Source organism: Polaromonas sp., assembly GCF_029945895.1.
Lineage (GTDB): Bacteria > Pseudomonadota > Gammaproteobacteria > Burkholderiales > Burkholderiaceae_C > Polaromonas.
This window is the reverse complement of the sequence record NZ_JAQSDL010000112.1, coordinates 1-56,708: the sequence shown is the minus strand read 5'-3', so window position 1 is coordinate 56,708 and position 56,708 is coordinate 1. Positions and strand designations below refer to the sequence as shown.

52 protein-coding genes and 1 pseudogene (1 of these 53 running past the window's edge) are annotated in these 56,708 nt (G+C 63.2%); 39 read left to right on the top strand and 14 right to left on the bottom strand.

Features of this window, described 5'->3' with window-relative positions; all coding sequences use genetic code 11:
- Positions 1-271, top strand: the final stretch of a protein-coding gene (locus PSV33_RS17900; RefSeq protein WP_300563823.1) for a tripartite tricarboxylate transporter substrate binding protein. Its footprint begins 704 nt before the window's first position; only the last 271 of its 975 coding nucleotides appear in the window; its start codon lies off the left edge, out of view; it ends in the stop codon at positions 269-271.
- A 155-nt stretch (positions 272-426) separates the two neighbouring features.
- On the opposite strand, the gene PSV33_RS17895 is transcribed toward PSV33_RS17900, so the two are convergent.
- Complete coding sequence (locus PSV33_RS17895) at positions 427-1,326, bottom strand: LysR substrate-binding domain-containing protein (RefSeq protein WP_300563821.1); 900 nt, start codon at positions 1,324-1,326, stop codon at positions 427-429.
- Between the two features lie 120 nt (positions 1,327-1,446).
- Here PSV33_RS17895 and PSV33_RS17890 point away from each other — a divergent pair, with 120 nt between their 5' ends.
- From PSV33_RS17890 to PSV33_RS17870, 5 genes are all read left to right on the top strand, one after another.
- A complete protein-coding gene (locus tag PSV33_RS17890; protein ID WP_300563819.1) occupies positions 1,447-2,427 on the top strand; it encodes a hydroxymethylglutaryl-CoA lyase in 981 nt (326 codons plus the stop codon).
- A 63-nt stretch (positions 2,428-2,490) separates the two neighbouring features.
- Positions 2,491-3,696 carry a CaiB/BaiF CoA-transferase family protein gene (locus PSV33_RS17885; RefSeq protein ID WP_300563817.1) on the top strand — a complete coding sequence of 402 codons (1,206 nt, stop codon included), beginning with the start codon at positions 2,491-2,493 and terminating at the stop codon, positions 3,694-3,696.
- 36 nt (positions 3,697-3,732) lie between these two features.
- Positions 3,733-4,749, top strand: a complete 1,017-nt coding sequence (gene dctP / locus PSV33_RS17880; RefSeq protein ID WP_300563815.1) for a TRAP transporter substrate-binding protein DctP — start codon at positions 3,733-3,735, stop codon at positions 4,747-4,749.
- 19 nt (positions 4,750-4,768) lie between these two features.
- A complete protein-coding gene (locus PSV33_RS17875; protein ID WP_300563814.1) occupies positions 4,769-5,332 on the top strand; it encodes a TRAP transporter small permease in 564 nt (187 codons plus the stop codon).
- A complete protein-coding gene (locus PSV33_RS17870; protein ID WP_300563812.1) occupies positions 5,329-6,615 on the top strand; it encodes a TRAP transporter large permease in 1,287 nt (428 codons plus the stop codon). The genes PSV33_RS17875 and PSV33_RS17870 overlap by 4 nt, the downstream gene beginning before the upstream one ends.
- A gap of 195 nt (positions 6,616-6,810) precedes the next feature.
- Here the strand turns inward: PSV33_RS17870 and PSV33_RS17865 are convergent, their stop codons facing one another.
- Positions 6,811-8,355, bottom strand: coding sequence for a glycine betaine ABC transporter substrate-binding protein (locus PSV33_RS17865; protein WP_300563810.1), 1,545 nt, complete (start codon positions 8,353-8,355; stop codon positions 6,811-6,813).
- Between the two features lie 117 nt (positions 8,356-8,472).
- Here PSV33_RS17865 and PSV33_RS17860 point away from each other — a divergent pair, with 117 nt between their 5' ends.
- From PSV33_RS17860 to PSV33_RS17815, 10 genes are all read left to right on the top strand, one after another.
- Positions 8,473-9,102 carry a glutathione binding-like protein gene (locus PSV33_RS17860; RefSeq protein ID WP_300563809.1) on the top strand — a complete coding sequence of 210 codons (630 nt, stop codon included), beginning with the start codon at positions 8,473-8,475 and terminating at the stop codon, positions 9,100-9,102.
- Positions 9,103-9,245: 143 nt separating this feature from the next.
- Positions 9,246-12,065 (top strand): type I restriction-modification enzyme R subunit C-terminal domain-containing protein, encoded by a 2,820-nt coding sequence (locus tag PSV33_RS17855; protein ID WP_300563808.1) that lies wholly within the window; start codon positions 9,246-9,248, stop codon positions 12,063-12,065.
- Positions 12,062-13,417, top strand: coding sequence for a restriction endonuclease subunit S (locus PSV33_RS17850; protein ID WP_300563806.1), 1,356 nt, complete (start codon positions 12,062-12,064; stop codon positions 13,415-13,417). Before PSV33_RS17855 ends, PSV33_RS17850 begins: the two co-directional genes overlap by 4 nt.
- Complete coding sequence (locus PSV33_RS17845) at positions 13,414-14,286, top strand: hypothetical protein (RefSeq protein WP_300563804.1); 873 nt, start codon at positions 13,414-13,416, stop codon at positions 14,284-14,286. The genes PSV33_RS17850 and PSV33_RS17845 overlap by 4 nt, the downstream gene beginning before the upstream one ends.
- 91 nt (positions 14,287-14,377) lie before the next feature.
- Positions 14,378-15,211, top strand: a complete 834-nt coding sequence (locus PSV33_RS17840; protein WP_300563802.1) for an HNH endonuclease — start codon at positions 14,378-14,380, stop codon at positions 15,209-15,211.
- A gap of 122 nt (positions 15,212-15,333) precedes the next feature.
- Positions 15,334-16,401: a type IV toxin-antitoxin system AbiEi family antitoxin gene (locus tag PSV33_RS17835; protein WP_300563800.1), complete on the top strand. Its 1,068-nt coding sequence runs from the start codon at positions 15,334-15,336 to the stop codon at positions 16,399-16,401.
- The gene (locus PSV33_RS17830; RefSeq protein WP_300563798.1) at positions 16,364-17,215 is read left to right on the top strand and encodes a nucleotidyl transferase AbiEii/AbiGii toxin family protein; all 852 of its coding nucleotides are present in this window, start codon (positions 16,364-16,366) and stop codon (positions 17,213-17,215) included. Before PSV33_RS17835 ends, PSV33_RS17830 begins: the two co-directional genes overlap by 38 nt.
- 19 nt (positions 17,216-17,234) lie before the next feature.
- Positions 17,235-18,737 carry a class I SAM-dependent DNA methyltransferase gene (locus tag PSV33_RS17825; protein WP_300563796.1) on the top strand — a complete coding sequence of 501 codons (1,503 nt, stop codon included), beginning with the start codon at positions 17,235-17,237 and terminating at the stop codon, positions 18,735-18,737.
- 79 nt (positions 18,738-18,816) lie between these two features.
- A complete protein-coding gene (locus tag PSV33_RS17820) occupies positions 18,817-19,347 on the top strand; it encodes a dihydrofolate reductase family protein (RefSeq protein WP_300563794.1) in 531 nt (176 codons plus the stop codon).
- Positions 19,348-19,389: 42 nt separating this feature from the next.
- Positions 19,390-19,788 carry a DUF1801 domain-containing protein gene (locus PSV33_RS17815; protein WP_300563792.1) on the top strand — a complete coding sequence of 133 codons (399 nt, stop codon included), beginning with the start codon at positions 19,390-19,392 and terminating at the stop codon, positions 19,786-19,788.
- Between the two features lie 42 nt (positions 19,789-19,830).
- On the opposite strand, the gene PSV33_RS17810 is transcribed toward PSV33_RS17815, so the two are convergent.
- Positions 19,831-20,859, bottom strand: coding sequence for an alpha/beta fold hydrolase (locus PSV33_RS17810; protein ID WP_300563790.1), 1,029 nt, complete (start codon positions 20,857-20,859; stop codon positions 19,831-19,833).
- A 411-nt stretch (positions 20,860-21,270) separates the two neighbouring features.
- Here PSV33_RS17810 and PSV33_RS17805 point away from each other — a divergent pair, with 411 nt between their 5' ends.
- Together PSV33_RS17805 and PSV33_RS17800 are read left to right on the top strand one after the other, a co-directional pair.
- The gene (locus PSV33_RS17805) at positions 21,271-21,642 is read left to right on the top strand and encodes a nucleotide pyrophosphohydrolase (RefSeq protein ID WP_300563788.1); all 372 of its coding nucleotides are present in this window, start codon (positions 21,271-21,273) and stop codon (positions 21,640-21,642) included.
- Positions 21,643-21,722: 80 nt separating this feature from the next.
- Positions 21,723-22,181, top strand: a complete 459-nt coding sequence (locus tag PSV33_RS17800; RefSeq protein WP_300563786.1) for a PPC domain-containing DNA-binding protein — start codon at positions 21,723-21,725, stop codon at positions 22,179-22,181.
- On the opposite strand, the gene PSV33_RS17795 is transcribed toward PSV33_RS17800, so the two are convergent.
- Positions 22,168-22,722 carry a redoxin domain-containing protein gene (locus PSV33_RS17795; protein WP_300563784.1) on the bottom strand — a complete coding sequence of 185 codons (555 nt, stop codon included), beginning with the start codon at positions 22,720-22,722 and terminating at the stop codon, positions 22,168-22,170. The genes PSV33_RS17800 and PSV33_RS17795 overlap by 14 nt on opposite strands.
- 324 nt (positions 22,723-23,046) lie before the next feature.
- Between PSV33_RS17795 and PSV33_RS17790 the strand changes: the two genes are divergently transcribed.
- Positions 23,047-23,601, top strand: a complete 555-nt coding sequence (locus PSV33_RS17790) for a hypothetical protein (protein WP_300563782.1) — start codon at positions 23,047-23,049, stop codon at positions 23,599-23,601.
- Positions 23,601-24,323 carry a hypothetical protein gene (locus PSV33_RS17785; protein ID WP_300563780.1) on the top strand — a complete coding sequence of 241 codons (723 nt, stop codon included), beginning with the start codon at positions 23,601-23,603 and terminating at the stop codon, positions 24,321-24,323. Before PSV33_RS17790 ends, PSV33_RS17785 begins: the two co-directional genes overlap by 1 nt.
- 167 nt (positions 24,324-24,490) lie before the next feature.
- Here PSV33_RS17785 and PSV33_RS17780 read toward each other — a convergent pair whose 3' ends face one another.
- From PSV33_RS17780 to PSV33_RS17770, 3 genes are all read right to left on the bottom strand, one after another.
- Positions 24,491-25,603 (bottom strand): 5-methyltetrahydropteroyltriglutamate--homocysteine S-methyltransferase, encoded by a 1,113-nt coding sequence (locus PSV33_RS17780; protein ID WP_300563778.1) that lies wholly within the window; start codon positions 25,601-25,603, stop codon positions 24,491-24,493.
- A gap of 123 nt (positions 25,604-25,726) precedes the next feature.
- The gene (locus PSV33_RS17775) at positions 25,727-26,683 is read right to left on the bottom strand and encodes a PDR/VanB family oxidoreductase (RefSeq protein ID WP_300563776.1); all 957 of its coding nucleotides are present in this window, start codon (positions 26,681-26,683) and stop codon (positions 25,727-25,729) included.
- 2 nt (positions 26,684-26,685) lie between these two features.
- Positions 26,686-27,747, bottom strand: coding sequence for an aromatic ring-hydroxylating dioxygenase subunit alpha (locus PSV33_RS17770; RefSeq protein ID WP_300563774.1), 1,062 nt, complete (start codon positions 27,745-27,747; stop codon positions 26,686-26,688).
- Between the two features lie 204 nt (positions 27,748-27,951).
- Between PSV33_RS17770 and PSV33_RS17765 the strand changes: the two genes are divergently transcribed.
- From PSV33_RS17765 to PSV33_RS17730, 8 genes are all read left to right on the top strand, one after another.
- Positions 27,952-28,722, top strand: a complete 771-nt coding sequence (locus PSV33_RS17765) for a GntR family transcriptional regulator (RefSeq protein ID WP_300563772.1) — start codon at positions 27,952-27,954, stop codon at positions 28,720-28,722.
- 140 nt (positions 28,723-28,862) lie between these two features.
- Positions 28,863-30,035 carry an ABC transporter substrate-binding protein gene (locus tag PSV33_RS17760; RefSeq protein ID WP_300563771.1) on the top strand — a complete coding sequence of 391 codons (1,173 nt, stop codon included), beginning with the start codon at positions 28,863-28,865 and terminating at the stop codon, positions 30,033-30,035.
- A 160-nt stretch (positions 30,036-30,195) separates the two neighbouring features.
- Positions 30,196-31,068: a branched-chain amino acid ABC transporter permease gene (locus tag PSV33_RS17755; protein ID WP_300563770.1), complete on the top strand. Its 873-nt coding sequence runs from the start codon at positions 30,196-30,198 to the stop codon at positions 31,066-31,068.
- A complete protein-coding gene (locus tag PSV33_RS17750; protein WP_300563909.1) occupies positions 31,068-32,039 on the top strand; it encodes a branched-chain amino acid ABC transporter permease in 972 nt (323 codons plus the stop codon). Before PSV33_RS17755 ends, PSV33_RS17750 begins: the two co-directional genes overlap by 1 nt.
- Positions 32,036-32,812 (top strand): ABC transporter ATP-binding protein, encoded by a 777-nt coding sequence (locus PSV33_RS17745; protein WP_300563769.1) that lies wholly within the window; start codon positions 32,036-32,038, stop codon positions 32,810-32,812. Before PSV33_RS17750 ends, PSV33_RS17745 begins: the two co-directional genes overlap by 4 nt.
- Positions 32,805-33,509 carry an ABC transporter ATP-binding protein gene (locus PSV33_RS17740; protein ID WP_300563768.1) on the top strand — a complete coding sequence of 235 codons (705 nt, stop codon included), beginning with the start codon at positions 32,805-32,807 and terminating at the stop codon, positions 33,507-33,509. The genes PSV33_RS17745 and PSV33_RS17740 overlap by 8 nt, the downstream gene beginning before the upstream one ends.
- 209 nt (positions 33,510-33,718) lie before the next feature.
- Entirely contained in the window at positions 33,719-34,642 is a 924-nt protein-coding gene (locus PSV33_RS17735) for a tripartite tricarboxylate transporter substrate binding protein (protein ID WP_300563907.1), read from the top strand.
- A 63-nt stretch (positions 34,643-34,705) separates the two neighbouring features.
- Positions 34,706-35,614 carry an NAD(P)-dependent oxidoreductase gene (locus PSV33_RS17730; RefSeq protein ID WP_300563767.1) on the top strand — a complete coding sequence of 303 codons (909 nt, stop codon included), beginning with the start codon at positions 34,706-34,708 and terminating at the stop codon, positions 35,612-35,614.
- Positions 35,615-35,626: 12 nt separating this feature from the next.
- Here the strand turns inward: PSV33_RS17730 and PSV33_RS17725 are convergent, their stop codons facing one another.
- Complete coding sequence (locus PSV33_RS17725; RefSeq protein WP_300563766.1) at positions 35,627-36,559, bottom strand: LysR substrate-binding domain-containing protein; 933 nt, start codon at positions 36,557-36,559, stop codon at positions 35,627-35,629.
- A 193-nt stretch (positions 36,560-36,752) separates the two neighbouring features.
- On the opposite strand from PSV33_RS17725, the gene PSV33_RS17720 reads away from it, so the two are divergent.
- The 8 genes from PSV33_RS17720 to PSV33_RS17685 all read left to right on the top strand — a co-directional run bounded on the left by PSV33_RS17720 (position 36,753) and on the right by PSV33_RS17685 (position 43,541).
- Positions 36,753-37,445 carry a substrate-binding domain-containing protein gene (locus PSV33_RS17720; RefSeq protein ID WP_300563764.1) on the top strand — a complete coding sequence of 231 codons (693 nt, stop codon included), beginning with the start codon at positions 36,753-36,755 and terminating at the stop codon, positions 37,443-37,445.
- Positions 37,446-37,489: 44 nt separating this feature from the next.
- Positions 37,490-38,518, top strand: coding sequence for an amidohydrolase family protein (locus PSV33_RS17715; RefSeq protein ID WP_300563905.1), 1,029 nt, complete (start codon positions 37,490-37,492; stop codon positions 38,516-38,518).
- A 1-nt stretch (position 38,519) separates the two neighbouring features.
- On the top strand, positions 38,520-39,203 hold the full coding sequence (ligK, locus tag PSV33_RS17710) for a 4-carboxy-4-hydroxy-2-oxoadipate aldolase/oxaloacetate decarboxylase (RefSeq protein ID WP_300563762.1): 684 nt from the start codon (positions 38,520-38,522) through the stop codon (positions 39,201-39,203).
- Positions 39,204-39,212: 9 nt separating this feature from the next.
- On the top strand, positions 39,213-40,136 hold the full coding sequence (locus tag PSV33_RS17705) for an amidohydrolase family protein (protein WP_300563761.1): 924 nt from the start codon (positions 39,213-39,215) through the stop codon (positions 40,134-40,136).
- Positions 40,137-40,176: 40 nt separating this feature from the next.
- Positions 40,177-40,620, top strand: a complete 444-nt coding sequence (ligA, locus tag PSV33_RS17700) for a protocatechuate 4,5-dioxygenase subunit alpha (protein ID WP_300563759.1) — start codon at positions 40,177-40,179, stop codon at positions 40,618-40,620.
- A 2-nt stretch (positions 40,621-40,622) separates the two neighbouring features.
- Positions 40,623-41,477, top strand: coding sequence for a class III extradiol dioxygenase subunit beta (locus PSV33_RS17695; RefSeq protein WP_300563757.1), 855 nt, complete (start codon positions 40,623-40,625; stop codon positions 41,475-41,477).
- 76 nt (positions 41,478-41,553) lie between these two features.
- Entirely contained in the window at positions 41,554-42,510 is a 957-nt protein-coding gene (locus tag PSV33_RS17690) for a Gfo/Idh/MocA family oxidoreductase (RefSeq protein WP_300563755.1), read from the top strand.
- Between the two features lie 20 nt (positions 42,511-42,530).
- Positions 42,531-43,541, top strand: coding sequence for an aldo/keto reductase (locus tag PSV33_RS17685; RefSeq protein ID WP_300563753.1), 1,011 nt, complete (start codon positions 42,531-42,533; stop codon positions 43,539-43,541).
- A gap of 178 nt (positions 43,542-43,719) precedes the next feature.
- On the opposite strand, the gene rpoD is transcribed toward PSV33_RS17685, so the two are convergent.
- A complete protein-coding gene (gene rpoD / locus PSV33_RS17680; RefSeq protein ID WP_300563751.1) occupies positions 43,720-46,119 on the bottom strand; it encodes an RNA polymerase sigma factor RpoD in 2,400 nt (799 codons plus the stop codon).
- Positions 46,120-46,413: 294 nt separating this feature from the next.
- Entirely contained in the window at positions 46,414-48,384 is a 1,971-nt protein-coding gene (dnaG, locus tag PSV33_RS17675; RefSeq protein ID WP_300563749.1) for a DNA primase, read from the bottom strand.
- A 103-nt stretch (positions 48,385-48,487) separates the two neighbouring features.
- Between dnaG and PSV33_RS17670 the strand changes: the two genes are divergently transcribed.
- Together PSV33_RS17670 and PSV33_RS17665 are read left to right on the top strand one after the other, a co-directional pair.
- Entirely contained in the window at positions 48,488-50,134 is a 1,647-nt protein-coding gene (locus tag PSV33_RS17670; protein ID WP_300563747.1) for an acyl-CoA synthetase, read from the top strand.
- Between the two features lie 88 nt (positions 50,135-50,222).
- Positions 50,223-51,134 (top strand): YihY/virulence factor BrkB family protein, encoded by a 912-nt coding sequence (locus tag PSV33_RS17665; protein WP_300563745.1) that lies wholly within the window; start codon positions 50,223-50,225, stop codon positions 51,132-51,134.
- A gap of 43 nt (positions 51,135-51,177) precedes the next feature.
- Here PSV33_RS17665 and PSV33_RS17660 read toward each other — a convergent pair whose 3' ends face one another.
- From PSV33_RS17660 to PSV33_RS17650, 3 genes are all read right to left on the bottom strand, one after another.
- On the bottom strand, positions 51,178-53,058 hold the full coding sequence (locus PSV33_RS17660) for a gamma-glutamyltransferase family protein (protein WP_300563743.1): 1,881 nt from the start codon (positions 53,056-53,058) through the stop codon (positions 51,178-51,180).
- A 195-nt stretch (positions 53,059-53,253) separates the two neighbouring features.
- A complete protein-coding gene (locus PSV33_RS17655) occupies positions 53,254-54,012 on the bottom strand; it encodes a 3-hydroxyacyl-CoA dehydrogenase (RefSeq protein ID WP_300563741.1) in 759 nt (252 codons plus the stop codon).
- A gap of 144 nt (positions 54,013-54,156) precedes the next feature.
- A complete protein-coding gene (locus PSV33_RS17650) occupies positions 54,157-55,212 on the bottom strand; it encodes an extracellular solute-binding protein (protein WP_300563739.1) in 1,056 nt (351 codons plus the stop codon).
- A gap of 73 nt (positions 55,213-55,285) precedes the next feature.
- Here PSV33_RS17650 and PSV33_RS17645 point away from each other — a divergent pair, with 73 nt between their 5' ends.
- On the top strand, positions 55,286-56,230 hold the full coding sequence (locus PSV33_RS17645) for a patatin-like phospholipase family protein (protein WP_300563737.1): 945 nt from the start codon (positions 55,286-55,288) through the stop codon (positions 56,228-56,230).
- Positions 56,231-56,490: 260 nt separating this feature from the next.
- Here PSV33_RS17645 and PSV33_RS17640 read toward each other — a convergent pair.
- Positions 56,491-56,708, bottom strand: a pseudogene (locus PSV33_RS17640) (phasin family protein); the annotation flags it as partial.

Genomic DNA, 56,708 nt, shown 5'->3' with positions numbered 1-56,708 from the left:
CGTGCCCACGCTGCAAGAGCAGGGCATTGCCGGCTTCGAGTCCGGTACCTGGCAGGGTGTGCTGGTCGCTGCCGGCACGCCGCAGCCCATCGTCAACCGCCTGAACACCGAGCTGATCAAAATCATCCGCAGCCCCGAGATCCGCGCCAGGCTGAGCGGGCAGGGCGCCGAGGTGGCCACCATGTCGCCGGCCGAGCAGGACGCCTTCTTCAACCAGGAGCGCAAGCGCTGGGCCGCCGTGGTGGCCGCCGCGAACATCAAGCTGGACTGATTGGCGCTCGCAGAACTATCATTTTGATAGCTGCTTGCGCCTGTAGAACATGGGCTGGAGGCCGATCTGGCTCTATAAATCGGCGGACTCCCCTGTAAAACGCAAAAAGGCCCCACTGGGCTTTTTTATATTTTCAGCCTCTCCTCAGCCTCTCCTCAGGCTTTCCCGGCCTGCGCCGCCAGGTGCTCCACCAGCAGCAACGCGGCCGGCGACACGTTGGCGCGGTGGCAGACGATGAAGCGCCGCCGGGCCCAGGGCTCGTTCAGCGCGAGGATGCGCACGCCGTAGGGCTGCGCGTAAATCTCGGCCACCTCGCGTGGCACCACGCAGATGGCCAGGCGCGCGCGCACCACGCGCAGGGCGGCCTCGAAGTTGGCCACCACCACGCGGTGTATCAGGCTGCGGCCTTGCTCGGCCGCGGCGCGCTGCAGCATCACGTGCACCGCGCTGGCCACGGGCAGGCTCACGTGTTCGTAGTCCAGCGTGTCGGCAAAGCGCACCTGTTTGCGTTTGGCCAGCGGATGGCCCGCAGGCACGACCACGGCCAGGTGGTCGCTTCGGTAGTGGCGCGCTGTCAGCGTGCCCACATCGGCGGCGTCCCAGCAAACGCCGACCGAGGCCGTGCCGTCACTCACGCCGCGCACGATGTCGGGGCTCACGCGTTCTTCCATGTCCACCTGGATGTTGCGGTGGTCGGGGTGCTGCAAAAAGGCCGCCACATCGTCGGCCAGCGATTCGGCCAGTGCCGAAGCCGAAGCCAGGATGCGCACCTGACCGCGCACCCCGGCGGCGTAGGCGGCCATGTCGCGCTCGATGCGCCCGGCGCTGGCGAGCATGGCGCGCGCGTGTTCAAGCAATGTTTCGCCAGCCGGCGTGGGCGTCATGCCGTGGCGCTTGCGCTGCAGCAGCGGGGTGCCCACGGTGTCTTCGAGCTGGGCCAGACGCTTGCTGATGGCCGAGCCCGCAATGTTGGCCCGCTCACCCGCACGCGCAATGTTGCCGGTCTCGCAGACCAGGACGAACAGCCGCAGCGTGGTGAGATCAAGGTCGCGCATGGGATGGCATTGTTGACAAGATGTTCCGGATTGGAATTATATGTATTCCAAATATGAGTTGCCGGCTTGTTCTGGAAAATCTAGACTGGCGGCTGACCCGCACCCTTGAGGAGACATGCATTGACCGAATTCACGCCAGCGCCAGCGGGCCTGCCCCGCCACGCGACCATCCGCGAGGTCGGCCTGCGCGACGGCCTGCAAAGCATCGCCCACGTGATGCCCACCGAACAAAAGCTGCAATGGATACAGGGCGCCTACGACGCCGGCCAGCGCGAGATTGAAGTCGGCTCGTTCGTGCCCGCGCGCTTGCTGCCGCAACTGGCAGACACCGCCGAACTGCTGGCCTTTGCCAAAACGCTGCCGGGTCTGGTGGCCTCGGTGCTCGTGCCCAACCTCAAGGGCGCGCAGCGCGCCATGGAGTGCGAGGCCGAGCTCATGCTGCTGCCACTGTCGGCCAGCCATGCCCACAGCCTGGCCAACCTGCGCAAGACGCCCGACGAAGTGGTGGCCGACATTGCCCGCATCGTGGACGCACGCGAGGCCACGGGCTCGCGCACCGTGATCGAGGTGGGCATCAGCACGGCCTTTGGCTGCACGCTGCAGGGCCGCGTGGAGCCCGCTGAGGTGCTGCGCCTGGTGCGCGCCGTGCTCGACGCCGGTGCAGACCGCGTGGGCCTGGCCGACACCGTGGGGTATGCCGATCCGGCCATGGTGCAGGCGTTGTTTGCACTGATCTTGCCGGTGGCTGGCGACAAACTCAACTGCGGCCACTTTCACGACACACGCGGCCTGGGTCTGGCCAATGTGTATGCCGCGCTGCAGATGGGCGTGACACGTTTTGACGCCTGCCTGGCCGGCATAGGCGGTTGCCCGCACGCGCCCGGCGCCAGCGGCAACGTCAGCACCGAAGACCTGGCCTACATGCTGGCCAGCATGGACATCGCCACCGGGCTGGACTTTGACAAGCTCATTGCCTTGCGCAGCAAGCTCGCCGGCTGGCTCAGCACGGAAACACTGCACGGCACCCTGTGGCGCGCCGGTCTGCCCAAAACCATGAAGCCCGCGAACGCGCCTTCCCCGACCATGACTGCGGTGGCTTGACCTCCAGGACACGGATCCCGGATCACGTCCGGCATGACAGACTCAACCCCAACCGGACTTCTGATGACAAGCCCTGACCCCACCATACCGCAACCTCTCACCGGCCTGCGCGTCATCGAGTTCACCCACATGGTCATGGGCCCGACCTGCGGCATGGTGCTGGCCGACATGGGCGCCGAGGTCATCAAGATCGAGCCTATTGACGGCGACCGCACGCGGCGCCTGCTGGGCGCAGGCTCGGGTTTTTTCCCCATGTTCAACCGCAACAAGAAAAGCATGGGCATTGATTTGCACACCGAGGCCGGCGCCGCGCTAGCGCGCAAGCTGTGCGCCACGGCCGACGTGGTGGCCGAGAACTTCAAGCCCGGCACCATGGCCAAGTACGGGCTGGACTACGCCGCGCTGAGCCAGGTCAATCCGCGCGTGATTTACGTTAGCCACAAGGGTTTTCTGCCCGGGCCCTACGACCACCGCACCGCACTCGACGAGGTGGTGCAGATGATGGGCGGCCTGGCCTACATGACGGGCCGGCCCGGCGACCCGCTGCGCGCCGGCACCAGCGTCAACGACATCATGGGCGGGCTGTTCGGCGCCATCGGTGCGCTGGGCGCATTGATCCAGCGCGGCATCACCGGCAAAGGCATGGAGGTGCAGTCCGCGCTGTATGAAAACAATGTCTTCCTGATGGGCCAGCACATGCTGCAGTTCGCCATGACCGGCAAGCCCGCCGCGCCGCTGCCGGCACGCGACAATCCCTGGGCGGTGTACGACGTGTTCACCGTCAAGGACGGCGAGCAGATCTTCCTGGCCGCGGTCAGCGACGCGCAGTGGGTCAAGTTCTGCGACGTGCTCGGTTTTGCCGACCTGAAGGCCGAGCCCGAGCTGGCCACCAACAACCTGCGCGTGGTGCAGCGGCCCCGGCTGCTGCTGACCCTGCGAGAACGCCTTGCGCAGCGCAGCGCCGCCGAGCTGTCTGCCATCATGGAAAAAGCCGGCCTGCCGTTTGCGCCCATCCGCAAACCCGAAGACCTGCTGGACGACGAGCACCTGCTGGCCACCGGCGGGCTGGCCGATGTGCGCCTGCCCGACGGCCCCAGGGCTGGTGAGACCGTCAAGACCACGTTGTTCCCCATCACAATGGGCGGCGGGCGCCTGGGTGTGCGCCTGCACCCGCCGCGACTGGGCGAACACACCGACGAACTGCTGACTAGCCTGGGCTGCGGCCCAGACGACATCGTGCAATTGCGCAAATCGCAGACCGTGGCCTGACAAGCCAATTTTTTATAACCACCGGAGACAAAAAACATGACCCCTCGCCACACTTCTTCCCTGCGACTGACTCGCCGCACCCTGGTTGCGGCCGTGGCCGCGCTTGGCCTGGCTGGCCCTGCGCTGGCCGCAGACTTCACCATGCGCATCAGCCACCAGTTCCCGCCCACGCACCATACGGCTTTGAACCTGGAGCAATTCGCCAAGGACGTGAAGCAGGCCACCAACGGCCGTGTCGAAGTTCAGATCTTCGGCGCCGCGCAGCTTTTCAAGCCCAACCAGAATCACCCCGCCGTCGCCAGCGGCAAGATTGAGGCGGCGGCCATGCTGAGCTTCCAGTGGGGCGGCACCATCCCCGAGATGAGCGTCACCATCATTCCCTACCTGATGACCTCGGTGGCCAAGCAGAAGGCTTTCATCGGCTCCGAGGCATCCAGGCTGCTCGACGCCAAGATGGAAGCCAAAGGCGTGAAAAACATCGCGTGGATCGTGGACACCAACGACGGCATCTTCACCTCCAACAGCAAGCCGCTGGTTACTCCTGCGGACTTTTCGGGCCTGAAGATTCGCGGGCTGAACAAGCTGTTCGACAGCGGCCTGGCCGCCATGGGCGCCGGACCGTCAGCCATGCCCGGCTCCGAGGTTTACCAGGCATTGCAGACCGGCGTGCTCGATGCGGGGTTCACCGGCGTCAAGGCCGCGCACAGCCGCAAGTTCTACGAAGTGCAGAAATTCGGCGTGGCCTCCAACATCATCCTGGCCTATGACAACCTGGTGGTGAACCCGGCCTGGTGGAACGGCCTGCCGCCCGATGTGCGTGCGGCTGTGCAGAAGTCCGCCGACAAGGCCGTGCAGCGGTCCATCCTCACCACTGACGGCGTGCCTGCGGCAGACGTCAAGGTGCTCAATGACAATGGCATGAAAACCGTGGCCCTGACCAAGGCGCAGGAAAAAGTCATGGCCGATGCCATGCAGCCAGCCGTCAAGAAAGAGTTCCTCGCCGCCACCGCGCCCGACGGCGTCAAGCTGCTGGAACTGATAGACCGGCTTTGAACCGCGGACTGCATACCTGATGCAACGCAATACCTCCGCCGCTCCGCAAGGGGCGGCGCTGCGCGGGCTGAGCCGCGTGGTGTCGGTGCTGTGCGGCGCCGCCATGGCGCTGGCCGCCATCGCGCTGCTGGTGTCGCTTGCCCTGATCGGCTGGGCGGTGATCATGCGCTACGTCTTCAACGCGGCGCCGATCTGGGTTGATGACCTGGTCGGGTTCAATCTCGTGGCCATCGTCATGCTGGCCGCAGCGCAGACCCTGCGCAGCGGCGAGCACATCGGTGTGGACCTGCTGGTCGAACGCCTGTCACCCGCCGCGCGCCTTTGGGCGCAAGGCTGGGCCGGGCTGGCGACCATGGTGATCGCCGGCGTGCTGATCGTCAACGGCGCTGGCACGGCCATGCTGGCGCACAAGCTCGGCCTGCTGACCGAGGGCTCGCTCGAGTGGCCCACCTGGATACTGATGCTGCTGATGCCCGTGGGCGGCGCGCTGCTGGCGCTGGCGGCGCTGGAGGTCTTCTGGCGCGCGCTTGCCGGCGTGCCGGCAGAGTCGGCTGACCACGCCACCGGCGGGGAGGCCCCATGACCATTGCGCTGATCTTCCTTGGCCTGTTGCTGCTGCTGTTCACCGGCCTGCCCATTTTTGCCGGGCTGGCGCTGTTCGGCGGGGGCCTGTTGCTGGCCACCCAGGGCGAGTTGGGTTCGGTCACCGAAGTCATCTTCGGCGAGATCAACCGCTACCTGCTGGTGGCCATTCCGCTGTTTGCCTTCATGGCGCAGATCATGATCCGCGGGCGCATCGTTGACGACCTGTACAACACCGCCTACACGCTGACGCGGCACCTGCCCGGCGGCCTGGGCATCGCGACCATCCTGGCCTGCACGATTTTTGCGGCCATCTCGGGCTCCAGCGTGGCCACGGCGCTGACGATTGGTGCGGTGGCGATTCCGCAGATGATCCGTTACGGCTACGAGCCCAAGGCCGCCTATGGCCTGGTGGCTGCCGGTGGCACGCTGGGCATCCTGATCCCGCCGTCCGGCCCCATGGTGCTTTACGGCGTGACCACCGACACCTCCATCGGCGGGCTGTTCATGGCCGGCATCCTGCCGGGCCTGCTGATGGCCGGCGTGTTTGTGGCCTGGAGCATGGTCAGCACGGCGGTCACGCACCGGCACATCAAACGCGAGAAGCGGGCCACGCTGCCCGAGGCGCTGGTTGCCATCCGCAAGTCACTGTGGGCCTTGTCGCTGCCGGTGTTTGTGCTGGGCGGCATGTACGCGGGCCTGTTCACCGCCACCGAAGCGGCGGCGGCTGGCGCCTGGCTGGCGCTGTTTGTGGCGGTGGTCATCTACCGCACCGTCGGCTGGCGCGGCATCTGGGAGTCTGCACTGGACGCCTGCCGCGTCTCGGCCATGCTGTTCATGATTCTTGCCGGCGCCGCGGTGTTTGGCCATGTGCTGACCAAGCTGCGCATTCCCCAGCAGGTGGTGCAGACCGTCATTGCGGCCGACATCGGCGTGACCGGCTTCCTGATCGTGATGATGGCGCTGATCTTTGTGCTCGGCATGTTCCTTGAGTCGATCTCCATCATCCTGATCACCACGCCGGTCATCATGCCGGTGATGCTGCAACTGCACATCAACCCGATCTGGTACGGCGTGCTGCTGGTCATCAACCTGGAGCTGGCGCAGATCACACCGCCGGTGGGCATGAACCTGTTCACCATCAAGGCCATCACCAAGTCGCCGATGGGGCCCATCGTGCGCGGTGCCGCGCCCTATGTGCTGCTGATGATTCTGGTGATGGCCATGGTGATGATCTGGCCCCAGATTGCACTCTGGCTGCCAAGCACCATGCGCGGCAACTGACACAGCGGCCGAAGGCGAGCCCGAGGCCGCTGGCGAGATGAGCCGCCGCCCGGGCCGCCCAATGCGCGATCACAGCGCGACGGACTTACTACACTTTTGATAGCTGGCAGCGCACAGCCAGCAAGGGCTGGCGGCCAATTTGACTACAAGAATTGCCAGGAACGGGGCGGGCAACTTCTGCGCACACGCCCGTCGTCAGCGCATGCGCCGGTGCCGCAGCAGCCAGTCCACCGCCTCAAACAGCGCTTCACTCAGCAGCGCCAGCAACGTAGCGGGCAGGGCGCCGGCCAGCAGCAACTGGCCGTCGTTCAGCGCCAGCCCCGTGACGATGCGCTCGCCGTACCCGCCCGCACCGATGAAGGCGGCAATCGTCGCCGTGCCAATCGCAATCGAAGTCGCGGTGCGCAGCCCGGCCAGAATCGTCGGCAGCGCCAGCGGCAGCTCGATGTGGCGCATGCGCTGGCCGGCCGTCATGCCCAGCGCCTGCCCGGCCAGCCGCAGGCCGCCCGAGACCTCGCCCAGGCCCGCCACCGTGTTGCGCATGATGGGCAGCAGCGCATAAAGCATCAGCGCAATCAGCGCCGGCACGGTGCCGATCACACCCATCAATGAGATCAGCATGGCCAGCAGCGCCAGCGAAGGCACGGTCTGCATCAGCCCGGTGGCGCCCAGCACCACGGCGCGCAGGCGTGGGTGCGGAAACACCCACACCGCCAGCGGAATGCCGATCAGCGCCGCCAGCCCAACCGAGATGAAGGTCAGCGCCAGGTGCTGGCGTGTCAGCCGCGCCAGATCCGGGCCGAAGAGTTTGGCCCAAAAGCCGCGCTTACTCGGGTCTTGTGTTGCGCTGGTTGCCACGGGTGCGCCACCCTTGGCTGCCAAATGGTCGCGGGCAATCACATCAAAGGCCACGCCCTGCAACTCGGCCCGTGCGTTCATGGCAATCATCGCGTTTTCATCAATGCTGCCGGCCACCTTCTGCAGCGCGGCCCAGGCTTTGGGAAAACGCTGCGGCACATCCAGCCGGTACAGCAGCACCGCGTCATAACGCGGAAAGTAGGCCTTGTCGTCCTTCAGCACGCGCAGGCCCAGGTGGCCGATTTTTGCGTCTGTGGTGTAGATGTCGATCACGTCCACCTGTTTTTGCGTTATCGCGTCATAAGCCAGCCCGTGGTCCAGCGCCACCGGGGCTTGCGGCGCGCCATAACGCTGCGCCAGCCCGCGCCAGCCGTCCGCGCGGCCAATGAACTCGTTCGACAGGCCCAGCTTCAACTCCGGGTGTTGGGCCAGATCACTCAATGACGTGATGCCCAGCCGCTGCGCCGTGTCTTCAAGCATGGCCAGCGCGTAACCGTCGTTAAACCCCAGCGGCACCGCCACCCCCAGGCCCAGCGGCGCCAGCGCGGTGTTCATGGCCTGCGTGCTCATGGACGCATCACCCTTGAGGATCTCCTGGCTGATGGTGCCCACGTACTCCGGGTACAGGTCGATGCTGCCCGAGCGCAGCGCCTCATAAACAATGGCGGTGTTGCCCAGGCCCTGCAGCACCGAAGGCGGCGTGGGCGTGTGCGGCGCAGCCGTCTGCGCCAGCACCTGCGCCAGGATGTAAGACTCGGTGAAACGCTTGGAGCCGATGCGCAGCGTGTCGTTGGAGGAGGGCGCGGTGAAAGCGAGGCCACTGGCAACGGCCAGCAACGCGGCAAGACAGCGGGCGGCAAAGGCGGGGAGGCGGCTTGTCATGGGCCTATTGTGTCTTCCACAGCGCAGGACTGGCAACCTCAATACCGTTCGCCCTGAGCTTGTCGAAGGGCCTGTGGCAGACTGGACCCCACCCGACCCCAACATCAGACAAACCCCATGACCATCCAGCTCTACGCCTTCGACACACCCAACGGCCGCAAGATCAGCGTCGCCCTCGAAGAAATGGGCCTGCCCTACGACGTGCATGTCATCGACATCGGCAAGGGCGAGCAGTTTGACCCGGCGTTTCTAAAGATCAGCCCCAACAACCGCATCCCCGCCATCGTGGACCCTGACGGCCCCGGTGGCCAGCCCATCAGCGTCTTCGAGTCCGGCGCCATCCTGATCTACCTGGCTGAAAAAACCGGCAAGTTTTTACCCAAAGACCCCCGCGGCCGCGTCGCCGTCATGGAGTGGCTGATGTTTCAAATGGGGGGCTTCGGCCCCATGCCGGGTCAGGCGCACCACTTTCTGGGTCTGACCAACGAGGCCGACAAACGCTACGGCGCAGAACGCTACCTGGCCGAGACCCGCCGCCTCTACGGCGTGATGGACCGCCGGCTGGCTGACCACGCCTTCTTTGCGGGGGAAGAAATATCCATAGCCGACTTAGCCATCGTCGGCTGGGCTTGGCGGCATGAGAAACACAAGGTGGATCTGGCGGAGTTTCCGCATGTGTTGCGGTGGTATCGGGCGATGATGGCTCGGCCTGCGGTGGCGCGGGGGTTTAGGGTGGCGTTGAAGTGAGCGTATTGACACCGCGCTCATGCGTGGTTCGCTATCAATAGCGTAGCTGTTCGCGCCCGTCCGGTAGGGGCTAGACGCCAATTTGTCTCATATTTCTAACGCAGAGGGCGCTAGCCCTAGAATCACAGGCAAGGGGAGGGGGCATGACACCAGAAGCGAAAGCCAGAGTCGGAATCGACGCGTTGCTACAGCAAGCGGGCTGGCACGTCTGCAATGTCGCCGATGCCAACATCCATGCTTCTGTCGGCGTAGCCATTCGCGAGTTCCCCCTCAATCCCGGTTTTGGTTTTGCCGACTACCTTCTGTATGTCAATGGCAAGGCCTGTGGCGTCATTGAAGCCAAAAAGGAAGGCGCCACCCTTTCAGGCGTTGAAGTTCAGTCCGGCCGCTACGCGCAAGGCTTGCCCAGCACCTTGCCGGCATGGCAACGACCTTTGCCCTTCCTCTGGGAATCAACGGGCATTGAAACCCACTTCACCAATGGGCTGGACCCGCGCCCGCGTGCCCGTGGCGTATTCGCCTTCTTCCGCCCGGACATGCTGGTGCAGTGGCTGGCCTATGCGCCTGTGCCAGATGCGTCCGGCATACCTGCCGCCGTCAACGAGGAGGCGGGTACCTTTCTGGCTCGCATGGCCCACATGCCGCAACTCATCACCGAATGGGGCGTAGGCGGTGCCAGCTACAACCTGTGGCCCGCGCAGATCACCGCAATCCAGAATCTTGAAAAAAGCCTGGCCGCCAACAAACCCAAGGCCCTGATCCAGATGGCCACGGGCAGCGGCAAAACCTTTACCAGCATCAGCTTTATCTACCGCCTCATCAAGTTTGCTGGTGCGCGGCGCGTGCTGTTTCTGGTGGACCGTGGCAACCTGGCCCGTCAGACGAAAAAGGAGTTTGACGCCTATGCTTCGCCATACAACAGCTACAAGTTTGGTGAGGAATACATCGTTCAGCACCTGCAGAACAACCAGCTCGACAAAAGCGCCCGTGTGGTCATCTGCACCATCCAGCGCATGTTCAGCATGCTCAAGGGCCGTGATCTGCCCGAAGAAGCCGACGAAGAAAGCACCGAGGGCGCAGAAAGCCTGTTCAAGGACCCGACGCCGCTTGGTTACAACCCGGCCATTCCCATCGAGACCTTTGACATCGTCGTCACCGACGAAGCGCACCGCAGCATCTATAACCTGTGGCGCCAGGTGCTGGAGTATTACGACGCTTATTTGATCGGCCTGACGGCCACACCCAACAAGCAAACCTTTGGCTTCTTCAACCAGAATCTGGTCATGGAGTACGGCCACACGCAGGCCGTGGCTGATGGCGTCAACGTCAATTACGACGTGTATCGCATCAAGACCGATGTGACTGAAAAAGGCTCCAGGGTTGAAAAAGGCTACTGGCTCGAAACGCTGGACAAAGCCACTCGCCGCAAAACCGCCTGGCAGCTTGACGAAGATTTTGAATACGACCCCTCAGAGCTTGACCGCGCCGTGCAAACGCCCGACCAGATACGCACTGTGGTGCGCACCCTGCGCGACAACTGGCAGACCGACCTGTTTCCCCAGCGCGAAGAGTTGCCCAAAACCCTGGTCTTCGCCAAAGACGACAACCACGCCGAGAAGATTGTTGAAATCCTGCGCGAAGAGTTTGGCCGGGGCAACGAGTTTGCACAAAAGATCACTTACAAAACCACCGGCACCAGCCCCGAGCAACTGATCAAAGACTTCCGCACGGCCTACTACCCACGCATTGCCGTCACGGTAGACATGATCGCCACCGGCACCGACATCAAGCCGGTGGAAATTGTGGTCTTCATGCGCAGCGTCAAAAGCCGCAGCTTTTTTGAACAGATGAAGGGCCGGGGTGTGCGCATCTGCAACCCGACCGACCTGCAGCAGGTCAACCCCGGCGAGCACGTCATCAAAGACCACTTCGTCATCGTCGATGCTGTGGGTGTGTGCGAACGCGACAAAACCGACAGCCGGCCCATGGACCAGAAAAAGGGCGTGCCGTTTGACAAACTGCTGCAGGCCGTGAGCCTGGGCAATGTCGAAGACGAGGTGCTTTCCAGCGTGGCCGCCAGGCTGGCCCGGCTGGACCGGGACCTGAGCGATGCCGACAAAGGCAAGATTGCCGACGCCAGCGGCGGCAAAAGCCTGCAAGATCTGGCGCGCGGTATTGTGCAGGCACTCAACATAGACGCGACACAAGACATGTCGCCCGCCGAGGCCGAAAGCAGACTGCGCGAAGCAGCAAAACCCTTCAGCAACCCGGACCTGCGCAACCTCATCCTCAAGCTGCGCCAAAAGGCTGACCAGGTCATAGACATTGTCACCAAAGACACCCTGATCTCGGCCACCTTCACCGAAGGGTCGGACCGGGCCAAAGAACTGGTGCAAAGTTTTGAGGCTTTCGTCCAGCAGCACAAAGACGAAATCACCGCTCTACAAATTTTGTACAACCGGCCGACGCGCGCGCCGCTCAAGTTTGATGACGTCAAAGCCCTGGCCGACGCCTTGCACGCTCCGCCGCACCTGATCGACGAAGGTGCGCTATGGCAAGCCTACGCCGCCATCCGCAAAGACAAAGTCAAAGGCGCCAGCCAGCGCCGCCTGCTGACCGACCTGGTCAGCCTGGTGCGTTTTGCCATGCAACAGGACAATGAACTGGTGCCTTACCCCGAGCGCGTGCAGGCCAACTTCAAGGCCTGGCTGGCCCAACACAGCCAAAGCACCCAGACACGTCATTCCGGCGAAGGCCGGAATTCAGGTATTCCCTTCACCCCCGAGCAAATTCACTGGCTAGAAATGATCCGCGACCACATCGCCGCCAACCTTGGCATAGAAATAGACGACTTCGAATACGCCCCCTTCAACACCGAAGGCGGCCTGGGCAAAGTGCACCAGCTTTTTGGCGCGGAACTGCCCAAGGTGATTGAGGAATTGAATCGGGAGTTGGCGGCATGAGTCAGTACTCTTTGGTGCCATTGCGCGACCTAATTCTGGAGTCACAAAACGGACTATCGAAACGCAGTGGCACGGACGGTGTGAACACGCCTGTATTGCGGCTTGCAGACATCACGGCAGGCAAGATCGATCAGTCAGACCCTAGAGAAATTCGCCTCACGGCCAAGGAGCTTGCCAAGTACGCGCTCCAGCATGAGGACCTTGTCTGCATCCGGGTAAACGGGAGCAAGGCTCTCGTCGGCCGCGTTATTCAATTCCGAGCCAATCGCGCTTGGGCGTACTGCGATCACTTCATTCGCTTGCGACCGAACCAAGCCATTGTTGACTATCGCTATCTTGCTCATTACTTCAACTCACAGACGGTAAGACGTCACATTGAATTGAATATGGTGTCCAGCGCAGGTCAGAACACCGTCAGTCAAGGCACGATGTTGGATATTTCCGTGCCCTGTCCAGGGTTAGAGACGCAGCGTGAAGTCGTCGCCGAACTCGAAAAACAGTTCTCCCGCCTCGACGAAGCCGTCGCCAACCTCCAGCGCGTCAAAGCGAACCTCAAACGCTACAAAGCCTCCGTCCTCAAAGCCGCCGTCGAAGGCCGCCTCGTAGAAACCGAAGCCAGCCTAGCCCACCGCGAAGGCCGCACCTTCGAAACCGGCGAACAGCTTTTGGAGCGGACTCTTGCGGAGCGGCGAACGAAGTGGGTGGGTAGGGGAAAATTCAAAGCAGCAACTCAATCAACAGAGGTGCAAGGGTTCGTAGTTCCCGCAGGTTGGGTAATTGCAAGTTCTGAGCAGGTTTGCGCAAGTGTCCGAGATGGCACACATAACACGCCCGACTATGTATCCGATGGCGTACCGCTCGTCACCTCGAAAAATTTAGAAGAGTACGGAATTGATTTTGAGAACGTCAAGTTCATTTCCGAGAGCGATCACGACGAAATATCGAAGCGATCAGGCGTTGGAGTTGGTGATGTGTTGTTCGCGATGATTGGAACCGTTGGCAACCCGTGCGAAGTTCAGACCTCAAAGCGGTTCAGTATCAAGAATGTCGGGCTGTTCAAAGCAAATCAAGAATTTCTAAATTCCACGTACTTTTGCTACTGGCTTCTTTCGTCGCCCTTGAACAAGTGGTTGGATCCACGCCTAAAAGGAACAACCCAAAAATTTGCCCCACTTGGTTTGTTGCGCGAGTTGCCAGTCCTTCTGCCGCCGCTCGCAGAGCAAATCCGCATCGTCGCCGAAGTCGACCGTCACCTGTCCATCGTCCGCGAAGTCGAGGCCGAGGTCGACACCAACCTCAAACGCGCGCAGGCGCTGCGACAGGCTACGCTTTCAAAGGCTTTTTCATCATGATGATTGCCATAGATGGGAGCTCCAAACTCGTCTACGAGGGGCAAGGGCATTATGGGTATGGTTTGTGGCCTTCCCCTGTGCTCTCGCTAGCAACACCGATTCGGGAAGAAGCTGATTTCGACGAACTACCTCCCGATGCAGACCTATATTCAGCGAAATTGCTATTTCGCGAGGATTCGTTTGATCCAGTAACGCGGGTTAGACGAGGTCGTTTCTACGTCAATCCTGGCACCCAACCACAGTCGTGGAAAGTTACACCTCATTCTTTTCTCCCTTCACAAGCCCTCTCGCCAATGAGCCTGCATGGTTTTGATGGGCGGTCGGCGTTAAACATGTTCGGCGAGGGATTTGAGAAGGCGCTGATTGCGCTTGGCAGTAGGCAGGCGTTCACACTTTGGCGTGTGATAAGTGTTGAACGCATCGTTACGGGAGAGGATCTGTTTACGCTTCGCGCCAGATCGGCTCTTGGCGTTTTGCCGGAATTGGACCAATCTGCAATTCCAGAGCATGCGCGTCACAAAGTAAATGAGACTGTGGGGAAGTTGATTGAAGCTGCTTATCGCGCTGGCCCGGAGTCAGTCGTTGATCGTGCGCGGGATGTTGCACAGTGGTGTATTGGGGCTTGGCTGTCCACCAATGAGGGCGACCCAAGCTTGCGGTTGATAGATCTTTGGGAGCTATCTGGAAGGATTCCCGAGAAGGACTTCGCTGTAATCCGCAATACAGGCCGTTCTTTGGCCCGGTTGCACGCACGAAATAAGCCAAATGTTCAAGAAGAAAAAAGCACCCGTCCGGTGACCGAGGATGATGCCGAGTATTCAATTGCTGCGGTAGGGCTGGTGCTGAGGGAGCTCGGTTGGTCTAACTAGTACGAAGAGGCGGAGAAAAATGTCACCTTTGCTAAGCGAAGTCGATCCTAAAGTTCATCGTAGAGTTATGGACCTCGTACGAGAGGCGGGCGTGAACGTTTCAGACTGGACAAATTTTCGGAGTGGCTCGAAGCCTGAACGCGCTGCCAGTAATCCCAAGTATTGTTATGAATGGGCCTTTGTCGAACCCGGAAAAGTCGTCGTGCTGAATCTTTGGTTTGATGCGATGACCGAGCAAAACGGTAACTTGCTTCAGACGATTAATCCTCGGCGTTTTGGCTTGGCTATGGGAAGAGCTGGAAAAAAAACCTGGGAGCGTCGCGCCTCGCGTATGGATCTTTGTATTCAACAGGCCGCTCGAACCAAGATCCCGATTCGCGTAATTGTTTGCCAAGGCGACATGCGGAGTGCGGAAGACCCAGATTCAGAACCATCCCACGTCTATCGAAGGGCGTTGGATCTGGTGCCTTGGGCTATTACTTCGTATGACCAATCGACAGGTGATTGTGTGGTGACGCGGGGTGCTGAGCCCGATCGCTTTACCGATCAGTTCGACGTTCAACCGAATGAGGGCTTTCCCGAGCAACGAGATGCCAGCGGAAAAGTTTATGTGCGTAGCCTGGACGTTCGAAAAGCAGTGTTGCGTCGCGCTAGTGGTAAATGTGAATTTTGTGATGTACCGGGGTTTGTTAAATATGATGGCCGGATATTTTTAGAGACACATCACGTAGTACCGCTTTCTGAAAAAGGTATGGACCTTGTTACCAACGTTATTGCTCTTTGCCCCAATCACCATCGCGAAGCACACTACAGCAACCGCCGTGTGCCACTGCGAGTACAACTCCAGAGTAAGGTGGTTGAAGCCAACCTCCGGGTCATGAGAGACGTAGCAGTTCCTTCCAGCGAGCAGGACTTAATTGAATAGCGGGCTTTACCTGGCCCGATCAAGCAACGGTTCCTAAGCAATCTTGGGCCGAGTTGCGCAAATGAATCACTTCTGTTGTCCATTATTGATGCCCGTCCATTAATCGTGGACAATACGAATAAATGGACAAAGTGCCTACACAACCGGAAACCACTCTGCTGAACGCTGCCCTGGAAGCCGCGCTCGGCTTGGGGCTGGACGCGCAACTGGAACATGCCCAGCTCAAGCGGGGTGCGGCCCACGCAGATGCCGTGGTGCGCATTGGCCGCGGTGGCAAGGGCCAGAAGTACGTAGCAGAAATACGCCGCCTGCTACGGCCTGCAAATCTGGGGGCGACGCTGCACCAGCTGGACCGGCAAGCAGAGGCGCATGCCCTGCCTGGGCTGGTGGTGGCCGACTACATCAACCCGGACATGGCAGAGACTTTGCGCAAGCAGGGGCGTGAGTTTTTGGACACCGCCGGCAATGCTTATATTCAGCAGCCCCATGTGTTGGTGTGGGCAACAGGCCGCAAGCCGGTGCTGAGGGCCGTGACGCCGCAGGTGGGGCGGGCCTTTCAGCCCACGGGCTTGCAGGTGTTGTTTGCGCTGCTGTGCCACCCGGAGTGGGTCAATTTGCCTTACCGCGAGCTGGCCGCCCGGGCCGGCGTGGCCCACGGCACGGTGGGTTGGGTCATGCCCGATCTGCAGCGCCAGGGCTTTGTGGCGGACCTGGATGGCAAGCGCGGCACGCGCCGGCTGTTTGACGGCGAGCGATTGCTGGCGCTGTGGGCTGATGCCTATGCACGCCAGTTGCGGCCACGCACCTTGCTAGGCCGCTACTACGTGCCTGCGCTGGAGGGCTGGCAGGAATGGCCCCTCGACAAGAGCGGTGCCCAGTGGGGCGGCGAGCCCGCTGGCGCGCTGCTGACCAACTACCTGACACCGGGTGAGCTGACGATGTATGCCGACAAGCTGCCAGGCCAACTGGCCGCACGTTACCGCTTTGCCAAAGAGGCGGACGTGGGCCACAAGGCCGTGGTGGAGGTGCGCCACCGGTTTTGGCACTTTCCTGAAGACGCAGTGGCCGGGCCTTGCGTGCCGCCGGTGCTGGTGTATGCCGACCTGCTGGCCACGGGCGATGCACGTTGCATGGAAACGGCCAAACGCTTGTATGAAAGCCATGTTGCACGACTTGTCCGCCAGGTTTGATCTGTTGCCGCTGGCACAGGTGGTGCGCCCGCTGCAGGCAGTGGCGGCGCCGTTGGGGGCCGGGTTTTTTCTGATGGGGGCCGCCGCGCGTGACGTGATGTTGCTGCATGTGTACGGCATAGACACCAGGCGCAAGACCGACGACATTGACTTTGGCGTGATGGTGCGCGACTGGGGCACGTTTGAGGCTTTGCGCCAGGCCCTCATTGACGGCGGCGAGTTTGAGGCCGTTTCGAACGACGCCACACACAAGCTGCGCCACACAACATCAAAGCACCCACTGGACATCGTGCCCTTTGGCGGCGTGGAGCGGCCGGACCGCACCCTGGCCTGGCCGCCTGATGAGCACACCGTGTTTGACTGCTTTGGCATGCGCGAGGCCATGCAAGCCAGCCACCAGGTCCTGTTGCCTGATGAGGCATCGGTCAACGTGGCGAGCATCCCCGCACTGGCATTGCTCAAGATCACGGCCTGGCACGACCGCAAGCAAAAGTTTCCGGGGCGTGACGCACCGGACTTGATGCTGTACCTGCGGCACTACCTGGACTGCGATAAGTATGACCACGCGGCCGCCCAACATGCCGATTTGTTTGAAGCCGAAGATTTTGACCATGAAGAAGTGAGCGCACGACTGCTGGGCCGTGACTTGCTTGAACTGATTGACGCGCCTGCTACCCGGCGCATCGTCGCGATACTGCAGCCTGAAACAGACGAGCAAGGCCCGCTCTTGCTGGCCCATCAGTCAAATATGGCGCTGGAGCGCGCACGCAGAATCATCCATGCGCTGTGTACTGAGCTGTTGCAAAAAACCTGATTTTGAAAACCCCTACCGAATGAACACCACCACCAACGGACTCGTCCAGAAACTCTGGAACTACTGCAATGTGTTGCGCGACGACGGCATGAGTTATGGCGACTATGTAGAGCAGCTCACGTATTTGCTGTTCCTCAAGATGGCCGACGAACGCGCGCAGCCGCCGCACAACCAGGTCAGCATTGTTCCAGGCGCGTATTCGTGGCCGTCGCTGCTGGCCAAGGATGGCGACGAGTTGTTTGACCACTACCGCCACGTGCTGGAGGCGCTGGGTCAGCAAAAGGGCACGCTGGGCCTGATCTTCGGCAAGGCGCAAAACAAGTTTCAGGACCCGGCCAAGCTGCGCCGCGTGATTGTTGATTTGATTGACGCCGAGACATGGACGATTCTGGGCGCCGACGTGAAAGGCGATGCGTATGAAGGCTTGCTTGAGAAGAACGCGCAAGACACCAAGAGCGGCGCCGGCCAGTACTTCACGCCGCGCGCGCTGATTCAGGCCATGGTGGACTGTATGGCCCCGCAGCCCGGTGAATCCATCTGCGACCCGGCTTGTGGCACAGGCGGCTTTCTGTTCACTGCGCACAACTACATCACCCAGCACAACAAGAACCTGACGCGCGACCAGCTCAAGCACCTGAAGGAAAAAGCCTTCACCGGCTATGAACTGGTGCAGGCCACCGCGCGGGTGTGCGCCATGAACATGATGTTGCATGGCATCGGGTCTGAAAAGTCGGTGCCCGTGATCGTCGGTGACGCGCTGGGTTCTGATCCGGGCGAACGATATGAGGTGGTGCTGGCCAACCCGCCGTTCGGCAAAAAGAGCAGCACCGTCATCGTGGGTGAAGATGGCCGCACCAGCACCGAGAAGGACACCATCGAGCGTGACGACTTCTGGGCCACTACCAGCAACAAGCAACTTAATTTTGTGCAGCACATCAAGACGCTGCTTAAAACCAATGGCCGCGCGGCAGTGGTGCTGCCTGACAACGTGCTGTTTGAAGGCGGGGCCGGCGAAACTATCCGCCGCAAGCTGCTGCATGAGTGCGATGTGCATACGCTGCTGCGTTTGCCAACCGGCCTGTTTTACGCGCAAGGCGTCAAGGCCAATGTGCTGTTTCTGGAGAAAAAATCCGCCAACGAAAAACCGTGGACCAAAAAGCTGTGGATATATGACCTGCGCACCAATAAGCATTTCACACTGAAGACCAGCCCGCTCAGGCGGCAAGATCTCGACGAGTTTGTGGACCTGTACAACGTCGCCAACCGCAACAAGCGCAAACCAACGTGGACGGCCGAGAACCCGGACGGTCGCTGGCGCATGTACACCTACGAAGAGCTGACAGCGCGCGACAAGGCCAGCCTTGACATCTTCTGGCTGAAGGATGATTCCCTCGCCGACAGCGACAACCTGCCTGCACCGGCAGTTATTGCCCAAGAGATTGTGGAAGATCTGCAAGCGGCATTGGAGCAATTCAAACTGATTGCCGCTGACCTTGGTGCTGATATCGAGGAGTCGGCTTAAGGTTTGCTCGTCGTGGGTTAAGCGGGCCCGTCGGCTAACGGAACCGCCTAGACGTGCCACGTATTGAAAGGAAGCCGCCATGGCCAAACTCGTCTTCGGAATGAACCAATCGCTCGACGGCTACATTGACCACACGGCGTTTGCGCCGGGCCCTGCGCTGTTTCGGCACTTCATCCAAGAGGTTCAGGGCCAGGCGGGCTGTGTGTACGGCCGCATCATGTATGAGGTCATGCGTTACTGGGACGACGAGCATCCTGAATGGGATGCCGATGAATGCGCCTTTGCGGCGGCGTGGCGCAAGCAGCACAAGTGGGTGGTCTCGCGCACCCTGAAGTCGGTCGGGCCCAACGCCACGCTGGTGGGTGATGATCTTGAGGGCGCGATCCGCCAGATCAAGGCTGAGCGCGAGGGCGAGATCGAAGTGGCCGGCCCTGCGCTGGCGCACAGCCTGACGGAACTGGGCCTGATTGATGAGTACCGCATCTACCTGCACCCGGTGGTGGTGGGCCAGGGCAAGCCGTATTTCGCCGGGCCCCGGCCGCCGCTGCGCCTTGTGGGCAGCGACCGGATGGGCGAGGATGTGATCCGCCTGACCTATGTGCCCGCGTGATTGTGCGGCAGTCGTAGACACCGTGAATAACGGAGCAACACCATGAGCAAAACCCCAGCCAAGCCGAAAGAAGGCGAATCTCCCTCACAGTTGATCGACGCAAAAATCAACAGCCTGGACGACTGGCGCGGCAAGACGCTGGCCCATGTTCGCGCACTCATCCAGCAGGCAGAGCCGGCGGTGGTCGAAGAGTGGAAGTGGAGCCTGCCGGTCTGGTCGCTGGGCGGCATCATTTGCACCGGCGAGACCTACAAGGCCAAGGTGAAGCTGACCTTTCCCAAGGGCGCGTCGCTCAAGGACCCGGCCGGGCTGTTCAATGCCAGCCTGGACGGCAACACCCGCCGCGCCATCGATCTGGGGGAGGGTGATGGCATCGACGAGGCAGCCTTCAAGACGTTGATACGCGCTGCGGTGGCGTTGAACAAGTCGCCCGCCCGGTAGGCGGACGCGGCGCCGCACCAGTGGCGGCCTCCCCACGGGCTGTCAGTTCAGTGCCTTGTCAAAAAACGCAGGAAGCTCACGCTGCAGCTGGCCCAGAAACGCGCCCCGGTCAAAGCCCGGCGGGTTGGCGCCGATGTCGCCGTCTTCAGAGGGAATGGGCATGGTGGGCGTGTCCTGAAACGCAAAGTGCCAGGCATTGGGCACGCGGTGCATGTCCACACCGGGCACGTTCGCGGCCACCCATTCGGCATGAAAGCGCGGCACCAGGAAACGGTCCAGCTGCGCCTCATACACCGCCACCGGGATGCGGATTTGCTTCAGTGAAGCGGCAGTGAACAAGGCCCCCATGGGCGCCAGGGCCACCACGGCGCGCACGCGGGTGTCGGTCAAGGGCGGAATGGCCGGCGCTGCGGCGCCGTTGCTCGTTCCCGGTGCGCGCTCTTTGCCGGTGCTGCAGAAAATCGGGTCCTCGGCGCGCTCGGTGTTGCAATGCGCGTCGAAGCGCGACGGCTCGGCCCGCCCGCCCGCCAGGGCCAGCACGGTGTAGCCGCCGGCCGAATGCCCCACGGCGCCCACGCGCGGCCCCTTGGCGTCGCTGGCGATGCGGTCCTTCCATAACGGGTCATTAAGCAAGGCGTCGATCACGCGCGAAACCTGCCGCGGCCGCTCGGTGGCATAACGCTCCAGGCTGCCCTGGCGCAAGGAGCGGTCCTGCCAGTTGTCGCCGGGGTGGCGCAAGGCGGCCACCAGGTAGCCCTGCTGCGCCAGCGCCTCGGCCAGGCTGCTGTGCGCGAGTTCACTGCCGCCGGTGCCGTGGCTCAGGACGATCAGGCCCTTGACTTTGGCCTCGGGTGCGGCCTGCATGGCCACGTTCACATTAAACGGGCCCATGGCGATGGTGCGGGCGGGCCCCTGCGTGGGGTAATACAGGGCCGCCACGATGGGCGCGGCATCTGCCGTGGTGGCTGGAAAGGTGATCTGGCGCCAGCCGGCTTGCGCCGCCATGGCTTGGGCCGCCGTCAGCAGCAGGCCGCAGAAAACGAGAGAGGGTCGGTGGGGTGAGAGTGGCATGGTGAGCTCCGTGGGTGTTGACTGGGTTGAAACTGGACGCGATGGTAGGAGCGCCCGGGCCGGCGCTGGGGCGGATTGCGACGGAACGGCCGGGCCGCGGCGCGAGATGCTGTTTCAGGCGGATGAAAAGGGGCGCGTCCGGCCCATCCAGAACCAGCAAACCAGCAAAAAAAGCCAACCGGCCGATGGGTTTTGCCGCAGACGTTGCGGCAAAACCTGTGGAACGCTCTTGTTTTGATAGCTGCTGGCGCCCGTGCTGATTGGACTGCAGCCGTTTTTTGCATGGGTGGTTGGCATAGGCACGGCCAATGGAAGGCATGGAACAGGCCTGCAGGGGTTGATGCGCATAACATGCGCTTGAACCTTGCCGAGAAGACTCAGCCCTGCCCATGGGCCCGGAAATACCAAGACATGAACAACGACATTCCCTCCCTGACCCAGTCCCTGCGCGACTTTGCCCAGGCGCGCGACTGGGCGCAGTTTCACTCGCCAAAGAACCTGGCGTCGGCCCTGTCGGTGGAGGCGGCGGAGCTGCTGGAGCACTTCCAGTGGCTGACCGAAGAACAAAGCCGCACCCTGGCCGCACCCAAAAAGGCCGAGGTGGCCGCCGAGGCAGCCGATGTGTTGCTGTACCTGCTGCAGCTTTGCGACAAGCTGCAGATTGACTTGCTGGAAGCGGCGCGGCTGAAGCTGGTCGTCAATGCCGGCAAGTACCCGGTGGACCGGGCGCGCGGCTCCAGCCAAAAACACACGGAGATCACCGACCCGAATCAGGGCGGCTGACGTCAGTAAATAGCTCTTTATTTGATAGTTGCCTGCGCAATACCAGTAAGGGCTGGCGGCCAATTTGATTCAATAAAACCATGCAAACCCTCCCCCTCCGGCTGAACCCCGGCCAGGACTTGCGCACCGCCATCGAAGCGGCGGTGCGCGGCGCCAACTGCCGCGCGGCCTTTGTGCTGTCCGGCATCGGCAGCCTGTCCAGCGCGGGCCTGCGTTTTGCGGGCGCTAAGCAGCCGCAGCGCCTGACGGGCGACATGGAAATCCTGAGCCTGTCGGGCACGGTGGCGTTCAACGGCACGGGGCAGGGCGCACGCAGCAGTTCGCACATACACATGGCGCTGTCCACCGCCACCGGCGACGTGGTGGGCGGCCATGTGGCGCCGGGCTGCACGGTGCGCACCACGGCGGAGGTCTTGCTGGCACTGCTGCCGGAGTGGGAATTTTCACGTGCGCCGGATGCGGCGACGGGCTACGACGAGCTTCAGATCACACCAGCTGGGCGCCAGGCCGGCGACGAGGACGGGCTCAGAACAGCCTGACCCACCACAGGCGCAAACGCATGCCCAGCTCGGTGGTATAGCCGGCGCTGGCGCTGCGCAGCTGGCCTTGCCCGTCGATCACCACAAAAGAGGGCACCGACTGAAAGCCGAAGGCACGCGTCAGTTCGCCCCGCGTATCGACGGCGGTTTGCCAGGGCAACTGGCGCTGTTGCTGCACCTGCATCACCTTGGCGGCCGGGCCGGACTGCATGGCCACCGTGAGCACCGGCCAGTCCTGCGCCAGCCGGGTGACGCTGCTTTCTTCGGCGCGGCAAATGGGGCACCACTCGGCCCAGAAGTGCAGGGCCACCGGCTGGCCGGGGTGGGCCTGGCGCCACTGGGCCAGCGTGGTGCGGGTCGTCGTGCCGTCGGGCTGCAGCATGCTGATGGCCAGATCGGGCGCCGGCCCGGCTGGCACATGCCGCGTTTGCCAGGCCTGCACCGCCACCACGATCGCCACCAGCAGGGTGAGTTGAACCAGGTGGCTTTTCCAGTGCTTGCGCAGGTGCGCGGCGAAGCGGGGGAGCAGGGTGTTGGGCATGAGGCGTGAGTATCGTCCAGGCCCTGCTGGGCCGTGCCGCCGCTGCGGGAAGCCCCGGCCGCGGCAAGGTGGGGCGCTGGCGGGGCCGCGGGCGTGCGCGCGGCACGTGGTTTGCTATTAAATAAATAGCTGTTTGTGCCCGTGGTTATTGGGCTGGAGCCCGATTTCAATCGTTGATTTCGTGTTGCGTGTGGCTTTTCCTGGTTTTCATGCTGTGAGAACGTGTATTTCAATATGCATATTGCAGACAACTATGATTTTGTTGTTGAATTTTAAAATAATTCATGGCATATTCTGTATGCATATTGAATACATGGATTACCAATGAGTTCATCCGGAATCAAATCCCGCCTTGGCCATGCGCAGTGGTCGCTGAAGCCGCAAGACCTGGCCATGGCGTTCAAGCTGGTGTGTCTGGCAGGGCAAAAGCTGCCCTACACAGCACTGGCGCAAGCCATGCACATGTCGCAGTTTGAAGCCCACGCCTGCATGGCGCGGCTCAGTGGAGCGCGCCTGTTGGCTGAGGTTAATGACGTCCCCACGCTGGTGCTGGCGGCTTTCAGGCCCATGGTGTTGCAGGGGGCGCCTTACTTTTTCCCGGCGGTAAGGGGCGAGATCACCATGGGTTTTCCTACGGCCTATGGTGTGGAGCCGCTCAAGTCCAAAGTGCTGTTTGCTGATGAGACGCCGCCCGTGTGGCCCCATGCTGACGGCCCGGTGCGCGGCAGTGCGCTGCTGCCTCTGTACCCCAAGTTGCCCCTGGCCGCCGCGCAGGACCCGGCTTTGTACGAGTTGCTGGCCTTGTTTGACGCGCTGCGCATAGGTCAGGCGCGTGAACGTGAAATGGCCCGCAAGCTGCTGGAAGAAAGGTTGAGCTGATGGCCGCATTCAACAACCCCAATCTGGCTATTCTGGAGCTCGTGGCGCAGGCCTTGGGTCCGGTATGTGAAAGCGTGATCTTTGTGGGCGGTTGCGCTACGGGTATGTTGCTGACGCAGGAGCGGCCCGACCGCATCCGCATCACCGAAGACGTTGACATCGTTGCGCAAGCGCTGACGGCGCATGACTACCACGCCATTGAGAAGCAAGTCCGCGCTCAGGGCTTCAGCAACGACATGCGGCCCCATGCACCCATTTGCCGGTGGGTTTATAAAAATGTCACGCTTGACTTGATGCCCACGGTCAAGGACATCCTGGGCTTTGCCAACCGATGGTATCCATTGGCCCTGCAGACTGCAGAAATGGTCACATTGCCCAGCGGCATAAGCATCCGGCTCATTAGCGCCCCGGTTTTCATTGGCACCAAGTTGGAGGCATTCAAAGACCGGGGCAAAGACGCCGATGGCAGGCCAGACTTTCTGGGTAGCCATGATCTTGAAGACATCATCACCGTGGCAGACCGGCGGCCCGAACTGCTGGGCGAGTGCCGTGCCGCAGCGCCTGAACTGCGCGCCTACCTGGCGGCAGAATTCACAGCGCTGTTTGCCAATCCCGAGTTCGAACAAGCCCTGTCAGGCCATTTGCCGGGCGACACTTTCAGCCAGCAGCGCGCCAGACCGCTCGCAAATACATTGCGCGAACTGTCAACGCTTTCAGCATGAAATACATGGAGGTCACAGACCTGAATCCAGGGGGTAAGGGGTGCGTCTGCTCATTGTTTGATAGCTGCTTGCGACTGTATTTATTGGGCTATGGACCGATCTGACATAAAAAAAGCCGCCGGCGACTGCCAGCGGCTTTTTTGCTCAGGCAACCATCTGAGGGCCGATCAGACCGAACCCCACACCTCCTGCGCCGTCTCGATCACCAGGCGCAGCTTGGCGCGCTGGGCTTCCACCGCGATGTCGTTGCCGTGCACGGTGCTGCTGAAACCACACTGCGGTGACAGGGCGAGTTGTTCCAGCGGGGCGTATTTGGCGGCTTCCTCGATGCGGCGTTTCAGGTCGTCTTTGCTTTCCATCGTGCCGAACTTGGTGGTCACCAGGCCCAGCACCACGGTTTTGCCTTTGGGCAGGAAGCGCAGGGGCTTGAAGTCGCCGGAGCGGTCGTCGTCGTACTCCATGAAGTAGGCGTCGAGGTTCATTTCCTTGAGCAGCGCCTCGGCCACAGGCTCGTAGTTGCCGGCGGCGGCGTGGGTGCTCTTGAAGTTGCCGCGGCACAGGTGCATGGCCAGCAGCATGCCTTCGGGCTTTTGCGCCACCACCTTGTTGATGAAGGCGGCGTAGCGGTGCGGCAGCTCGTCAGGGTCGTCGCCGCGCTGGCGGGCGGCTTCGCGCATCTTGGTGTCGCACAGGTAGGCGAGGTTGGTGTCGTCCATCTGCACATAGGTGCAGCCGGCGGCGGCCAGGCTGCGCAGCTCGTCGCCGTAGGCCTTGGCCACGTCGTCGTAAAACTGCGGGTCGAGCTCGGGGTAGGCTTCGCGGCTGATGCCGGCGCGGCCGCCGCGGAAGTGCAGCATGGTGGGCGAGGGAATGGTCACCTTGGGCGTGTGGCCCGCGCTCACCTGGCTCTTGAGGTACTGGAAGTCGGCGAGCTGGATGTCTTTGACGTGGCGCACCTTGTCCACCACTTTCATCACTGGCGGTGCCAGCTCTTCCGTGCCATCAGGGCGCTTGACGGTGAAGGGAATGCCCACCTCCACGCCGCCGATCTGCGCCAGAAAGTCGGTGTGGAAATAGGTGCGGCGGAACTCGCCGTCGGTGATGCTTTTCAGGCCCACGTCTTCCTGGAATTTGACGATCTCGGTGATGGCCTTGTCTTCCACCTTGCGCAGCTGCTCGGGCGTGATCTCGCCCCTGGCCTTTTGCTCACGCGCTTCGAGCAGGAATTTGGGGCGCAGAAAACTGCCAACGTGGTCGTAACGGGCGGGGAGCTGGGTCATGTCTCTTTTTCCTTATGGGTCGATGAAATCAGGCAGGGGAACGCGAATGTGAATGGTGAATGTTGAATGGTGAATGCAAATGCAAATAGTAGGGCAAGCAGGGCAAAGCTGTCGATGGCCGGTCTACAGGTCCAGCACCAGGGTTCTGCTTTTGGAGCGTGAGCAGCAGGGCGTGAACTGGTCGTTCTTCGCCTTCTCCTCGTCGGTGAAATACATGTCGCGGTGGTCGGGCTCGCCTTCGAGCACACGCGTGATGCAGGTGCCGCAGACGCCCTGCTCGCAGGAGGTGAGGATCTCGATGCCGTGGTCCTTCAGCACCTGGATGATGTTCTGCTCCGCGCCCACCGTGTAGCTTTGGCCGGTGCTGGCGATCTTCACCTCGAAGCCGGTGTCGCCCGTGGTGTCCTGCGGCGCGGCGCCGAAATACTCGAGGTGGATCTGCTCGTTGCGCCAGCCGCTGGCTTTGGCCGCGCCGACCACATGGTCGATGAAACCGGCGGGGCCGCAGACGTACAGCTGGTGATCGGGTGCGGCGCCGGCCAGTGCGGCCGGCAGGTCCAGCTTCTGTTCGGCCGGGCCGGCGTCAAAGTGAAAACGCACCTTGTCGGCAAAGGCCGAGGCGCCGATTTCCTGGCGAAAGGCCGTGCGTTCGGCCGAGCGGGTGCAGTAGTGCAGGGTGAAGTCCGCATGAATGGCCGCCAGCCGCTGCGCCATGCACAGCAGCGGCGTCACGCCGATGCCGCCGGCCAGCAGCAAGGTGCGCGGCGCGTGCTGCAGCGGAAAGTGGTTTTTCGGCGGGCTGATGCGAATCATGTCGCCCTCGTTCACGGCGTCATGCATGGCGATGGAGCCGCCGCGCGATGCCGGGTCGCGCAGCACGGCGATGCGGTAGCGGTGCTGCTCCACGGCATCGTTGCACAGCGAGTACTGGCGCGTCAGCCCGCCGGGAAGCTGCACATCGACATGCGAGCCCGCGCTGAAGGCCGGCAGCGGTGCACCGTCGGTGCGGGCCAGCTCGAAGCTGGCAATACCCTCGGCCTCCATGGTTTTGCGGATGACCCTGACTTCAAGACTGTCCATGGTCAGGCCGCCTGCGCTAGGGGCTGTGCCTGGGCCGGCGCCTGTTCCTGCGCAAGGAGGCGGTCGATGATGCGGCGCGACTGCACGCCGCCGGCGTCGATGTTGAGCATCAGCAGCTTGCGCTTTGGGAACAGCGTGAGGTTGCGCTGCTGCGCTTCCAGCACGGCGGTGTCTTCGGCAAAGACTTTGGCCTGGCCCTCGCGGATCTGCGCGGTGAGCGCCTTGTCCTTCGGGTTGAAGTTGCGTGCCATGCCCCAGAAGTACCACATCGAGGTTTCGGTTTCCGGCGTGATGAAGTCCACCACGATGCTGCTGACCTTGTCTTTCGGGTCGGCGTGGTAGCCGCCCTTGCCGGCGTGGGCGACGCCGACTTCGATCAGCACGTGGCTGGGCGGCGTGAAGCGGCAGACCTGCCAGCGGTCCACCGGCACGTCGTCGGCCAGGTTGTTGCCGCGCAGGTTGGCGCGCCAGAAGGGCGGCGGCATGACGTTTTCCATGAAGCGGCTGGTCACCACGCTGTCGCCCTCGGTTTTGGTGCTGACCGGGGTTTCGTCGATTTCCTTCTGGCCGATGCTGGTGGTGTGCACGTAGGTCTCGTGCGTCAGGTCCATCAGGTTGTCGATCATCAGGCGGTAGTCGCAGGCGATGTGGTACAGGCCGCCGCCGTAGGCCCACTCGGGGTTGTCGGCCCAGTCGAGCTGGGGAATCTTGCTGTCGTCGGCCAGTTTTTCGTCACCGGTCCAGACCCAGATGAAGCCGTGGCGCTCCACCACCGGGAAGCTGCGGTTGCGCGGAAAGCCCTGCATGCGCTGGCCGGGCATGGAGGCCACCTTGCCGTCGCACTCCATCACCAGGCCGTGGTAGCCGCAGACCAGCTTGCCTTCGCAGACCGTGCCCAGCGACAGGGCCGCGCCGCGGTGCGGGCAGAAATCATCGAGTGCGACGACCTTGCCTTCGGGGCCGCGGTAGAAAACAATCTTTTCGCCGCAGATCTGCCGGCCCAGCGGCTTGTCGTCGATTTCGGTGGGAGTGCAGGCAACATACCAGGTGTTTTTGGGAAACATGACGCTTGTCCGTAAGGGGAGGGGTGTGGGTGGGCTGGTTTCTTTGGCGATGCAGGCCGCCTGGAACGGCGGGCGGCTCAAGCGGCGATTATGCAAAAAAATGAGTTTTATGTATACATGCAGTTGGAAATTTATCAAAATTGACGTTCAATACCCAGTAAATCAGTCAAAACAGGTATCTGCTGTATACATTGAGGAGTCCAGATGAACGAGAAAACACTTTCCCCGGCCACCGCTGAGACGCAGGAGCCGGGCGCCTCCCAGACCGTCAAGGCGCAGCTGCGGCTGCGCGAAATGATTCTGGCCGGCGAGCTGCCTGGCGGCGCGCGTATTGCCGAACTGGCCATTGTTGAAAGGCTCGGGGTGTCGCGCACGCCGATTCGCGCGGCGCTGATGCGGCTGGAGCAGGAGGGCCTGCTGGAGGCGCTGGTCAATGGCGGTTATGCGGTCCGCACGTTTTCTGAGCGTGATGTGTCCGAGGCGATTGAACTGCGCGGCACGCTCGAAGGGCTGTCAGCCCGGCTGGCGGCCGAACGCGGGGTGGCCGCCGCGCTGCTGGCTCATGCGCGCGACTGTCTCGGTCAGATCGACGCCGTGCTGAGCCAGCCCGCGCTCGACGACGAGGCCTTTCTGCGTTACGTCACGCTGAACCAGCGTTTTCACAACCTGCTCAGCGACATGGCCGGCAGCACGGTGATCACCCGTGAACTCGAACGTGTCGTGAGCCTGCCGTTTGCCTCACCTTCGGGCTTTGTCGTGTCGCAGGCCAACTCGCCGCAGGCGCGCGACATGCTGATCGTGGCGCAGGACCAGCACCGCCAGGTGCTCGACGCCATCGAGCGGCGCGAAGGCGCACGTGCCGAAGCCATCATGCGCGAGCACTCGCGTATTGCCCAGCGCAACCTGCTCGAAGCCATGCAAAGCCAGGACCTGGAGCGCATGCCCGGCGTGCGCCTGATCCGCAAACGCGGCTGAACGCTGCAAGCCGCCGGGGGTTGATATGCATATTTGCTATAGCTGCAAGGCTGAAATCCATCTTGCGCATCTGCCCGTGCAGGGGGATAGTCCCCGGTGACCCGTTGAACGCCCCCTTTTTTGAACCCTCTGGAGAGACCATGCAAAAACGAATCTTTCTCGGCACCATCGCCCTGGCTGTCGCCACACTGGCCGCAGGCAGCGCCGTCGCGCAGACCAACACCTTCAAGGTCGGCCTGATTCTTCCCATGACCGGTCCTTTCGCCTCGACCGGGCGCCAGATTGAAGCGGCGGCCAGGCTTTACATGGCCCAAAACGGCGACAACGTGGCCGGCAAGAAAATCGAGCTGATCATCAAGGACGACACCGGCACGCCCGACGTGACCAAGCGCCTGGCGCAGGAGATGATCGTCAACGACAAGGTCAACGTGCTGGCCGGCTTCGGCCTGACGCCGCTGGCCTTTGCCACCGCCCCGCTGGCTACGCAGTCCAAGACACCGATGGTGGTGATGGCGGCGGCCACGTCCAGCATCACGCAGGCTTCGCCCTACATCGTGCGCACAAGCTTCACCTTGCCGCAGGTCACCATCGGCATTGCCGACTGGGCGCCGAAAAACGGCATCAAGAAGGTGGTGAGCCTGGTGTCCGACTACGGCCCCGGTATCGACGCCGAGCGCACCTTCAAGGACCGCTTCACCTTCAACGGCGGCACCGTGGTCGAGGCCGTGCGGGTGCCGCTGCGCAACCCCGACTTCGCGCCTTTCCTGCAGAAAGTGCGCGACGCCAAGCCCGACGCCGTGTTTGCCTTTGTGCCGTCTGGCGCCGGCTCTGCGCTGATGAAGCAGTTCGCCGAACGCGGCCTGGACAAGGCCGGCATCAAGCTGATCGCCACCGGGGACGTGACCGATGACGACATCCTGAACGACATGGGTGATGTTGCCGTCGGCGTGGTGACCTCGCACCACTACTCTGCGGCGCATAAGTCGGCGCTGAACCAGAAGTTTGTCGATGCCTTCAGCAAGGCCAACAAGGGCCTGCGCCCCAACTTCATGGCCGTCGGCGGTTACGACGGCATGCGCGTGATCTACGACGCCCTGAAAACCACCAAGGGCAACGGCGGCGGCGAGGCCCTGCTCGGTGCGATGAAGGGCCAGGTCTTCGAGAGCCCGCGCGGCCCGGTGTTCATCGATGCGCAGACCCGCGACATCGTGCAGAACGTCTACATCCGCAAGGTCGAAAAAGTCGGCGGCCAGCTCTACAACGTCGAGTTCGAAACCATCAAGGACGTGAAAGACCCCGGCAAAACAAAGTAGTTGCACACCCCCATCCAGGCTCACTGCGTGTAGCCTGTTCCCCTTGCAGGGGGGCAACGCCTGCGGCCCGGCCCTTCGGCAGGCTCAGGGCAGGCCGAGGCCGGTTCCGCGGCGTCCTGGAATGGCTCCTTCAAGCAGCTTCTGACTATCTGGCCAAAACATGTTGACCATTCTTTTTGACGGCATTGCCTACGGCATGCTGCTGTTTGTGCTCGCGGTCGGCCTGGCGGTCACCATGGGCCTGATGAATTTCATCAACCTCGCGCATGGCGCGTTTGCCATGGTTGGCGGCTACATCACGGTGCTGCTGATGCAGCGCCTGGGCGTGCCTTTCCTGCTGTGCCTGCCACTGGCTTTCCTGGGCGCGGCGCTGCTGGGCGGGGTGCTGGAGCGCACGCTGTACCGGCCCATGTACGCCAGGCCGCACCTGGACCAGGTGCTGTTTTCCATCGGCCTGACCTTCATGGCCGTGGCCAGCATGGACTACTTCATGGGCTCGACCCAGCAGATCATCCAGTTGCCTGACTGGCTGCGCGGCCGCACCGAGATCGGCAGCGGCGCCTGGGTGCTGGGCATGGGGCACTACCGCCTGTTCATCATTGCCGTGTGTGCGGCGCTGACGATTGCGCTGCAGTACGTGCTGGCCCGCACACGTTTCGGCAGTCGCCTGCGCGCCTCGGTCGATGACCAGCGCGTGGCGGCCGGCCTGGGCATCAATGTCAATGTGGTGTTTCTCTCCACTTTTGCCGTCGGCTCCGGCCTGGCCGGCCTGGGCGGCGCGCTGGGCGCCGAAGTGCTGGGGCTGGACCCGACCTTTCCGCTGAAATTCATGATTTACTTCCTGATCGTTGTCGCCGTCGGCGGCACCTCGTCCATCACCGGGCCGCTGCTGGCGGCGCTGCTGCTGGGCATTGCCGACGTGGCGGGCAAATACTACGTGCCCAAGCTCGGCGCCTTCATCGTCTACAGCCTGATGATCGTCATCCTGATCTGGCGCCCGCAAGGCCTGTTCGTGCGCAAGGGGGGCAAATGATGAACAACGCCACGCAAAAATCCCTGCTTTACAGCGCGCGCCTCAAGCCCTGGGAGCCGGTGCTGTGGCTGCTGGCCTTTGCCTCGCCGCTGCTGCTGTCCAGCCACGCGCTGATCATCAATGAAATCGCCATCGTGGCGCTGTTCGCGATTTCGCTGGACCTGATCCTGGGTTACACCGGCATCGTCTCGCTGGGCCATGCGGCATTTTTCGGCATGGGCGCCTATGCGGCGGCATTGTTCGCCAAACACGTGATGCCCGATCCGCTGGTCGGCCTGGCCTTTGCCATCGGCATCTCGACCCTGCTGGGCGCGATCTGCAGCCTGACCATCATGCGTGGCAGCGACCTGACGCGGCTGATGGTCACGCTGGGCATGGGCCTGATCCTTATGGAGCTGGCCAACCGGCTCGACTGGCTCACCGGCGGCGCCGACGGCCTGCAGGGCGTGGTCATGGGGCCGCTGCTCGGCACCTTCGAGTTCGACCTGTCCGGCCGCACCGCGGCGTATTACTCGCTGTGTATTGGCCTGGTGTTTTTTGTGCTGGCCCGGCGCCTGGTGCATTCACCGTTCGGCGCCACGCTGATGGCGATTCGCGACAACCGCCTGCGCGCCATGGCCATCGGCATTCCCGTGCATTCGCGGCTGGCGCTGGTCTACACGGTGTCGGCCGGTGTGGCCGGGGCGGCCGGTGCCTTGCTGGCGCAGACCACCGGTTTTGCCTCGCTGGACGTGTTCGACTTTCACCGTTCCGCCGATGTGATGCTGGTGCTGGTGGTCGGCGGTGTCGGCTGGCTGTACGGCGGCATTGTCGGCGCGGTGGTGTTCAAGCTGATGCAGGACACGCTCTCGAGCATCACGCCGCAGTACTGGACCTTCTGGATCGGCCTGTTCCTGGTGGTGCTGGTGCTGGTCGGGCGCGAGCGCCTGCTGCGGCCCTGGACCTGGTTCAGGAAGCGGGGCGGCGCATGACACAGACCGTGCTTCAGGCCAGCGGCCTGGTGATGCGTTTTGGCGGCATCACCGCCACCAACAACGTCACGCTGAACCTGCAACAAGGCGCGCGCCACGCGCTGATCGGCCCGAACGGCGCCGGCAAGACGACGCTGATCAATCTGCTGACGGGCATGCTGCAACCGACCGAAGGGCGCATTACCCTGCTTGGCGAAGACATCACGCAACTGGCGCCGCACCAGCGTGTGAAGCGCGGCATGGTGCGCACCTTCCAGATCAACCAGCTGTTCGACTCCCTGAGCCCGCTGCAGACGCTGGCACTGACGGTGTCGCAACACCGGGGCCTGGGGCTGCGCTGGTGGCAGGCGTTGGGGCGCAACGCCGCGGTGAGCGAACGTTGTGCGCAGCTGCTGGAGCAGTTTCACCTGACCGAGGTGATGGACCAGCCGACCCGCGTGCTGGCCTATGGCAAACGCCGGCTGCTGGAAATTGCGATTGCGCTGGCCTGCGAGCCGCGCGTGCTGCTGCTCGACGAGCCGGTGGCCGGGGTGCCGGCCGGCGAACGCGAGGAGCTGCTGCAGACCGTGGCGGCCCTGCCGGCCGACGTGTCGGTGCTGCTGATCGAACACGACATGGACCTGGTGTTCAGCTTTGCCACCCGCATGACGGTGCTGGTCAACGGCACGGTGCTGACCGAAGGCGACCCGGACCAGATTGCCAACGATCCCGAAGTCAAGGCCGTTTATCTGGGTCATGGCGAGGATGCCAAAGGGGAGGCCCACCATGACTGAACTGCTTCGGGTTGACAAGCTCAGCGCCGGTTATGGCGAGGCGGTGGTGCTGCAGGGCGTGTCGCTGTCGCTGGACGAAGGCAAGACGCTGGCGCTGCTGGGGCGCAACGGCACCGGCAAAACCACGCTGATCAACACGCTGGCCGGCGCCACGCGGCAGCACGGCGGCAGCATCCTGCTGGCGGGCAAGGCGCTGCACAAGATGGCCCCGCATGAACGCGCGGCCGCCGGCATAGGCTGGGTGCCGCAGGAGCGCAACATCTTCAAGTCGCTGACGGTGCATGAAAACCTGACCGCGGTGGCGCGGCCGGGCCGCTGGACGCCGGCCCGGGTCTACGAGATGTTTCCGCGCCTGGGCGAACGCAAGACCAACCTGGGCACGCAGCTGTCGGGCGGCGAGCAGCAGATGCTGGCGGTCGGCCGCGCGCTGGTGCTCAACCCGCGCCTGCTGCTGCTCGATGAGCCGCTCGAAGGCCTGGCGCCCATCATTGTGGAAGAGCTGCTGCTGGCGATTCGCCGCGTGACGCGGGACGAAGGGCTGTCGGCCATCATTGTCGAGCAGCATCCGCAGGCGATCCTGAGAATCTCCGACAGCGCGGTGGTGCTGGACCGCGGCACGGTGGTGCATGCCGGCACAGCCGACGAGTTGCTCGAGCAGCCGCAGCTGCTTGAGCAGCTGCTGGGCGTGGCGCGCTGACCCTGTCTTGCTGTTCACTTGCTACTGAATTAATAGCTGCTTGCGAACGTTGCATAAGGGCTGGAGCCACTTTTGATTCATATTCCTACCGGCGCAGCCCCTGGCCGGCGCCGGCTGCACTGCCGGATGGAACAAAATGGCGCGATGCCAACGACCGCAAGCACACCATGATTTTTCAACGCCTTGCCGCCAGCCTGCTGGCCTGCCTGATGCTGGCCCTGCCGGCCGCGGCCCAGACCTTTCCAGCCAAGCCGATTCGCATCGTCGTGCCTTTCGGGGCCGGCGGCGTGGCTGACCTGACCGCGCGCACGGTGGCGCAAAAACTCGGTGAGTCGCTGGGCCAGCCGGTGGTGATCGACAACAAGCCCGGTGCCGGCGGTGTGGTGGCCGGCGAGACGGTGGCCCGGGCCGAGCCCGACGGCCACACCCTGCTGCTGATGTCCAACGGCACGGCGGTCAGTGCAGGTTTGTTCAAGTCGCTGCCGTTTGATGCGGTGCGCGACTTCGCGCCGGTCTCCACGCTCGGTTTTTTTGACATTGCCGTGGTGACGCCCGCCGATTCGAAATTCAGGACCCTGGGCGACCTGCTTGCGTTTGCGAAGACTCACCCCGGCAAACTTAACCTCGGCAGCATCAACGTCGGCAGCACGCAGAACCTGGCGGCCGAATTGTTCAAGATCAGCTCCGGGGCCGACGTGCAGATTGTTCCGTTCAACGGCACGCCGGCGGTGGTCACGGCCCTGCGCGGCGGCCAGATTGACGCGGCGGTGGAAATCCTCGGCCCCCTCCTGCCGCAGATCCGGGCCGGGGCCTTGCGTGCGCTGGCCGTCACCGGCGACAGGCGCGCCGCGGTGCTGCCCGAGGTGCCGACGGCCAAAGAAAGCGGCCTGCCCACCTTTGTGGCCTCCAGCTGGAACGCGCTGGCTGCGCCGGCAAAAACGCCGCCCAGCGTGATTGCGCGGCTGAACCGGGAGGTGGTGGCCGCCGTCAACGCGCCGGAGGTTCGCAGGAAGCTGGCCGAGCTGAACGTCGAAGCGCGCGGCAGTTCGCCCGAACAGGCCGCCGAGCTGCTGGCCGGTGAAACCAGGCGCTGGGGCGAGGTGATCCGGCGCGCCAGGATTCCGACCCAGTAACGAGGCTCATGAAACGATCGGGCCGGCAACAAGCCGGACTTGGCAACCGCAGGAGAAGCATCCGTGAAGTTTGAACATGTGGGCATGATTGGTTATGGCGAGGTCGGCAAGATTTTCACGGCCGGCCTCAAGGACAAGGTGGCGGGCGTCAGCGCCTGGGACCTCATCTTCGACGTGCCGGCCCTGCGCGACGCGCAGCGCGCCCATGCGGCGCAGGCCGGTGTGGCGGCGTGTGCATCCATGGCAGCCTTGTGCGAGCGGGCCGACCTGATCATCTCGGCAGTCACCGCGTCCAGCACGCTGGCCGTGGCGCAGGCGGCCGCCGCCCACATTCGGCCTGGCGCCGTTTTTCTGGACCTCAATTCCGCTTCCCCGGGCACCAAGCAGCAGGCCGCGGCCCTGATCGACCCCGTGGGTGGGCACTATGTCGAAGCCGGGGTGATGACCTCGGTGCCGCCCTACGGCATCCGGGTGCCGATGCTGCTGGGCGGTGCGCGTGCGGCCGAACTGGCCGGCGTGCTCGCGGCCTGGGGCATGGATGCGAAGGCCGTCAGCGACAAGCTCGGTGTGGCCAGCGCCATCAAGATGTGCCGCAGCGTGATGATCAAGGGCCTGGAGGCGCTGGTGATCGAGAGTTACACCACCGCCCGTGCCTACGGTGTGGAAGACCATGTGTTGCCGACCCTGGCCGAAACCTTTCCGAGCATTGACTGGCAGAAGCAGGGCGCCTATTTTTTCAGCCGCGTGGTGCAGCACGGCCAGCGCCGCGCCGAGGAAATGCGCGAGGCGGCCAACACCGTGCGCGAAGCCGGGCCGGGCTTCGACCCCTTCATGGCGGCGGCGATTGCCGGCAAGCAGCAGTGGGTGGCCGACCAGGCCCGGGCCGGCGTGTTTGCCGGTATCGGCAAGGACGCCCGCTGGCAGGACTATGCGGACCGGCTGCTGGCAGCGAAACCCAAGGCGTCGTCGTAGCTGATCCGGCCCTCAGGCGTAAGGCTTGATCGCCTCGACCACCACCGACTTGACCACCTCGACCGCCATTTTCTGCGTGTCGGTGCTGGCGCGGCGCGAGGAACGCGCCAGCATCAGCTCGCTCATGATGCGCGGGGAGTGGATGCTGCGCAACAGGAAGGGTGCTGGATCATCGACGTTGCTCAGCGTGTAGCTTGGCAACACGGCATGGCCCATGCCTTCCTTGACCAGGCTCAGGATGGCGTTCAGGCCGTCCACTTCCAGCGTGATCTGCGGCTTGCGGCCTATCGTGATCATTTCGCTCTCGATCAGGATGCGAAAAGCGTTGGGGCGGCTGGGCAGGATCAGGGGCAGGTCAGCCACCTCGGCGAGGCTGATGGGTTGGCGCTTGCCGGCCTTGCCTTTTTTTGCGGCGCCGGCCTTGATGCTGGTCCTCGGGGAAATCAGCACCAGCTCTTCGGTGTGCAGCGTCGTGATGTCCAGTTCGGGCGAACGCTCGGAGTTGTAGAGAACGGCCATGTCAAGGTTGCCCACACGCAGGCCCTCGTGCATGAGCACCGAAAAGCCCTCGGTCAGTGTCAGCTGGGCATGCGGCAACTGCTGGCGGAAAGCGCGGGTGAGCGGCACGGTGATCAGTTTGGACAGGCTGGGCGGCAGGCCGATGGACACGCGTCCGGCCAGGGCGCCACGCGCGGCGCCCAGTTCTTCGCGGGCCACCTCCACCTGGTGCAGGATGCCGCGCCCGTGCTTGAGCAGCAGTTTGCCGGCTTCCGTCGGAATGGCGCCGCGCCCGTTGCGGGTCAGCAGGTTCTGCCGCAGTTCCACCTCCAGCAGGCGGATCTGGCGGCTCAGCGCCGGCTGGGCAATGTCCAGCGCAATCGAGGCGCGCGTGAAGCTGCCGAGTTCGGCCACGCGCACAAAATATTCAAGCTGCTTGAGGTCCATGACGGGGAGGGTGGCGAGTTATCCCGGTGTTGTCGTGAGGTTGTCCTGAATGGATATAACAGGCGTCGATCAATGCCGGTATGTTATATCAGCTAGAAACCGCGATGCCTTGGCGGGAGGAAGAGCCGTCGTCACAATCAAGCGCATGACCCTCCACGCTCACCCACTCATTCATTCACGCTGACCGACTGCCATGACGACTGACATCAAGGGCATTTCCTCCATGGCCACCCGACTGGTGCTGGGCGATCTGGTGGCGGCTTTCGAGCAGCAGTCGGGTTGTCGCGTGGCCATCGAGTCGGTGGGCGGGGTTGATGCGGCCAGGCGCGTGCAGGCCGGCGAGGCCTTTGATGTCGTGATTCTGGCGTCTGACGCGATCGACAGGCTGATCGCCTCCGGCCAGGTGCTGGCCGGCAGCCGGGTGGACCTGGTCCGCTCGGGTGTGGCCGTGGCCGTGCGCGCCGGTGCGCCCAGGCCCGACATCTCGACGGAAGATGCGCTGCGTCAGGCCGTACGCGCCGCGCGCAGCATCAGTTACTCGAGCGGGCCCAGTGGCGTGGCGCTGGCCGGCCTGTTCGAGCGCTGGGGCATCGCCGGCGAGATCAAGAGCCGTATCGTGACACCGCCGCCCGGCATTCCGGTTGGTTCGCTGGTGGCGCGCGGCGAGGTCGAGCTGGGCTTTCAGCAACTGAGCGAGTTGATGCACCTCGAAGGCATCACCGTGCTCGGTCCCCTGCCGCCGGCGATCCAGATCATCACCACTTTTTCTGCCGGTGTTTGCAGCGGGACCGGCCAGGCCGAAACCGTGCGCGCCATGCTGGCCTTCATGAACACACCGCAGGCCGCCGAGGCCAAGCGCCGCCAGGGCATGGACCCCGCCGCCTGACAGACACTTCATTGCATCCCCCGGAGACCTTCATGAAAAAATCATTGATCATCGACTGCCACGGCCACTACACCACGGCGCCCAAGGCGCTCGAAGCGTGGCGCAACAGGCAGATCGCCGGCATTCAGGATCCGGCCCTGATGCCCAAGGTGGCTGAGCTGAAGATCAGCGACGACGAGCTGCGCGAGTCGATCGAGACCAACCAGCTGCGCCTGATGAAAGAGCGCGGCAGCGACATCACGCTGTTTTCGCCGCGCGCCAGCTTCATGGCCCACCACATCGGCGACTTCAATGTCTCGTCCACCTGGGCAGCCATCTGCAACGAACTCTGCTACCGCGTCAGCCAGCTCTTTCCTGACCACTTCGTGCCGGTGGCGATGTTGCCGCAGTCACCCGGTGTTGATCCGGCCACCTGCATCCCCGAGCTGGAGAAATGTGTCAAGGACTACGGCAACGTCGGCATCAACCTCAACCCCGATCCTTCCGGCGGGCACTGGACCAGCCCGCCGCTGACCGACAGGCTCTGGTACCCCATCTACGAAAAGATGGTCGAGTACGACCTGCCGGCCATGATCCACGTCTCGACCTCCTGCAACCCGGCCTTTCACACCACCGGCGCGCATTATCTGAACGCGGACACCACAGCCTTCATGCAATTGATCCAGGGCGATCTGTTCAAGGACTTTCCGACCTTGCGCTTTTTGATACCCCACGGCGGCGGCGCCGTGCCCTACCACTGGGGTCGCTTCCGCGGCCTGGCGCAGGAGATGAAGAAGCCGCTCCTGTCCGAGCACCTGATGAACAACGTGTTCTTCGACACCTGCGTCTACCACCAGCCAGGCATCAACCTGCTCAACACCGTGATCCCGGTGAAAAACGTGCTGTTTGCGTCGGAGATGATTGGCGCGGTGCGCGGCATCGACCCGGAAAGTGGCCACTACTACGACGACACCAAGCGCTACATCGAGGCCTCCACCATCCTGAGCGCCGACGACAAGCACCAGATTTACGAAGCCAATACGCGCCGCGTGTTCCCGCGCCTGGACGCGCTGCTCACCTCCAAAGGACTCTGACATGTTTGAACTCGGCGTTGTGTATCGCAACATCCAGCGCGCTGATCGCGCAGCCACCGACCGCATGGCCAGCCTGGGCTCGGCCACGGTGCACGAAGCCATGGGCCGTGTCGGCCTGATGAAAACCTGGATGCGCCCGATTTATCCCGGCGCCCAGATCTCGGGCACCGCGGTAACCGTGCTGCTGCAGCCCGGCGACAACTGGATGATGCATGTGGCGGCCGAGCAGATCCAGCCCGGTGACATCGTTGTGGCGGCCTGCACCACCGACAACACCGACGGTTTTTTCGGCGACCTGCTGGCCACCAGTTTCATGGCGCGCGGCGCGCGCGGCCTCATCATCGACGGTGGTTGCCGTGACGTGAAGACGCTGCAGGAGATGGGCTTTCCGGTGTGGAGCCGCGCCATCAGTTCCAGGGGCACGATCAAGGCGACGCTGGGCTCGGTCAACATCCCGGTGGTGTGTGCCGGCATGAGCGTCAACCCCGGCGATGTGATCGTCGCCGATGACGACGGTGTGGTGGTGGTACCGGCTGCGCTGGCAGCGAAGACGGCCGACGCGGCTGCGGCGCGCGAAGCCAATGAGGGCGAGAAACGCGCCAAACTCGCGTCGGGCATTCTGGGTCTGGACATGTACAACATGCGCGAACCACTGGCCAAGCTTGGCCTGAAATACATCGACTGAAGGCCAATCATGCAAAAACCTGCCACGGGTGACTTCACCAAAACGCCGGGCTGGCTCGACTGGTACGACGGCCCCGCCACACCCCGCTTCAAGCTGCCCCCCGGCGCGGTGGACGCGCACTGCCATGTGTTTGGTCCGGGCGCGCAGTTTCCCTATGCGCCCGAGCGCAAGTACACGCCGTGCGACGCCTCCAGGGACCAGCTGTTTGCCCTGCGCGACCACCTCGGCTTTGACAAGAACGTGATCGTGCAGGCCACCTGCCACGGCAGCGACAACCGCGCGTTGGTCGATGCCCTGCGGCACTCGGACAACAGGGCGCGCGGCGTGGCCACCGTCAAACGCGACGTATCCGACGCCGAGCTCCAGGACATGCATGAAGCCGGTGTGCGCGGCACACGTTTCAACTTTGTCAGGCGCCTGGCCGACTTCACGCCGCGTGAGGTGTTGCTGGAAATTGCCAACCGCATTGCGCCGCTGGGCTGGCATGTGGTGGTGTATTTCGAAGCACAGGACCTGCCCGAGCTGTACGACTTCTTCACTGCGTTGCCGACCACGGTGGTGGTGGACCACATGGGCCGGCCCGATGTGAGCAAGCCCGTGGACGGCCCCGAGTTCGAGCTGTTCGTCAAGATGATGCGCGAGCACGACAACATCTGGAGCAAGGTCAGCTGCCCCGAGCGACTGAGCGTGAGCGGCCCGCCCGCGCTGAACGGCGAGCAGAACGCCTACCGCGACGTGGTGCCCTTTGCCCGGCGCCTGGTCGAGACCTTCTCCGACCGTGTGCTGTGGGGCACCGACTGGCCGCACCCCAACCTGAAAAACCACATGCCCGACGATGGCCTGCTGGTGGACTACATTCCCCATATCGCCCCCACGCCCGCGTTGCAGCAAAAGTTGCTGGTGGACAATCCGACCCGGCTTTACTGGAGCTGACCTGCCGTCAGGCGCAACCACTGGTCAAAGAGAAACCATCATGTCACTCGAAAAACCCTACCTTGATGTCCCCGGCACCACCATTTTTGATGCCGAACAATCCCGCCTGGGCTACCACCTGAACCAGTTCTGCATGTCGCTGATGAAGGCCGCCAACCGCGAACGCTTCAAGGCCGACGAACGCGCCTACCTCGATGAGTGGCCGATGACCGAGGAGCAGAAGCAGGCGGTGCTGGCGCGTGACCTGAACCGGTGCATCAAGGCCGGCGGCAACATCTACTTCCTGGCCAAGATAGGCGCGACCGACGGCAAGAGCTTCCAGCAGATGGCAGGCAGCATGACCGGCATGACCGAAGAGGAATACCGCGACATGATGATTGGCGGTGGCCGTTCCGTTGAAGGCAACCGCGTGGTCGGTGAAGACGGAACCGCGCAGGCCCAGCACCAACCCCAAGGCAAAGCCGGCGCAACACGGAATTCATGAACATGGCCAAAATCACCGCATCCGTTTACACCTCCCACGTGCCCGCCATCGGCGCGGCCCTTGACCTGGGCAAAAGCGGCGAGCCTTACTGGCAGCCCGTGTTCAAGGGGTACGACTTCTCCAAACAGTGGCTGGCAGAGAACAAGCCCGACGTGATTTTTCTGGTCTACAACGACCACGCCACGGCGTTCAGTCTGGAGATGATTCCGACCTTCGCCATCGGCACGGCGGCCGAGTTCACGCCGGCCGACGAGGGCTGGGGCCCGCGCCCGGTGCCCAAGGTCATCGGCCACCCCGAACTGGCCGCGCACATTGCGCAGTCGGTGATCCAGCAGGACTTCGACCTCACCATCGTCAACAAGATGGACGTGGACCATGGCCTGACCGTGCCGCTGTCGCTGATGTGTGGCCAGCCGCAGGCCTGGCCCTGCCCGGTGATTCCGTTTGCCGTCAACGTGGTGCAGTACCCGGTGCCGTCCGGCCGGCGCTGTTTCGAGCTGGGCAAGGCCATCCGCAAGGCGGTGGAGAGTTTTGACAAGCCGCTGAAGGTGCAGATCTGGGGCACCGGCGGCATGAGTCACCAGCTGCAGGGCCCGCGTGCCGGCCTGATCAACAAGGAATTTGACAACGCTTTTCTCGACCAGCTGATCGCCGACCCCGAGGGTCTGGCGTCCAAGCCGCACATCGACTATGTGCGTGAAGCCGGCTCGGAGGGTATCGAGCTGGTGATGTGGCTGATCGCTCGTGGTGCCATGTCCGACGTGGCCTGCGGCCCGGCGCCCAAAGTTGCGCACCGCTTTTACCATGTGCCCGCCAGCAATACGGCGGTGGGCCATTTGATTCTGGAGAACAAATAATGCCCCCACGTTCATATTCATTCACTGCCCCCCGAGGGGGCGTTCGCCTCCTTGAGACGGCTCAGCGGAGTCTCAAATGAAAACCATCAAAGTCGCATTGGCAGGCGCCGGTGCCTTCGGCATCAAACACCTGGACGGCATCAAGAACATCGCCGGCGTGGAAGTTGTCTCGCTGATCAGCCGCGACCTCGAGAAGACCAAAGAGATCGCTGCCAAATACGGCATCGCCCACGTCAGCACCGACCTCGCCGACAGCCTGGCGCTCAAAGAGGTGGACGCGGTCATCCTGTGCACACCGACGCAGATGCACGCCGAACAGTCGATTGCCTGCATGAAGGCCGGCAAACACGTGCAGGTCGAAATTCCGCTGGCCGATACGCTCAAGGGCGCGCAAGAGGTGGTGGCCCTGCAAAAGCAGACCGGTCTGGTCGCCATGTGTGGCCACACGCGCCGCTTCAACCCCAGCCACCAGTATGTGCACAAGGAAATTGCGGCAGGGCGCTTCAACATCCAGCAGATGGATGTGCAGACCTATTTCTTCCGCCGCAGCAACATGAACGCACTGGGCCAGCCGCGCAGCTGGACCGACCACCTGCTGTGGCACCACGCGGCCCACACGGTGGATCTGTTCGCGTACCAGTGCGGCAGCCCCATCGTGAAAGCCAATGCCATCCAGGGGCCGATTCATCCGGGGCTGGGTATCGCGATGGACATGAGCATCCAGCTCAAGGCGGCCAACGGCGCCATCTGCACCCTGAGCCTGTCCTTCAACAACGATGGGCCGCTGGGCACCTTTTTCCGCTACATCGGTGACAGCGCCACCTACCTTGCGCGTTACGACGACCTCTTCAACGGCAAGGAAGAAAAAATCGATGTCAGCAAGGTCGATGTGTCCATGAACGGCATCGAGCTGCAGGACCGCGAGTTTTTTGCCGCCATCCGCGAAGGCCGCGAGCCCAATTCCAGTGTCGGCAAAGTGTTGCCGTGTTACCAGGTGCTGCACGACCTGGAACAGCAACTGAACAGCCATTGAACAGAAACTGAACAGAGACCATGGCACTTCCTGTCCGCAAGATCGGTCCCTTCGACGTCTCGGCCATTGGCCTGGGCTGCATGAACCTGAGCCACGCCTACGGCACGCCGCCGTCGGCCGAGCAGGGCGAGCGCGTCTTGCTGGCCGCGCTGGATGCCGGCGTCACGCTGTTCGATACCGCGGCGCTGTACGGCTTTGGCGCCAATGAAACCCTGATTGGCAGGGTGCTCTCAAAACACCGCAGCCGCTTCACGCTGGCCAGCAAGGGCGGCATGGCCGGCGTGCAGTTCGACGACGGTATCAAGCGCGTCATCGACGGCCGGCCCGAGACCATTCGCAAGAACTGCGAAGACAGCCTGCAGCGCCTGCAGACCGATGTGATCGACCTCTACTACCTGCACCGCTGGGACAAGCAAGTGCCGATCGAAGACAGCGTGGGCGCCATGGCGGAACTGGTACGCGCAGGCAAGGTGCGCAGCATCGGCCTGTCCGAAGTGTCGGCCAGCACGCTGCGCAAGGCCCATGCGGTGCACCCGATTGCGGCCGTGCAGACCGAGTATTCGCTGTGGACGCGCAACCCCGAGATCGCCGTGCTCGACGCCTGCCGTGAGCTGGGCGCGGCCTTTGTCGCCTTCAGCCCGGTGGCGCGCGGCTTCCTGTGTGACGCGCTGCACGATGTCGGCACCTTGCTGCCCAAGGACATCCGCAGCGCCATGCCGCGTTTTGCCCCTGACAATTACGCAGCCAACCTGAAGCTGCTGCCGCCCTACAAGGCGCTGGCGCAGGAGGCGGGCTGCACGCCGGCCCAACTCGCCCTGGCCTGGCTGCTGCACAAGGCGCCGCACATCATCCCGATTCCCGGCACCGGCAGTGTGGACCATCTGCACGACGACCTGGGCGCGCTGGAGGTGTCTCTCGATGCCGGCCTCCTGGGCAGGCTGGACGCACTGATCAACCAGCACACCGTGACCGGCAAGCGATACAGCGCGCAAAGCGCCAGTGAAGTCGACACCGAGGAATTTGCCGCCTGAGCGGACCCGGATGAACGGCTGGATTGCTATGGTATTCATAGCTGTTGGCGTACGTCTGATAAGGGCTGGAGGCCAAAAAGGCTTGTAAACACCATGAAAAAAGCCGCAACCCGTCAAAACGGGATGCGGCTTTTTTTTTGCCGGGCCTTGCGGCCTTGCGGCTCTGAGGCCCTGAACCTTACAGCGTGTCGATGAAGCTGCGCAGCTTGTCCGAACGCGACGGGTGCTTGAGCTTGCGCAAGGCCTTGGCTTCGATCTGGCGGATGCGTTCACGTGTCACGTCGAACTGCTTGCCGACTTCTTCCAGCGTGTGGTCGGTGGACATCTCGATGCCGAAACGCATGCGCAGCACTTTGGCTTCGCGCGGCGTCAGGCTGTCGAGGATGTCTTTCACGACATCGCGCAGGCCGGCCTGCATCGCAGCTTCCAGCGGTGCGGTGTTGGCGCTGTCCTCGATGAAGTCGCCGAGGTGCGAATCGTCGTCGTCGCCGATCGGTGTTTCCATCGAGATCGGCTCTTTCGCGATCTTCATGATCTTGCGGATCTTGTCCTCGGGAATCTCCATCTTCTCGGCCAGGATGCTGGCGTCGGGCTCGAAGCCGAACTCCTGCAAGTGCTGGCGCGACAGGCGGTTCATCTTGTTGATCGTTTCGATCATGTGCACCGGAATACGAATGGTGCGCGCCTGATCGGCGATGGAGCGCGTGATCGCCTGGCGAATCCACCAGGTCGCGTAGGTCGAGAATTTATAGCCGCGGCGGTATTCGAACTTGTCGACGGCCTTCATCAGACCGATGTTGCCTTCCTGGATCAGGTCCAGGAACTGCAGGCCGCGATTGGTGTACTTCTTGGCGATCGAGATCACCAGGCGCAGGTTGGCCTCGATCATCTCTTTCTTGGCGTCGCGCGAGTTGGTCTCGCCTTCGTTCATGCGCTTGTTGATGTCCTTGAGCTGGGCCAGCGGGACAACCACGCGGGCCTGCAGTTCACCGAGCTTGGTCTGCAGTTCCTGGATGGGCGGAATGTTGCGCGCCATGATGACGGACCAGGGCTTGCCGGAAGCCACCTGTTTCTCGACCCATTTGAGGTTGAGCAGGTTGGGCGGGAAGTCCTTGATGAAAACTTCCTGCGGCATGCCGCATTTCTCGACGATGATGCGGCGCAGCTCGCGCTCTTTCTTGCGCACGTCCAGCACCTGGCCGCGCAGCAGGTCGCACAGTTTTTCGATCGTCTTGGCGGTGAAACGCACCGTCATGAGCTCGTCGCTCAGGGCCTTCTGCGCCTTGGTGTAGGTGGGTGTGCCCCAGCCTTCCTTGTCGTAGGTCTTGTGGACTTTCTCGAACAGGGAGGCAATGGTGTCGAAGCGGCTCAGCGCTTCCTTTTTCAGTTCTTCGAGCTTTTTGGTCAGCGCCTTGGAACCGCCCTTGCCGTCGTCGTCGTCTTCCTCGTCGAATTCGTCAAAGTCTTCCTCGGCCACGTAGTCGTCGGCTTCGTTGGGGTTGGAAAAACCGTCGACCACGGTGGAGATGACCACCTTGCCTTCGCGGATGTCTTCACCCAGGCGCAGGATCTCGGCAATCGTGGCCGGGCTTTCGGAGATGGCTTCCATCATCTTCATCAAGCCGCCTTCGATGCGCTTGGCGATCTCGATCTCGCCTTCGCGCGTGAGCAGCTCGACCGTGCCCATTTCACGCATGTACATGCGCACCGGGTCGGTCGTGCGGCCGAACTCGCTGTCCACGGTGGACAGGGCGGCTTCAGCGGCTTCCTCGGCTTCCTCTTCGCTCGAGCCGGCCGGCGCGTTGGCGGTGATCAGCAGGGTTTCCGCATCGGGCGTCTGCTCGTACACGGCCACACCCAGGTCGTTCAGGGTAACGATGACGGCCTCAAGCGTTTCAGCGTCGATCAGCTTGTCGGGGAGGTGATCGGAGATCTCGCCGTGCGTCAGGTAGCCACGGGTCTTGCCGAGCTTGATCAGCGCCTTCAGCCGGGCCCGGCGCTTGGCCATGTCTTCTTCGGACAGCACGGTTTCGTCCAGGCCGAATTCCTTCATCAAGGCGCGTTCTTTGGCCTTGCTGATCTTCATGCGCAGCGGCTTGACCTTTTCGGTGGTTTCCACCACCGGTTCACCGACCAGATCGTCTTCGATGTCGGACATGTCCTCGTCGCCGTCACCCTTGATGGCCACCTTGGGCTTGCGGCCGCGCTTGGCGCCGCCGGCTTCCACCGCGGCAGCGGGGTTTTTCGGCGGGCGACCCGGTTTCTTTTTCACGGGCACGTCGGCGCCGACTGCGGTCGGGGTGACCTTCAGCTCGGCTTCTTTTTTGGCAGCAGGTTTGGCGGTGGAGGCAGGAGACTTGGTCGGCACAGGGGGCACTTTCTTGACAGGCTTTTCAGATTTCAGGGGCGCTTTGGGCGCTGCGGCTTTTTTGCCGGGAACTGTTCTGGAGATGGCGGTTTTTGCGGGTTTTTCAAGCTTGCTGGCAGTCTTGCTGACCGGCGGTCGGGCTGCAGGTTTGGCTGCGGCTTTGGACTTGGGCACGGCTTTGGCGGACTTGCTGGGCTTTTGAGCAGGCATGGCGAACTCCCGGTATGAAACTTCCTTCAACAGACTGGGTTCCCGGCACCGGCGGAACCGGGGCACAGGCACAAAAAATGCCCGGGCTGGGCATTCAGGGGCTTTGAGGAGCCCCCAGGCAAGTTGTTTGGGCGAACATTTGGTGTGCAGTCCTTGCGGAGAAATTGCCCTCAACCAGTGCGGTCCCGTTCTTGCGGGGGGCGGTTGCCGGAGGTGCTGCTGTCGCGCTTGCCGTAGCGGAAAATCGGATTATACCCTGTTGCCTCATTTTTGGGCAACAAAAATGAACCTGAATCAGCTATTTTTCAGCAGGCCGGACAAGGCTTCGTAACGCTGCCTGGCCGCCGGGTCGGCCAGCACCCGGGGCAGCAAATCGACCATTTCCTGCTGGCGTTTGAGCTTGAGGAGCTGGTCGAGGATGGCGCGCACCTCGTTCCAGTCGCACTCGATGCCGTCCAGGAGCTGGGCGATCTGGTCAATCGCGTGTTTTTCGTGCGGGTGCTCGCGCAGGCCCTCACGCAGCGCCGCCCAGGGCTGCGGCCCGTGTTCGTGCAGCTGGCTCTCCAGCCAGACAAACAGCGGGCCGTGCGGCGCTGGCAGCTCCGACAGCAGCACGTGTTCTTCCCCGCTGAGCTTGTCCCAGCTTTGTGGTTCGGTCAGCATCAGGCGCAGTACCCGGTCTTCCCGGCCGGCTGGCAACACCCGCCCGGCGATGCGCCGTGGCGGGCGGCTGGCGCCGGAACCGGAGCCGAAGCTGCGGGCGCTGGACCCGCCCGCCGCAGGCAGGGCGGGCAGCGAGGCGGCATACGCGCCTTCATCGTGCAGGTCGGCAAAATTGCCGGAAAACTCTTCAAAGTGCGGCGCACCGCCCGATGTTTCAGGTGTTTTAGGCCGCTGGCCCTTGCCCGGTATGCGCGAGCTGCTATTGTTTTTATAGTCCCGGGCGTTCGCAGGCTGCCAGATCTGCAGCAGTTCGCGGCTGTCGATCAGCACGCTGTCGGCAATCTCGGCCAGCAGCTGGTGCTTGAGCGTGCCGTCTGGGAGCAGGCTCCACAAGGGGCGCGCATTGCTGGCCATGTGGGCGCGGCCTTCAGCGGTGTCCAGGTCGCAGCCTTCGCCGGCGGCTTCGAGCATGAACTTGCTCAGCGGCACGGCCTTGGCGACATAGGCGGCAAACCCTTCCTGGCCGTGCTCGCGGATGTAGCTGTCGGGGTCGTGTTCCTGGGGCAGGAACAGGAACTTGACGCTGCGCACGTCGCTGGCAAAGGGCAGGGCGGCGTCCAGCGCCTTGCGCGCGGCTCGGCGGCCGGCGCTGTCGCCGTCAAAGCTGAAAACCACCGAATCAGTGAAGCGGAAGAGCTTCTGCACATGGTCGGCGGTGCAGGCGGTGCCCAGGGTGGCGACCGCGTTGGCAAAACCGAGCTGCGCCAGTGCCACCACGTCCATGTAGCCCTCGGTGACCAGCGCGTAACCGTGTTCGCGCAGGGCGGTGCGCGCCTCGAACAGGCCATAAAGCTCGCGACCCTTGCTGAACACCGGGGTTTCCGGCGAGTTCAGGTACTTGGGTTTTTCGTCGCCCAGCACACGGCCGCCGAAACCGATGCATTCGCCCTTGACGTTGCGGATCGGAAACATGATGCGGTCGCGGAAGCGGTCGTAACGCTTGGCTTCGCCCTGCGGATTTTCCTCGCCCGGCTCGCCGGTGATGACCAGGCCGCTTTCCACCAGCAGCGGGTCGTTGTAGTCGGGGAACACGCTCGCCAGGGCGCGCCAGCCTTCGGGCGCGTAACCGAGGCCGAAGGTCTTGGCAATCTCGCCCGACAGGCCGCGCCCCTTGAGGTAGTCGATGGCGCGCGGCGCGTTGCGCAGATGCTTGATGTAGGCGATGCCGGCTTTTTCCAGCACCGATGTCAGCGTGGCCTGCTGCTCGCGTTGCTGGGCGGCGCGGGCGCGCTCCTGCGGCGAGACGTCGTCTTCGGGCACTTGCAGGCCGTACTGCTGGGCCAGGTCCTTCACGGCTTCGACAAAGGTCATGCCGCCGTGGTCCATCAAAAAGCTGATGGCATTGCCGTTTTTGCCGCAACCGAAGCAGTGGTAGAACTGCTTGGACGGGCTGACGCTGAAGGAGGGCGATTTTTCGCCGTGGAAGGGGCACAGCCCCATGAAATTGGCGCCGCCCTTCTTGAGCTGCACATAACGCCCGACGATGTCCACCACGTCGGCGCGCGCCAGCAGTTCCTGGATGAATGATTGGGGAATGGCCACGGCTGTATTGTGCCTCCAGCGTCGGACGTGAGGCGGGTCAAGGGCCGGACGCCAGGCTGCGGCTACCATGGCTGTACAGTCCGCCAACCCCGAGGAGATTTTGATGCCCAGCATTTTTGACCAGGACCTGCCCCGCAGCGAGGCGAACTACGCCGCGCTGTCGCCGCTGTCATTCATCGAACGCAGCGCCGAGGTCTACCCGGACCGGCTGGCGGTGGTGCATGGCGGTCTGCGCCGCAGCTGGTCCGAGGTCTTCACACGCTGCCGGCAACTGGCCAGTGCGCTGCAGCAGCGCGGCATCGGCAAGGGCGACACGGTGGCCGTGATGCTGCCCAACACCCCGCCCATGGTGGAGGCGCATTTCGGCATTCCGGTGCTGGGTGCGGTGCTCAATGCGCTGAACACCCGTCTCGACCCCGAAACCATTGCCTTCATGCTGGACCACGGCGAGGCAAAAGTGGTCATCGTTGATTCCGAGTTCGCCGGCGTCATGAAAAAAGCGCTGGCCCTGCGCCAGTCGGGCGCGCCGCTGCTGGTCATCGACGTGGAAGACGCGCTCTACACCGGGCCGGTCGAGCGTATCGGCAGCATCGCTTACGACGAGTTTCTGGCCAGCGGAGACGCGGGTTTTGCCTGGCGCCAGCCCGACGACGAATGGGACGCGATTGCGCTGAACTACACCAGCGGTACCACCGGCAACCCCAAGGGCGTGGTTTACCACCACCGCGGCGCGGCGCTCAATGCGGTGTCCAACATCCTCGAATGGGACATGCCCAAACACGCGGTCTACCTGTGGACGCTGCCGATGTTTCACTGCAACGGCTGGTGTTTCCCGTGGACGGTGGCGGCACGCGCCGGTGTCAATGTGTGCCTGCGTCGGGTTGAGCCGCAGGCGATTTTTGACGCGATCCGCCAGCATGGCGTGACGCATTACTGCGGCGCGCCCATCGTGCACGGCCTGCTGGTCAACTCGCCGGCCAGCATGAAGCAGGGCCTGCCGCGCGGCGTCAAGGCCATGGTGGCCGGTGCGGCGCCGCCGGCGTCCATGATCGAGGGCATGGAGGCGCTCGGGTTTGACCTCACCCATGTCTACGGCCTGACCGAGGTCTACGGCCCGGCCACGGTGTGCGCGGCGCAGGACGGCTGGGAGCTGCTTGACATCGGCGAGCGCGCGCGCCTCAACGCGCGCCAGGGCGTGCGTTACCACCTGGAGCGGGATGTGCGGGTTCTCGATTCGCAGACCCTGCAGCCGGTGCCGCAAGACGGCGAGACCATGGGCGAGATCATGTTCCGCGGCAACATCGCGATGAAGGGTTACCTGAAGAACCCCAAAGCGACCGAAGAGGCTTTTGCCGGGGGCTGGTTCCACAGCGGCGACCTGGCGGTGATGTACCCCGACGGCTACATCAAGATCAAGGACCGCAGCAAGGATGTGATCATCTCGGGCGGCGAGAACATCTCCTCGATCGAGGTCGAGGACGTGCTGTACCGCCACCCCGACGTGCTGGCCGCCGCCGTGGTGGCCAAGCCCGACGAACGCTGGGGCGAAACCCCCTGCGCCTTTGTCGAGCTCAAGGCCGGGGCGACGGCGACCAAGGAGGATATCGTGGCGCACTGCAAGAAGCACCTGGCCGGCTTCAAGGTGCCGCGCGCGGTGGTGTTCGGTGAGTTGCCCAAGACGAGCACCGGCAAGATCCAGAAGTTCGAGCTGCGCAAGCTGGCCGGATCGGCGGCGGCGATTGACGTATGACCGGGCCGAACTGCTACTTTAACAATAGCAGCTTGCGCTTGTCTGGCAAGGGTTTTGGCGCTTTTTTACTGACTGACGGGCCGCTGCCATGACCCCCGGACCCCAGGCCGCCTACGTGATCCGCCACCCCGGCGCCTTTGCGCTGCGCGTGTTGCTGGGCTTTCGCGCCAACCAGGGCCTGCTGCTGGCGGGGGCGGTCGCGTATTACGCCTTGCTGTCGATTGTGCCGCTGCTGATCCTGATGGCGATTGCGCTGTCGCATGTGATCGACCAGTCGGCGCTGCTGGAGGCGCTGGGGCGCTACATCGGCTGGCTGGCGCCGGGCCAGGCTGACTTCATCGTGGGCGAGCTGGAAAACTTTCTCGCCCATCGCGAGCTGATGGGCTGGGTGCTGCTGGCCACCATGCTGTTTTTCAGCTCGCTGGCCTTTACGGTGCTGGAAAACGCGATGTCGGTGATTTTTCTGCACCGCGTGGCGATACGGCGCCGCCGTTTCCTGGTGTCCGCGTTGCTGCCTTACGTCTACATCCTGTGCCTGGGTGTGGGCCTGCTGCTGGTGACGCTTGTTTCCGGCAGCTTTCAGGCCCTGGGCGACCAGAGCCTGGAGTTTCTGGGCTACAGCTGGTCGCTCAGCGGTTTTTCGGGCGTGTTGCTCTACCTGCTGGGCCTGGCCGGCGAGATTTTTGTGCTGACCTCGGTCTACATGGTGATGCCGGTCGGCAAGCTGTCGTGGCGGCACGCGCTGATTGGCGGCATCACGGCGGCGCTGCTGTGGGAAGTGACGCGCCATCTGCTGGTCTGGTACTTTGGCACCTTGTCACAGGTTGGCCTGGTGTACGGCTCGCTGACCACGGCCATCATTGTCCTGCTGAGCCTGGAGTTGGCCGCGACGCTGCTGTTGCTGGGCGCGCAGGTGATTTCGGAGTACGAACGCATAGGCACCGGCAAGCAGGACGCACCGGCCGAGCCGATGCGGACCAGCGCGCTACCAAAAAAATAGCTGCTTGCGACCGTCAGGCAAGGGCTGTAGCCACTTTTTGTTATCAGTCGCCCATCACCACGCCTTCACGGCGCGGGTCGGCGCCGCCCAGCCACAACGGCGTGCCGTGCGCCTGGCCGCGGGTGATCGCCTGCAGGCCGCTGGTCATGGCCATCTCGCGCACTTCAGCACCGCGGGCTTTCAGCGCGTCGACGGTGGCCGGCGCAAAGCGCTTTTCCTCCAGCAGGGTCGGGCCATTGAGCGAGGCGAAGTTGGGCAGGTTGATGGCCTGCTGCGGCATCAGGCCCCAGTTCAACACGCCGTACAGCGTCTTGGCGGTGTAGTGGATGATCAGCGCGCCGCCCGGGCTGCCGCCGCTCATCACCAGCTGGCCGGTGGCCTTGTCGAACACCAGGGTGGGCGCCATCGACGAACGCGGGCGCTTGCCCGGCTGCACGCGGTTGGCCACGGGCTTGCCATCGGCATCGGTGGGCGCGAAGCTGAAGTCGGTCAGTTCGTTGTTCAGCAAAAAGCCCCTGACCATCTGGCGTGCGCCGAAGGCGTCTTCGATGGTGGTGGTCATCGCAATCGCATTGCCGAATGAATCGACGATGCTGATGTGCGAGGTACCGTATTCGGGCTGCTCGGGCATGGGGGCATAGGCCAGGCGTGTGCCGCCCGGGGTGCCGGGCTTGGCGACCTTCATGCTTTGTCCGCCGGGCTGGGTGGTGATCAGCTTGGCGCGTTCGGCCAGGTAGGCGGGGTCCAGCAGGCTCATCCAGTTGCCCGCAGGCGGCTGCACGAAGTCGGGGTCAGCCAGGTACTGCGCGCGGTCGGCAAAGGCCAGGCGCGAGGCTTCGGTGTACAGGTGCAGCCAGTCGGCAGAAGGCGTAGGCGCGGGCGTTGTCCCGTCGCCGCCCGTGCCGGTGACCAGGCCCAGCGTGGCAGCGGGCGTGTTGTTCAGGATGCCCAGGATCTGCCCGACCGCAATCGCGCCCGAGCTGGGCGGCGGCATGCCGCAGATGCGGTAGTCGCGCGCCTGCGCGCGGTAGTCGTGGCAGATCGGCTCGCGTTTTCTGGCCTGGTAGCCGGCCAGGTCGGCCAGGCTCAATTTGCCGGGGTTGGTCGGGTGGCTTTGTACCTTGCTCACGATGGCCTGGGCGACGTCGCCTTCGAGCAGGGCCCTGGAGCCACCGGCGGCGATTTTTTTCAGCACATCGGCCAGCGGCTGGTTGCGCAGGGTGCTGCCGGCGGCCAGCGGTTCGCCATTGGGCTGGTAAAAGTAAGCGGCGGCGACCGGGTCTTTTTTCAGGTGCGGCTCGGTTTTCAGCAGGGTGGCCAGCCGTGCACTGACCTTGAAGCCGCCTTCGGCCAGGGTGATGGCCGGCACAAACAGCTGCGCCCAGGGCAGCTTGCCGTATTGTTGGTGCGCCATCTCCAGCATGCGCACCGTGCCCGGCACGCCGACCGAGCGGCCGCCCACCACGCCGTCGATGAAGGCCAAGGGTTTGCCGTCGGCACCGATGAAGAGTTTTTCGTCGGCGGCAGCCGGCGCGGTTTCGCGGCCGTCAAAAGCCTCGACCTTGCCGCCGCTGGCATGCAGCAGGAACGCGCCGCCGCCTATGCCGCTCGATTGCGGCTCGACCAGCGTGAGCACCATCTGCACGGCAATCGCCGCGTCGATCGCCGAGCCGCCGGCCTTGAGCACCTGGTAGCCGGCATCGGTGGCCAGCGGGTTGGCGGCAGCGACGGCGAATTTGCTGGTTGCCCAACCGGGTTTTTCGGTGTAGCCGGAAGCGCCTTCGGGTTGTGCCGGCACGCTGTAGGCAAAGGGCGGTGCCGTGGCGCAGCCGGCCACCAGCAGGGCGGCAGACAGGGCCAGGCCAGCAAGCGGTGACGGGAAAGCGGGGCGCTTGAACGTGAACGCATGTGCGATGGTTTTCATGGCTTCTCCAGTGGGGGAAGGCGCCATGGTAAACCCAAGCCCGGTGGGGCGGAGCCGGGTCAGCTCCGGTGGGGAGGCCGATTTTGTAAGCAGCAGAAAAAAAGGCCGGTCTGCCTGGATTAACAGTCAGATCGGCCTTCAGTCCATACAGGGCGGGCGCAAAAAGCTATCAATACGATAGCATGCGGGAGAGGCTTAGCGCGGTGCCAGGCGGATCGCGCCGTCCAGACGGATCACTTCGCCATTGAGCATGTCGTTTTCAAAGATGTGCTGCGCGAGCTTGGCGTAGTCCTGCGGCGTGCCCAGGCGGCTGGGGAAAGGCACAGAGGCGGCCAGCGAGTCCTGCACTTCCTGGGGCATGCCGAACATCATGGGGGTGCCGAAGATGCCGGGCGCAATCGTCATGTTGCGGATGCCATTGCGCGCCAGGTCGCGCGCGATCGGCAAGGTCATGCCGACAATGCCGCCCTTGGAGGCGCTGTAGGCGGCCTGGCCGATCTGGCCGTCGTAGGCCGCGACGGAAGCGGTGGAGATCATCACGCCGCGCTCGCCGGTGGCTTCGGGCTCGTTTTTGCACATAGCGTCGGCGGCCAGGCGGATCATGTTGAAGCTGCCGATCAGGTTGACCGTGATGGTTTTGCTGAACACGCCCAGGTTGTGTGCGCCGTTTTTGCCGACGGTTTTTTCGGCCGGTGCAATGCCGGCGCAGTTGACCAGGCCCATGAGCTTGCCCATGGACACGGCCTTGGCGACCACCGCCTGGCCGTCGGCTTCCTGGCTCACGTCGCACGTGACGAAGGCGCCGCCGATGTCTTTGGCGATGGCTTCGCCTTTTTCAACCTGCATGTCGGCAATCACGACCTTGCCGCCCTTGGCCGCCAGCATGCGTGCCGTGCCTTCGCCGAGACCCGATGCGCCGCCGGTGACGATGAATACTTTGCCTGCGATGTCCATGAGATGTTCCTTGGGGAAATGATGAGGGGGAGGGTGTTGCGGAGTTGACGTTAACGTCAACGTCAATGGCAATTATCACGCATAACAATCGCGCATAAAAAAGCCCGGCGGGCCGGGCTTTTTCTTTCCTGAAGACGGGCCAGCTTATTTGTAGCCGACGCGGTCCAGCATCTGCTGCACCTTCACCTGGTTGGCACCGACGGTGCTGATCGGGATGGTCTCGGACTTGAAGCTGCCGCCCGACATGGCCTGCAGGGCCGGGTTGCTGACCTTCACACCCGCGACGACGGGCCACTCGTTGTTGCCGTTGGCAAAGTAGTTCTGCGCGTCGGGGCTGGCCAGGTACTCCATGAATTTCACTGCATTGGCGCTGTTCTTGGCGTTTTTGGCAACGGCCGCGCCGGCAATGTTCACATGGGTGCCCCAGGACTGCTGGTTGGGAAACACCACGCCGACCCTGTCGGCGATGGCCTTGTCTTCCGGCGCGGAAGACCGCAGGATGCGCGCGAGGTAGTAGCTGTTGGTGATCGCGATGCCGCATTCGCCGCTGGCCACGCCCTTGATCTGGTCGGTGTCGCCGCCCTTGGGTGGGCGGGCCATGTTGGCCACCATGCCCTTGAGCCATTCTTCGGCCTTGATGGCGCCCAGGTGCTCGGTCACGGCGCCGAACAGCGACAGGTTGTAGGGGTGCGAGCCCGAACGGGTGCACAGCAGGCCCTTGTTTTTCGGGTCGGCGAGTTCTTCGTAGGTGTCGACGTCGGCTTTTTTCACCTTGAGCTTGTCATAAACGATGAGGCGGGCGCGTGTCGAAAAGCCGAACCAGGTCGTGCCTTCCGGCGTGGCCTGGGCACGCAGCTGCGCCGGAATCGCCTTTTCCAGCAGGGGCGACTTGATCGGCTGGAACAGGCCTTCGCTGTCGCCTTTGGCCAGCCGCGCGGCGTCCACCAGCAAGATCACGTCGGCCGGGGAGGCTGCGCCTTCGGCCTTCAGGCGCGCGAGGATGCCGGCATCGTCGGCGTCCACGCGGTTGATCTTGATACCGGTTGTTTTGGTGAAATTGCTGTAAAGCGCCTCATCGGTCTGGTAGTGGCGGGCAGAATACAGGTTGACCACCTGTTCCTGCGCGCTGACGCCGCCTGCGCCGCCCATCAGAGTGGCAGCCACAGCCAGGGTGGCCAGAATCGGGGATTTTTTCAACATGGTGTTCGCTGTGAAGGTTGGAATGCAAGTCAGTGTAATACAAACGCGAATTATTCTCAATAGCTTTGCGATCATGAAAACTTTGGCGAGCCGGGCGGCGGTCTGGCTGCGGCGCCGGGGGGTACTGGCTGCGGTTGCCGCCGGGCTCGCCATGCTGGCGGGTTGCGCCGGCCTGCCCACAGGCCCGGCTGGTCCGGAGGCGCCGGTGAGCGGGACTGCGGCCCAGCGCCCGCTGCGTATCGGCCTGGCGCTGGGTGGCGGGGCCGCACGCGGTTTTGCCCATGTGGGCGTGATTGCGGTGCTGGAAGAGGCCGGCATCCGGCCCTCCGTGGTGGTGGGCACCTCGGCCGGCAGCCTGGTCGCAGCGCTGTATGCCAGCGGCAAAAACAGCGCACAGCTGCAGCAGACGGCCCTGGCCATGGAAGAGGTCGCGATCACCGACTGGATGCTGCCGATTTTTGGCCGCGGCATGTTTCGGGGCGAGGCCCTGAGCCGTTATGTGAACGATCTGGTGGCGGGCCGGCTGATGGAAAACATGGCCATTCCGCTGGGCATCGTGGCGACGGACCTGGGCAGCGGCCAGCCGGTACTGTTCCGGCGCGGCGACACCGGCATGGCCGTGCGCGCGTCGAGCGCCGTGCCGGCGGTGTTTGTGCCGGTCAAAATCAATGGTCGCGAGTATGTGGACGGCGGCCTGGTCTCGCCGGTGCCGGTGCGTTTTGCGCGCCAGATGGGCGCCGAGCTGGTGATCGCCGTCGATATCTCCAATCCGCCTGAAGCCAACACGGCCGACGGCACGCTGCAGATCCTGCTGCAGACCTTTGCCATCATGGGCAAAAGCATCAACCAGTACGAGTTGAAGGATGCCGATGTAGTGGTGCAGCCCTCGCAGGTGGGCCTCAAAAGCGCCGACTTCTCGGCCCGGCAAAGGGCCATCGATGCCGGTCGCGCGGCGATGCAGGCGGCGCTGCCTGCGCTGCGGGCCAGGATGGACACCTTGCGCACCGCGGCCCGGTGATGCTCTGTTTTTGATAGCTTCTTGCGCACTACCAGCAAGGGCTGGAGGCTTTTTTTGCCAAAAAAAAGCCTGATCTTGCGATCAGGCTTTGAAGGGGTCCGTGAAACTTGATTTCTGGAAGGACCCGAGGAGACAACCGGTGGGAACTTTGCTCCGACAATGACTTATCGGCAGCAAGCCCCGGAATCTGTAGGGTTTGAGTTTTTCAAACCCCGCTTGAACCAGCTGGCGGCTCGGCCAGCGAATTCAAGCCCTGTTCATTAACGCTTTTTGGAAGCGGTCTTGGTGGCGTTCACGGCAGTGTTGGTCACGGCGGTGAGGTTGGCTTCGGCCATGTCGCTGGCTTGTTTGACGGCCTTCTGGACCGACTCGAAAGCGTTGGTGGCGGCAGCCACGGCGCTTTTCATCACAGCCACAGCGGACTCGGAACCGGCCGGCGCGTTTTTGGCGGCGCTGTCAACCAGACCCATGAATTTGG

Coding starts and splice junctions, on each gene's coding strand:
- PSV33_RS17645 (WP_300563737.1), top strand. CDS start 55,286: ATGAAAACTTTGGCGAGCCGGGCGGCGGTCTGGCTGCGGCGCCGGGGG.
- PSV33_RS17895 (WP_300563821.1), bottom strand. CDS start 1,326: ATGCGCGACCTTGATCTCACCACGCTGCGGCTGTTCGTCCTGGTCTGC.
- PSV33_RS17815 (WP_300563792.1), top strand. CDS start 19,390: ATGAGCAAAACCCCAGCCAAGCCGAAAGAAGGCGAATCTCCCTCACAG.
- rpoD (WP_300563751.1), bottom strand. CDS start 46,119: ATGCCTGCTCAAAAGCCCAGCAAGTCCGCCAAAGCCGTGCCCAAGTCC.
- PSV33_RS17835 (WP_300563800.1), top strand. CDS start 15,334: ATGGACAAAGTGCCTACACAACCGGAAACCACTCTGCTGAACGCTGCC.
- PSV33_RS17755 (WP_300563770.1), top strand. CDS start 30,196: ATGTTGACCATTCTTTTTGACGGCATTGCCTACGGCATGCTGCTGTTT.
- PSV33_RS17785 (WP_300563780.1), top strand. CDS start 23,601: ATGGCCGCATTCAACAACCCCAATCTGGCTATTCTGGAGCTCGTGGCG.
- PSV33_RS17765 (WP_300563772.1), top strand. CDS start 27,952: ATGAACGAGAAAACACTTTCCCCGGCCACCGCTGAGACGCAGGAGCCG.
- PSV33_RS17850 (WP_300563806.1), top strand. CDS start 12,062: ATGAGTCAGTACTCTTTGGTGCCATTGCGCGACCTAATTCTGGAGTCA.
- PSV33_RS17830 (WP_300563798.1), top strand. CDS start 16,364: ATGAAAGCCATGTTGCACGACTTGTCCGCCAGGTTTGATCTGTTGCCG.
- PSV33_RS17780 (WP_300563778.1), bottom strand. CDS start 25,603: ATGACCCAGCTCCCCGCCCGTTACGACCACGTTGGCAGTTTTCTGCGC.
- PSV33_RS17805 (WP_300563788.1), top strand. CDS start 21,271: ATGAACAACGACATTCCCTCCCTGACCCAGTCCCTGCGCGACTTTGCC.
- ligK (WP_300563762.1), top strand. CDS start 38,520: ATGTTTGAACTCGGCGTTGTGTATCGCAACATCCAGCGCGCTGATCGC.
- PSV33_RS17775 (WP_300563776.1), bottom strand. CDS start 26,683: ATGGACAGTCTTGAAGTCAGGGTCATCCGCAAAACCATGGAGGCCGAG.
- PSV33_RS17770 (WP_300563774.1), bottom strand. CDS start 27,747: ATGTTTCCCAAAAACACCTGGTATGTTGCCTGCACTCCCACCGAAATC.
- PSV33_RS17665 (WP_300563745.1), top strand. CDS start 50,223: ATGACCCCCGGACCCCAGGCCGCCTACGTGATCCGCCACCCCGGCGCC.
- PSV33_RS17725 (WP_300563766.1), bottom strand. CDS start 36,559: ATGGACCTCAAGCAGCTTGAATATTTTGTGCGCGTGGCCGAACTCGGC.
- PSV33_RS17885 (WP_300563817.1), top strand. CDS start 2,491: ATGACAAGCCCTGACCCCACCATACCGCAACCTCTCACCGGCCTGCGC.
- PSV33_RS17860 (WP_300563809.1), top strand. CDS start 8,473: ATGACCATCCAGCTCTACGCCTTCGACACACCCAACGGCCGCAAGATC.
- PSV33_RS17845 (WP_300563804.1), top strand. CDS start 13,414: ATGATGATTGCCATAGATGGGAGCTCCAAACTCGTCTACGAGGGGCAA.
- PSV33_RS17865 (WP_300563810.1), bottom strand. CDS start 8,355: ATGACAAGCCGCCTCCCCGCCTTTGCCGCCCGCTGTCTTGCCGCGTTG.
- PSV33_RS17750 (WP_300563909.1), top strand. CDS start 31,068: ATGAACAACGCCACGCAAAAATCCCTGCTTTACAGCGCGCGCCTCAAG.
- PSV33_RS17735 (WP_300563907.1), top strand. CDS start 33,719: ATGCTGGCCCTGCCGGCCGCGGCCCAGACCTTTCCAGCCAAGCCGATT.
- PSV33_RS17800 (WP_300563786.1), top strand. CDS start 21,723: ATGCAAACCCTCCCCCTCCGGCTGAACCCCGGCCAGGACTTGCGCACC.
- PSV33_RS17745 (WP_300563769.1), top strand. CDS start 32,036: ATGACACAGACCGTGCTTCAGGCCAGCGGCCTGGTGATGCGTTTTGGC.
- PSV33_RS17790 (WP_300563782.1), top strand. CDS start 23,047: ATGAGTTCATCCGGAATCAAATCCCGCCTTGGCCATGCGCAGTGGTCG.
- PSV33_RS17685 (WP_300563753.1), top strand. CDS start 42,531: ATGGCACTTCCTGTCCGCAAGATCGGTCCCTTCGACGTCTCGGCCATT.
- PSV33_RS17695 (WP_300563757.1), top strand. CDS start 40,623: ATGGCCAAAATCACCGCATCCGTTTACACCTCCCACGTGCCCGCCATC.
- ligA (WP_300563759.1), top strand. CDS start 40,177: ATGTCACTCGAAAAACCCTACCTTGATGTCCCCGGCACCACCATTTTT.
- dctP (WP_300563815.1), top strand. CDS start 3,733: ATGACCCCTCGCCACACTTCTTCCCTGCGACTGACTCGCCGCACCCTG.
- PSV33_RS17660 (WP_300563743.1), bottom strand. CDS start 53,058: ATGAAAACCATCGCACATGCGTTCACGTTCAAGCGCCCCGCTTTCCCG.
- PSV33_RS17655 (WP_300563741.1), bottom strand. CDS start 54,012: ATGGACATCGCAGGCAAAGTATTCATCGTCACCGGCGGCGCATCGGGT.
- PSV33_RS17720 (WP_300563764.1), top strand. CDS start 36,753: ATGACGACTGACATCAAGGGCATTTCCTCCATGGCCACCCGACTGGTG.
- PSV33_RS17810 (WP_300563790.1), bottom strand. CDS start 20,859: ATGCCACTCTCACCCCACCGACCCTCTCTCGTTTTCTGCGGCCTGCTG.
- PSV33_RS17825 (WP_300563796.1), top strand. CDS start 17,235: ATGAACACCACCACCAACGGACTCGTCCAGAAACTCTGGAACTACTGC.
- PSV33_RS17740 (WP_300563768.1), top strand. CDS start 32,805: ATGACTGAACTGCTTCGGGTTGACAAGCTCAGCGCCGGTTATGGCGAG.
- PSV33_RS17705 (WP_300563761.1), top strand. CDS start 39,213: ATGCAAAAACCTGCCACGGGTGACTTCACCAAAACGCCGGGCTGGCTC.
- PSV33_RS17670 (WP_300563747.1), top strand. CDS start 48,488: ATGCCCAGCATTTTTGACCAGGACCTGCCCCGCAGCGAGGCGAACTAC.
- PSV33_RS17690 (WP_300563755.1), top strand. CDS start 41,554: ATGAAAACCATCAAAGTCGCATTGGCAGGCGCCGGTGCCTTCGGCATC.
- PSV33_RS17650 (WP_300563739.1), bottom strand. CDS start 55,212: ATGTTGAAAAAATCCCCGATTCTGGCCACCCTGGCTGTGGCTGCCACT.
- PSV33_RS17820 (WP_300563794.1), top strand. CDS start 18,817: ATGGCCAAACTCGTCTTCGGAATGAACCAATCGCTCGACGGCTACATT.
- PSV33_RS17855 (WP_300563808.1), top strand. CDS start 9,246: ATGACACCAGAAGCGAAAGCCAGAGTCGGAATCGACGCGTTGCTACAG.
- PSV33_RS17870 (WP_300563812.1), top strand. CDS start 5,329: ATGACCATTGCGCTGATCTTCCTTGGCCTGTTGCTGCTGCTGTTCACC.
- PSV33_RS17795 (WP_300563784.1), bottom strand. CDS start 22,722: ATGCCCAACACCCTGCTCCCCCGCTTCGCCGCGCACCTGCGCAAGCAC.
- PSV33_RS17875 (WP_300563814.1), top strand. CDS start 4,769: ATGCAACGCAATACCTCCGCCGCTCCGCAAGGGGCGGCGCTGCGCGGG.
- PSV33_RS17760 (WP_300563771.1), top strand. CDS start 28,863: ATGCAAAAACGAATCTTTCTCGGCACCATCGCCCTGGCTGTCGCCACA.